The following is a 47,396-nucleotide window of genomic DNA, read 5'->3' on the forward strand; positions in this document are numbered from 1 at the left end:
GAGGACAGGTAGAAACAACAACAGCGCCAGCGGCAGCGTCGCGACGATGGCGCGCAGGGGCGGACGCAGCGCGTCGCCCCAACGACCGCCGGTCAGGCCGTGGACCATCAGAACAGTCATCGCGCCAAGCGGCAGTCCGAGTAGGAACAGCGCTGCAGTCAGCCAGCCGGCAAGCGCTGTCTGCGGATTGAGAAAAAGCCCGATGCCGCAAAGCAGAAGTCCCGCGGCGGCCGCAACAACCATCGGAGCAAAAACACCATCGGGCCATGCGAAATGCCTCATCGCGCGGCCTCCGCATCGAGTTTCGCGCGAAGCGTATCCGGCAGCGCCTTGCCAGGTGCGTAGCGTGAATATTGCAAGGCCCTGATATAGGCGACGATCGCCCATCGATCGGTCGGTGGCACGCGCGCGGCATCGGAATACATCGCGCCATAGCCGTTGGTGATCACGTCGTAGAAATGGCGATCGGGTGCCTTGCGCAGCGCGTCCTGATGATAGCTCGGCGGTGCCGGGAAACCGCGCTGGACCACCATGCCGTGACCGTCGCCGGTGCGGCCATGGCAGGGCGAGCAGAAGATGTCGAAGCGTTGCTGCCCGCGCTGGAGAAGCGCTGTGGTGACCGGGTACGGAAATCTGTCCGGCGTTGCCGCGAGGTCCGTGTCGCGCGCCACGCTGCCATCGACCGGCGTCCGGGCCGACATGCCGTCGGCGAATTGCTTGCTGGCCTCGAGCGGGTTGTAACGCGGCTGGTCGGCCATGTCCTGTTTGCAGCCGGCGAGCAGCAGGATGAATGGCAAGAGCGGCGTCCGCCATCTCATGCCTCCACATCCTCGACTGTCTCCGCGCCAAGCCGGGTCAGCTGCCGCCTGGTGATGCCCTTGCGGTATTTCGGATCGGCGGCTTCGACGAGAAGGTAGAACTTGCCGCCCTGCGCGTAGGTGAAAGTTTTGGCGTTGAACACCGGATGGTAATATTGCGGCAAACCGTTCGCGCGGAGCATGCCGACGAAGCCGGCCAGAGCCGCGCCCAGTATGGCTGCCTCGAAGGCGATCACCATGAAAGGCGGCCAGGAATGCAGCGGCCGGCCGCCGACATTGACGGGATAGTCGATCTCGACCGAATAGAGGATCAGTGCATAAACCAGCAGCCCGCCGGCAATGCCGCCCGCCAGCACCGCCCATGGCAGCCGCGTCCTTGGCATGCCCAAAATTTCGGCAAGGCCGCGCACCTCGAAGGGCGAGAACGCATCCATACGCCGGTAACCCTTGTCGCGCATCGTGCGCGCCGCCTGCGACAGCGCATCGGGATCGGCGAAAGCCGCGATGACCCCATGGAGGCTCATGCGGCCCCGCTTTTCTCTTCGACCAATTCCTCGACCTCGAAGATGGTGATCGCCGGCAGGATGCGGATGAACAGGAAGACCAGCGCGAAGAAGGTACCGATCGAACCGAACAGGATGCCGAAATCGAGCCAGGTCAGAGACTGCTCGCCCCAGGACGACGGCAGGTAGTCACGGCTCGGACCTGTTACCACGATGACATAGCGCTCCAGCCACATGCCGATGTTGATGACCAGCGCGATCGAAAACAAAACCGGCATGTTGAGCCGCACGCGGCGCAGCCAGAGCAGCTGCAGCACGATGCAATTGCAAAACAGCATGATCCAGAACAATGGCGCGTAAGGACCGACTGCGCGCTGGGCCATCATCGCGCGCTCATAAGGCTGCCCAGAATACCAGGCGAAGAATGATTCCGACGCATAGCCGTAGATGACGATCATGCCGGCCGCGATCATCAGCTTGGCGGCGTTCTCCATGTGGCGCAACGTGATCAGGTCTTCGACCGCGAAGGCCCAGCGCAAGGGAATGGCGATGGTCAGCACCATGGCAAAGCCGGAGAGCAGCGCGCCGGCGACGAAGTAAGGCGGGAAGATCGTCGAGTGATAGCCCGGCGTGATGGCATAGGTGAAATCGAGCGCGACGATCGAATGCACCGACACGACGAGCGGTGTGGCAAGGGCCGCCATCAGGAAATAGACGGTCCGATAGCGCGCCCAATGGTAGGCCGAGCCGCGCCAGCCAAGCGCCAGGATGCCGTAGAAGAGTTGGCCGGCGCGCGATCTGGCGCAGTCGCGCAGCACGCCGAGATCCGGCAGCAGTCCCATGTACCAGAACAGCAGCGACACGCTGGCGTAGGTGGAAATCGCGGCAAAATCCCAGACCAGCGGGCTGCGCCATTGTGGCCAATGCATATGGGTGTTGGGCAGGGGCAGCAGCCAGTAGAAGAACCATGGCCGGCCGAGATGCAGGATCGGGTAGAGCCCGGCCATCGCCACGGCAAACAGCGTCATCGCCTCGGCGAAGCGGTTGATCGAGGCACGCCAGGGCTGGCGCAGCAAAAGCAGCACCGCCGAGATCAGCGTGCCGGCATGGCCGATGCCGATCCACCAGACGAAGCTGGAAATCATCGTGCCCCAGACGACAGGAATGTTGACGCCGTAAGCGCCCACGCCGACCGAGATCAGGTAGGTGATGGAATAGAGGAACAGCAGCACGAAGGCGAAGCAGACGAAGAACGCCGCCCAGAAGAAGCGCGGCAGCTTGCCTTGCAGGACGATCGCGCTGATACGGCCGCTGATCTCGGGAAAATCATGGCGCCCCCGCAGCACCGGCGCTTGCGGCTGGGCTTTTCCGGCTCTGAGGGCGACCGCTTCAGCCATCGCCGGTCTCTGTGCCTGGCTTGCCGCCGATCCCGGCGTTCGGATTGGTGATCTTGCCGAGATAGGTGGTGCGCGGCCGCGTGTTCAGCTCTTCGAGCAGGGCATAGTTATGCGGCGCGGCTTTCTCGCGCGATACCTGAGAACCCTTCCTTTTGAGGTCCCCAAAGATGATGGCCTGTGTCGGGCATGCCTGCTGGCAAGCGGTGACGACTTCGCCATCGGCGATTTCGCGGTTCTCGATCTGCGCGCGGATGCGCTTTTCGGCGACGCGCTGGACGCAATAAGTGCATTTTTCCATGACGCCGCGCGAGCGCACGGTGACGTCAGGATTATGCACGGCCTGCCGTGGCCCGGCGCTGTCCTTGTCGAACTCCTGGTACTCGAGGAAATTGAAGCGGCGCACCTTGTAGGGGCAGTTCTGCGAACAGTAACGCGTGCCGATGCAGCGGTTGTAGACCTGCGCGTTCAGGCCGTCATGGGTGTGGATCGTCGCGTTGACCGGACAGACCGCCTCGCAGGGCGCCTTCTCGCAATGCATGCAAGGCACGGGTTGGAAGAAGGTGTCGGGGTCGTCGACCGCGCCGGCGTAGTAACGGTCGATGCGCAGCCAATGCATTTCGTGACCGCGGGCGGCTTCATCCGGTCCGACGGTCGCGATATTGTTCTCGGCCTGGCAGGCCGATACGCAAGCCATGCAGCCGATGCAGGCCGAGAGGTCGATCGACATGCCCCAGGCTTCCTGGTCGTAGGTCCAGTCGCGGTACAGCGATTCCGTCGGCGCCGGCGGCACGCCGTCGCGAACGAAATGCGGATCTTGCCTGAAGGCGTCGAGCGTCGCGTGCCGCACGATCGCCCTGCCCTCCATCGCCTGATGGTGCTGGGTCGTCACCACCCGCGCCGACCCGTCGCGCGGGGTCAACACGAGGCCATCGGCAAACCACGGAGCCTCTGTGGTACGCAGAATGAAGGCATCGTAGCCACCGGACAACGCGGCGACCGAACCGATCTTGCGCCTGAACCCGAGCGACAGCGTCACCGTGTCGTCAGGCTGTCCGGGCATGATCCAGGCCGGCGCGTCGAGATCCTTGCCGCCTCGTGCCAGATTGACCACCTGCCCGTTTTCGAGCCCCAGGCGCTGTGCGGTCGCCGGCGAAATCAGCGCCGCATTGCCCCAGACGATCTTGCTCAGCGGGCGGGGCAACTCTTGCAGCCACGGCGAATTGGCGTTGCGGCCGTCGCGGAGCCAGGGATCGGCCTCGAAGCGAACCTCCAGCCGATTGGCAACAGGAGCATGCGGCGCGGGATCGCCGATATCCGCGGGCATCGAGACGACGACAGGAGCAGTGACGCTGTTCGGTATGACGCCATCGCGCAATGCCTTTCGCCAGCCCGCCTCGTCCATGTCAGCCCATGTCGGGCGCACCAGGGCTTGCATATCGGCATCGAACTCACCGCCGAGCGCCGCCAGCAGTTGATGCAGGCTCCTGCCTCCGAACAGAGGCTGGATCAGCGGCTGCACGATCGAGGCCGTGCCGTCATAGGCACGGATGTCGCTCCAGCTCTCCAACTCGTGCACGGCGGGAATGTGCCACTGCGCCAGAAATGCGGTCTCGTCGCGATAGAGTCCCCAGTGGACGAGAAGCTTCAGCTTCAAAAAGGCCTTGCGCACATCGACGTCCGACGGCGCCGTGTGCAAGGGATTGGAGCCGAGCACGATGGCGCTGTCGACCGATCCGCTCGTGATGGCCTGGCAAAGCGCGGCAAGATCGCCGTCGATCGGCATGGCATGCGGCGGCTCGATGAAATCCAGCGTGTTGCCGACGGCTCCGAGCCTGACATTCATGGCAAAGGCCACCGCATGCACGAACGGCGTCTGGTGCGCGCCAGGCACCACCAGGGCGTTGCGGCCGGCCTCGCGGAGATCGTCGACAAGCGCGTATTCCATGCCGAGCGACGGCAAACTCGCCGCATCGTGCCCGCCTTCGAGAGCTGCCTTGATCGCCGCCGCAATGCCTTCCACCAGACTCGGTCTGACGGCACGGCGATGATCCGCCGCCGCACCCGTGATTGTGGGCGTCGACTCGACGACGTAGAGACGGTTCATCGTGTCCGTCGGCTTGCGCACGCGCCGCCGCTGCGCGAAATCGCGGGCATAGGCCAGACGTCCCGGCCCTTCGCCGAGGAAATCGGCATCAAGGCTGACGATCACATCGGCGCGGTCGAAATGGTAGGTCGGTGTCAGCGGCCTGCCGAACAGTTTGGCCGTTGCCTGCTCGTTCGCGCTGGCCGCAAGCGGATCGTGCCTGAAGACGCGAAGTTTGGGGTAGCGCTGCTTGAGCGATCCGATCTGCGCCTTGGTCGTCGGCGATGTTGTCGCCTCGATCAGCAGTGCCAAACCTTGCCCGCCCGAAGCGGCCAATCCGCCGGCAAGCTTCGCCATGTCTTTGAGAAAGTCGCCGTAACTCGCAGGCTCGCCTTGCCTGAGCGGGGTGCGAGACCGTTCGGGATCGAACAGCGACAGCACCGCCGCCTGCATGATGGCGTCGGTAGCGCCGCGCGAGGCCGGATGATCCGGATTGCCCTCGACCTTGGTCGGCCGCCCTTCATGGCTCTCGACAAGCGCGCCGATGCCGTAGCCATCGTTGGAAAGGGCCGTCGCATAATAGAGCGGCTTTCCGGGAATAATGTCTTCCGGCTGGCGCACGTAAGGCACGATGCGTTCGGCCTCGCTGCAGGCGGTCAGACCGGCCAGCGAGAGTGACGCGCCCATCAGCTTCAATAAGGTGCGTCGGTCGAGGCCGAACGGCAGGCGTTCGGCGATGGCCGGAAATTCCGCCTCGACGAAGCGCCGGAACTCGGCCGTATCGGCCAGTTCATCCAGGCTCCGCCACGGCTCGCGTCCCGTCGCAGCTCGCCGCAATGCCGCTAGATCGGAGACCGAGACTGGCTTGATGTCAGCGATGGCAGACATAGCAATCCGTCATCGTCTCGGGGTGGATATCAAGGATGCTGATCAGGGAACGCCTGACCTGTTCGATGTCCTGCGGCGGATTCCAGTGCAGCAGGAAAACGTCCTGCGGCGGACGGAGATTGGGACCGGGATCGCGATGACAGCCCAGGCACCATTCCATCGACAAAGAATGCGCGCGCTGCATCAGCGGCATGTCGTCGACATCGCCGTGGCAGGTCTCGCAGGCGACGCCCTTGGCGATGTGGATGGAGTGGTTGAAGTAGACGAAGTCCGGCACCGAATTGACGCGCTGCCATTGCAGCGGCTGTCCTGAGGCAAGGCTTGCGCGCACCGGCGCCAGCATGTCGGCATTGGTGAATATCTGCGAGTGGCAGGTCATGCACACCTCGGTCGCGGGCAATCCCGCGGACGCCGATGTCTCGACGCCATTGTGGCAATAGCGGCAGTCCAGCCCGATATCGCCGACGTGGTGCTTGTGACTGAACGGGACTGCCTGTGCCACGGGACGGCCAACACCGGTGATGAACCCCGAACGCAAAAGTGCCGTGCCGCCGATGGCCGCGAAAATCGCGAAGAAACAAAGTCCCCACAGTATGAAGCGGGCAATCCCGTTGGCATTGCTGGAAAAGACCTGCGGCATCCCCTCGCCGGTTTTCATTCATTTTTGGATCGAGCGCCTAACGGCTGCGACGTGACAAAGGTTCCGCAGGCGCGGACTGCTCACAAAATGGTGACCCTCGAGCACGCAGCCGAAAACCGCCGGGAATCGCAACCCTGCGCAATCCACGGCGTTCGAAATCATCACGATCGATGCGGGAATGTTGCCATGAAGTCGGATGGGAACATAAACGCCGTACTTCGGTTAGACCGACAAACGCGCCGCCACAGAGGCGACAGCCCATGAGACAGGACATAGTGCCGGGAGAGGCATTGCCTGACCATATTCTTGCCGACCATGCAAAGGCGCCTCGTCGCCTGGCCGGGGCGGTCGCTCGGTACGCAGGCCGGGCCGACGAGAGTTGACCGCTTTGACCGACACACCACTGAAGATTGGCGTCGGCGTGCCGCTCGGCGGGATGGGCGAGACGCTCGGTCGCGAAATGGCCAACGCCATCCAGCTCGCTGTCGATGGCGCGAACGAGGCCGGTGGCATCAACGGCCACCGGATCGAAGCGGTCGTCCTCGACGACAAAGGTCGCGAGGAAGACGGCGAGCGGGTCGTGAAGGAATTCGTTCGCAATGCCGCTGCCGTCGCGGCGATCGGCCATTACAACAGCAATGTTACCTTGCACGTCGCGCCTCTCTATGCTGCGGCCGGTCTGCCGTTGATCGGTCCGATCATCTCCAACCGGCACTAACGCACTCCGGATGGAGCAACGTTTACCGTTTCACCAACAGTGACGATGCGACAGGGCTCGCCATCGCCCAATACATGGTCCGCCAGTCGGGCACTGTTGTCGTCATCCAGACCGACACCGTCTATGGAAGGAGCATGAGCAAGGAGTTCGCCGCCGCATTTGAAGCTGCCGGCGGCTCTGTTCTGCGGCGGCACACAGTTCAGGAAGGCGAAAGAAATTTCGCGGACCTCGTGGCCTCCTTGCCTCGGGAAGCGAGCGCCATCTTCTATGGCGGGACCTTCGAGGGTGCCCCTCTGGTGAAGGAAATGCGGACCCGGCAGGATGATCGCCTGTTCGCCACCGGCGATGGTTGCTGGGACGTCGGAAATTTTCTTGAGCCGGCCGGAGCCGCCGCCGAGCAGGGTGAAGGCGTCCTCGTTCTTTCAGCATGTCCGCAACTGGGTGAAATTGCCGGATCGCTGGAAATGGCCGATCGATACGAGCGGCGTTTCGGACGGATCAGGAATTATGCCGTCAATGCCTTTGACGCCGCGGCGACGTTGATCGATGCCATCCGGGTCGCCTCCAACAACGGCGACCCGACCCGGGATCGCGTCGCGGACGCGCTGCGTGGGATACATCGCCAGGGGATTGCGTACGAACAAAAGATTTCCTGGGATGCCAACGGCGATAATCGCGCCGCGGTTACGGCCTTGCATAGGATCGAGAGCGGTCGATTCCGGCAGGTAGCCGTTGTGAAGAAGGAGGGCAACCAGGACGAGCCAGAAGACTGAGGCGCTTGTGAAGGACAGCCCAGGCTACATCTGGCCTCGAAATCAGGGCGCAACTTCGAGCACGATCTTTCCGCGCACATGCTTGTTTTCCAGCCAGGCTTCGGCGGCAGCGGCCTCCTGCAGCGGAAAGGTCGCGTCGACGTGCGGCCGCACCTTGCCTTCGTCAATCAGGCGGCCGATTTCGCCAAGCTGGGCTGCATTCGGCTTCGCCATGTAATGAATGCCGCTGGCGCCGGCTTTGCGTGCGCTCTCAATAGACGGTTCCGCCAGCGTCGACACGATTATCCCGCCAGGCTTTACGACGGCCCAGGAGCGATCCTGCGTCTCGCCAGCGACCAGATCGAAGACGAGATCAACCTTGCCGACAATATCCTCGAACCGCTCGTTTTTGTAATCGATGGCCTGATCGGCGCCCAGCGAGCGCGCGAATTCGAGATCCTCGCCGGAAACGGTGGTCGCAACGAACGCGCCCTTTGCCTTTGCCAGCTGGACAGCAAAATGGCCGACCCCGCCAGCCCCGCCATGGATCAGGACGCGCTGCCCGGCCGTCAGTGCACCGTGGTCGAAAAGCCCCTGCCAGGCGGTGAGCGCTGCAAGCGGCACCGCCGCCGCATGCAGGTGGTCCACGGACTGTGGCTTGGCGGCCATTTCGATTGCCTTCACCACAACATATTCAGCTTGGCCACCGCGATCCGGTCCCAGCATCGCATAGAACGGATCGCCTTTTTTGAGCGTGTGCGCCCTCGTGCCGCAGAGTTCGACGGTGCCGGAAACGTCACGGCCAAGCGTTATCGGCAGTTGGTCCTTCTTTCCGCCTCCGGATCTGATTTTGTAATCAACCGGATTGACGCTGCTGGCATGGACCTTCAGCAAGACCTCATCATCGTGCGGCTGCGGAAACGGAGCGTCCTCGAGTGAGAGAACGTCCGGTCCGCCAAATTCGTGGATGCGAACGGCTTTCATGGTCGCCATCATCGTACTCCCGTGTCAGCTTTTTCTCCCCCTCACCGCGAGCTATGGGCATGCGGAGAGCCGGGGCATGTGACCAAACAGCTGAGATGGCGGAAGGTTCAACTCGATCGCTGTTTTTGGAAGCCAGGCAAGGTCCTCGAAGCCGCCTGGAGGAGCGACCACCCGTCATTGCCAAGGGCTCCGCTTCCAGGCCGAACTCCTGACAGCAAGCCGGAGTCCCCTCTCCGCCTGCCATATGCGCGGCAGGTCAATCTTGGATTTGGAACCGATCCAAACGGCGCGACGTTGGGTCAAATCATGATTGGCAAGATCGGAACCCGAGATCTCCACGTCACCCATGAAGAGATCGGCCCCGCGGCTGGGCGGCCGATCGTCTTGGTGCATGGCCGGCCGACAACATGCGCTGCTGGGTCGGCGTCACTTCTTCTGATCGGAGCGATAGGGACCTCCTTCTGAAGGGACGTCGCCGCGCGGCATCCAGGAGGCTACGGTGGCGAAGGTGGATGAAAGCGATCCCCAAATCCTGCAGATCATGACCACAGAGCATTTTGTTCTGCAGACCGCACGGGCGGCCACGATTCAGGAAGCGAGCCAGCGTGCGAACCTGTTCCTGACCAGCGTTTCGAGCGCCGCGATCGCCCTCGGCTTCGTCGCCCAGGTCACCCGCATGGGAGGGCCGTTCGTGCTGTTCAGCCTGATTTTGCTCCCTTGCCTTTATTTCCTGGGTTTGGTCACTTTCGTGCGTGCGGTGCAAGTCGCCATCGAGGATATGGTGCATGCGCGCGGGATGGCCCGGATAAGGCATTATTACGTCGAGCATGCGCCCGTCATGGAGTACTATCTGATCCATTCCACCCATGACGATCAGTCGGCCGTGCGCGTCGACAAGGGTCTTAGATCTTCGCCATGGCAGTTCTTCGTGACTGCCGCAGGAATGGTGAGCGTGATCAGCAGTGCCATCGCCGGGGTTTTTTCCAGCGTGGTCGTGACATCGGTGATCGGCCCGGCGATCCCGCTCAGCGTGATCGTGGGTCTGTTGATATTCGGCGCGAGCATCCTTTTGCTGCGGCGATACCACCTACATTCCTGGGCGGCGGCGGAGCAAAAATTGGTGGTGCGCTTTCCCGACGCTTCAAAAGAATGACTTCTTACCTGACCTTTCGGGTGGATCGGCCGGACGTTCACTCGAGCGCAACCAAGGTTGAACAGGACTCCAGCTCGCGCAACTGACTCGCGGGTCCTTAGACCTGCATCACCGCGCGGCTGTGGCGCGCGATGACGTTCTCCTCGTCGGTTGCAACCACGCGCACTTCCACCTTGCTGTCGGGACGGCTTATGATCTCTGCATGGATGTCATTGGCCGCCTCGTCGAGCGCCATGCCGAGCCAAGTCAATTTATCGCAGATCGTCTTGCGGATGGACGATGAGCGTTCGCCGATGCCGGCGGTGAATACGAGACATTCGAGACCACCCATGGTGTTTGCGAGCGCGGCTGCTTCCCTCGCGGCACGGAAGGCGAAAAGCTCAATCGCCTCGTGGGCGCGCGGATGACTGCTTGCCTCCAGCGTGCGCATGTCGCCCGAAATGCCGGATACACCGAGCAGTCCGGATTTCTCATAGAGCATTGTCTGCAACTCGTCCGCTGCCATGCCTCTCTCCAGCAGGAGGTACAACAGCACCCCGGGGTCGATGGCGCCGCACCGAGTGCCCATGACAAGACCGTCCAGTGCCGAAAAGCCCATGGTGGTATCGACGCTTTTGCCCTCGCGCAGAGCGCAGAGGCTTGCCCCGTTTCCGAGATGAGCGACGATTGTCCGCTTCGCCGCGAGCGCGGGCGATATCTCGCTCAGCCGCCTGGCGATATATTCGTAGGAGAGGCCATGAAATCCGTAGCGCCGCAGTCCCTCCCGTTCATATTTTTGCGGAATGGCAAAGCGCCGCACCAACGGCTCGATCGTTTGGTGAAACGCGGTGTCGAAACATCCGACCTGTGGCAGATCCGGTTGCAATGCAGCTATCGCGCGAACCGGCGCGATACTGCGAGGCTGGTGCAAAGGCGCGAGTGCGGTCAGCCTGTCCAATGCCTCGATGGTGGCGGGCGTCAGACGGACAGGTTTGCTGAACTCCTTTCCGCCATGCACGATACGGTGGCCGGCGCAGATCAGCTTTCTTCCACCAAGTTCCCCCTGCACCAAACTCAGTATTTCGCCTATGCCCGCCTCATGCGGATCGTCCGCGGTGAACTGCCTGTCGCACTGCACTGTTCCATCGGCCGCTTTCGCCGTGAGCCTGGGCGCGTCGCCCAAATCCAGAGTGCCGCGCGAAACGAGCTGCTGGCCGTCTGGCGAGGCAAGATCGTATAGGGCGAACTTGACACTGGACGAACCGGCATTCAGCGCCAGGATCGATTGGCTCATCGACCAGCCTTTCCCCCGCTCGCAGCCGGCCAACTCCATTTCTGGATCTCAGGCATGTCTTCGCCGTACTCGCGGACATAGGCCTTGTGCCTTGCCAGCCTGCCGTCAAGGTCCGCGGCGAGGCTTTCCGCCCGTTCGGCCAAGCCCGGCACGCGTGCGATCGCGGCAAGTGCGAGGTGGTAGCGATCGAGTTCGTTGAGCACCACCATGTCGAACGGCGTCGTCGTGGTGCCCTCCTCGCGAAAGCCGTGCACATGCATGTTGTCATGGTTGGCACGACGGTAGGTCAGGCGATGGATGAGATAGGGATAGCCATGATAGGCGAAGATGACCGGCGTTGTCTTCGTGAACAGCGCATCGAAAGCCTGGTCGGTGAGGCCGTGAGGATGTTCGGTGTTCGACTGCAACGTCATCAGGTCGACGACATTGACGACGCGGATTTTCAGATCGGGAATTGCGGAGCGAAGAAGGTCCGTCGCAGCCAGCGTTTCCAGCGTCGGAACATCGCCGGCACAGGCCAGCACCACATCCGGCTCCTCGCCTTTCGAAACAGTGCCGGCCCATTCCCAGATACCTGCGCCGGCCTTGCAGTGCGCTTCAGCGTCTTCGATGGACAGCCATTGCGGCGCCCGCTGCTTGCCGGCGGTGATGACATTGATGCGGTTGTAGGTTCTCAGGCAATGGTCGGTAATCCACAGCAGCGTGTTGGCATCCGGCGGGAAATAGAGCCTGACCGTGTCAGCCTTCTTGTTGGCGACAAAGTCGGCAAAGCCCGGGTCCTGATGGCTGAAGCCATTGTGATCCTGCCGCCATACATGAGAGGTCAGCAGGTAATTGAGCGAGGCGATCGGCTTGCGCCAGGCAAGCTCGCCAGAAGTTTTCAACCATTTGGCATGCTGGTTGACCATGGAATCGACGATGTGAATGAACGCCTCATAGCATGAGAACAGACCGTGTCGGCCGGTGAGCAGATAACCTTCCAGCCATCCCTGGCAGAGATGCTCGCTCAGCACTTCCATGACGCGGCCGTCACGGGAAAGATGGACGTCGTAAGGTTCGATGCGCTCCATCCATATCCGATCCGTGGCCTCGAACACTGCGTCAAGGCGATTGGAAGACGTCTCGTCCGGTCCCACCAGCCGGAAATTCCGCGCTTTGGCGTTAAGTCGAAAGACCTCGCGAAGATAGCCACCGCAAGTCCGTGTCGCTTCGGCAACGACGCCGCCGGGCCGAGGCACTTCGAGTCCCAGGCTTTTCCAGTCCGGTAGCACAAGGTCGCGCTTCAACAGCCCGCCATTGGCATGTGGAGTTGCGCCCATGCGCCTTGTTCCAGCTGGGGCAAGGGCCGCGAGTTCCGGCAGCAGATGTCCATCCTTATCGAACAGTTGTTCCGGTTCGTAGCTTCGCATCCAGGTTTCGAGGATCTTGCGGTGCTCGTCATTGCCGCGGGCGTTCGATACCGGCACTTGGTGCGAGCGCCAGAAACCCTCGACTTTTTCGCCATCGACCTCTTTCGGCCCAGTCCAGCCCTTGGGGCTGCGCAGGACGATCATCGGCCATCGTGGGCGTTCACCATGCCATCCTGAACGTCGGGCTTGCCCTTGAATGGAATGGATCCGATCGAGCACCGTGTCGAGCGTCCCGGCCATCGCCTGGTGCATGGCAACCGGCTCATGGCCTCCGACAAAGAACGGTTCGTAGCCGTAGCCGGTGAAGAGGTCGCGCAGCTCCTCGTCGTCCATGCGGCCGAGGATCGTCGGGTTGGCGATCTTGTAGCCGTTGAGGTGCAGGATCGGCAGGACGGCGCCGTCCGACGCCGGGTTCAGGAACTTGTTTGAATGCCACGCCGCGGCGAGTGGACCGGTCTCGGCTTCGCCATCGCCGACGATGCAGGCGACTGTCAGATCCGGATTGTCGAATGCGGCGCCGAAAGCATGGACCAGCGCATATCCGAGCTCTCCACCCTCATGAATGGAGCCGGGTGTTTCTGGCGCCACGTGACTTGGCACTCCACCTGGAAAGGAAAACTGCCGGAACAGTTTTCTCAGGCCGTCTTCGCCTTGGCCAATATCGGGGTAGATCTCGCTATAGGTGCCCTCGAGCCAGGTGTTGGCGACCATTGCCGGACCGCCATGTCCTGGGCCGCAGATAAACAGCACATCGAGATCACGCTCGCGGATAATCCGGTTGAGATGCAGGTAGACGAAATTGAGCCCCGGCGTCGTGCCCCAATGGCCAAGCAGCCGCGGCTTCACATGCTCGGCCTTCAAGGGTTGGCGCAGCAGCGGATTGTCGAGCAGATAGATCTGGCCAACCGAGATGTAATTCGCGGCGCGCCAGTAGCGGTTCATGAGGTCGATCCGTTCGAGGCTGATCACCTGCGTCGTCGCGGCGGTCTTGTTGTCCATCACCCATTCTCCAGCCTCGGTTCGCTGGATTTAACTGGAGCGGCTTGGCGCCCGAGCAAGGCCAAATTGGCAGCAAGCGGAAACGATTGAACAATTGGAACGACTGAAATTGCCCAGCGGCCGTCGTGCGTACGGAACCATCGCCCGGCACACGGGTTGTCTTCGACGTTTCGAAATAATCCAGGGAACGACGATGCGGATGTTGATGATAGTTGCCGCGCTTTCCGGAGCGGCCCTCACGCAGTCCCTCTACGGGCAAGCCATCAGCCCGCAGGTTCCCCGGATAACACCTGTTCCTCAGATGACACCCTTGGAGCCCCAGCCGGACCAGATACCGCAGCCCGGGCAAGGGGCTGCTGACCAGAATTTCACTAATATTGCCGTTGTCGCCGTCGAGGATCTGCCTGCGGAAATCAAAGCGCAGGCGGAAGCGGTGATCACCCAGACCAGTGCGGGAGATCTGCTGCGGCTGCAGAACTCCATCGATGCATCGCCCCAGGCAACAACGGCGCTGAGGGCGAACGGGCTCAACTCTTCACAGGTCGTGGCCGCCAACATCGATGGCGATGGCACGCTGACCCTGATCATCCAGACCACAACTTGATCGGCACCCGGAATGATGCGGTCGCGCCGTGAAGCAATGAAACGCAGATATCGCCGAGAGCCGCCATGGCCGAAGCCGCTGTTCGCAACTTCACCATCAATTTCGGACCGCAGCATCCGTCGGCCCACGGGGTTCTGCGGTTGGTGCTGGAACTGGATGGCGAGATCGTCGACCGTGCCGATCCGCATATCGGCCTGCTCCATCGCGGCACTGAAAAGCTCATAGAGTACAAGAACTATCTGCAGGCCCTGCCTTATTTCGACCGGTTGGATTACGTCGCGCCGATGAATCAGGAGCATGCCTTCTGCCTCGCCGCCGAGAAATTGCTCCAAATATCGGTGCCAAGGCGTGGGCAACTTATCCGCGTTCTGTTTTGCGAAATCGGCCGGCTTCTGTCGCATCTCCTCAACGTCACGACCCAGGCCATGGACATAGGCGCCCTGACGCCGCCGCTCTGGGGTTTCGCGGAGCGTGAGAAGTTGATGGTCTTCTACGAGCGCGCCTCCGGCGCCCGCATGCATGCGAATTATTTCAGGATTGGAGGCGTGCACCAGGACCTGCCTGCCGCGCTTCTTGACGACATCCGGGATTTTTGCGACCCGTTCCTCAAGGTCTGCGACAATCTTGACGGCCTGCTCACCAACAGTCGTATTTTCAAGCAACGCAATGTCGATGTTGGCGCGATTGGCCTCGATGACGCCTGGGCCTGGGGCTTCTCCGGCGTAATGGTACGCGGATCCGGGGCGCCATGGGACCTGCGCAAGGCACAGCCATACGAATGCTATCCCGAGATGGATTTCGATATTCCCGTCGGCAAGAACGGAGACTGTTACGATCGTTACCTGGTTCGCATGGAGGAAATGCGCCAGTCGGTCCGGATCATGAAGCAATGCCTGGAAAAGCTGCGCGCACCTGAAGGCCAAGGGCCTGTGGCGATTCCGAACCAGAAGATCACACCGCCACCGCGCGCCAAGATGAAACGATCGATGGAAGCGACCATCCACCATTTCAAACTTTATACCGAAGGCCATCGCGTGCCGGCCGGAGAAGTCTACGCCGCCGTCGAAGCGCCGAAAGGGGAATTTGGCGTCTATCTGGTTTCGAACGGAAGCAATGTTCCCTACCGATGCAAGATACGTGCGCCGTCCTTTGCCCACCTGCAGGCGATGGATTTCCTATCCAGGGGTCACATGATCGCCGATGTCGCCGCAATCATCGGATCCCTTGACATCGTCTTCGGCGAAATTGATCGCTGACAATGCGCGGATCCGATCGATTGCCAATCTCCGATTTCGGCCGGCGGAATTTTTTCGTAGGCCGAAAACGTGAATGCTCCCGCATTTCCTCCCGCTACAACTTTGTACCGGGCGCTCCCGACCCTACCATCGATGGCTTCATCGCACGCTTCGGATCCCTTATTCCTCGTCATCCGGCTCCAGCAGGCCGATCAAGGCGGCCACGCGGGTCCCGGGCAGCGGCCGTCCTTCGCTCATCAACGCCTCGTCTTCATTGAGCCACGCCCAGGCTTCGCGAAGCTCCTCGGCGGAGGCGCCGGTTGCAATGATTTCCGCGACGGTAGCCTCCTCGATTGGACCGAGCACTGAAGTCACGTCGTCCTTTGTCAAAGCCGTGCGCATGTACGATTCCCTCCAGGGTGATCCAGGGATCAACGCCCGCGAACCATCTGCCGTTCCGAGGGAATAAATTTTAACGAACAGCTCTTGACGGAAAAAAGGCGAATTACCAAATCGATTTCGCCGACGCCCAACGGGTCGGCAAGTCAAGGGGCGCCGCTTCCTTGGCGCTCCTCCTATGTTGCTCAATGGAGGATATAGCTATGAGAACCGCTTTCGACTTTTCTCCCCTGTTCCGATCGAGCATCGGCTTCGACCGGATGTTGAACGCTCTGGATGCCGCCAGCCGCATCGAAACGATCGACAACTGGCCTCCCTATGACATCGCCAAGAACGGCGAGGACGATTACCGCATTACGATGGCGGTGGCCGGCTTCTCGCAGGAAGAACTGACCCTCACCCAGGAGCAGAACATGCTCGTGGTGTCTGGTCAGAAGACTGGCGAGGATAAGGGCGACGACAACAGCCAGTACCTGCATCGCGGCATCGCCGGGCGTGCGTTCCAGCGTCGCTTCGAACTGGCCGACCACGTCAAGGTCGTCGGCGCTGCCCTGGTCAACGGTCTGCTGACGATCGATCTCAAGCGCGAGATTCCTGAAGAGATGAAGCCGCGCAGAATCGAGATCGCAGCCGACACGACGCTGCCCAAGGGCGCGACGAAGCAGATCGAGGCCGAGAAGAAGGCCGCCTGAGATCTCCGCACGGTGCCGGGCATCGCCCGGCACCGCCGAGATGATTTTGTCACCGAACGACCGAAAGGAGAAAATCATGAGTGTCCGTGATCTGATTCCTTGGGGCCGCGGCAATGGCGACCAGGCCCCCAGCCTTTTCCGCGACGGTGAGCGCGATCCGTTTCTGTCGCTGCATCGGGAAGTGAACAGGCTGTTCGACGATGTTTTCCGCGGCTTCGGCACAGGTCTGCCGTCTATTGGCAGGACCGTGTTCGGCCAAAATTGGCCGAGCGTCGAGATCTCCGACAGTGAGAAACAGATAAAGGTCACCGCCGAGGTGCCCGGGCTGGAGGAGAAGGATATCGAGGTACTGCTCGAAGATGGTGTGCTGACGCTCAAGGGCGAGAAGCAATCCGAAACCGAGGACAAGGACAGGCAGTTCTCGGAACGCTACTACGGCCGCTTCGAGCGCCGCATCCCGCTCGGCTATGAAATCCGCGGAGACCAGGTCGAAGCCCGCTTCAAGAACGGCGTGCTGACCGTGGCCTTGCCCAAGACGGAGAAAGCGCAATCGCAGGTCAAGCGCATCGAAATCAAGAGCTGATTGGACAAGCTGGTTCAGGTCGAACTCGAATGGCGCGCTGGTTGAACTCGCCGGGCCGGATCGCCGGCCATCCTTACGATCGCCGGCAGCATCTTTTGCGGCGAGGAGCTTCAGCGGCGCGCCGCCTCCCCCACGGAGACCGCACATCGATAACCGGACGGCTTTCGACACCGCCAATATCGTGGCCGGTCTGGTCTTCTGCTGTCACCCTGGTTTCTTGGCTTCACGGGAACCTCCCATGCCACATGGAATGCTTGGATCGTGGGCGTCGCCGTAGTTGTCGTCGCCGGGGCCGTACTGTTTGCCTTCTACGAGCGGAAGAATGGATCAACCTGGTCCTCGGCGTTTGGGCCATAATCGCGCCGTGGGTCCTGGGCTTCTCAACAGTAGCGGCTGCGATGTGGGCACATATCATCGCCGGTATCGTAGTCGCGCTTCTGGCGCTGCAAGTCTCTGGTTCGCCAGTAATCATCCACTGTCGACCGCCTGAGGTGGCGAGGGTCCGGGATTCTTGCCGGGCCCGCCGCTTGTGAAGTGAACAAGACCGCTGAGAGGGTTAGGGGCCTGATGAGACGCCGTTGATCAGCTCTTCGCCACGACTCTGATTGATCCAGTGCGGCCAAGAACGTCAACGACCACCTGAGAGCCGGTACGACGGAGCGCCACGTCCACCGATCCGGCACCCAGCGAAAGCCGCCTCAGGACGATTTGATCCAGGAATCTCGGCAAGACAGGAGCGTCAAAAACGACAAACTGCGATTTCGGATCGAATTCGAGGCCGAGGCAAGCTTGCACGAAAAGCAAGGGCGCAGCGGCCGCCCATGCCTGGGGATTGCAAGCGACCGGATAGAAGGTCGGTGCTTGGGCACTTTGGCGAGGGAAGCCGCAGAATAGTTCTGGCAAGCGGCGCAGATCGAGATATGTCGAGGCGGCGAACAGACCTTCGAATATCTTTGCAGCTTCATGTCGGAAGCCATATCGAGCGAAGCCGGCGGCGATCAGCGCGTTGTCATGCGGCCAGACAGAGCCATTATGATAGCTCATTGGATTGTAGCGGGCCTCTGTCGCAGCGATGGTTCTGATACCCCAGCCTGTAAAAAAGGCGCGCTCCGTGAGACTCTGCACCACAGACCTTGCTCGCTCGGCACGTGCGAGACCGGTGAAAAGCGTATGGCCGGCATTTGACGAACGTACCCTGCAGGGGCGCTTGTCCCCGTCGAGCGCAAGCACATATGTGCCGAGTTGCTCGTCGAAAAAGCAGACGTCGAAGCGATCGCGCAGGTCCGATGCCTTGGCTTCGAGCTTGTTGGCTCGCGCCGAATTGCCGAGCCGACGAGAGATCGCGGCCGCCGCGCACCATGCTCCGTAGACGTATGCCTGCACCTCGGCGAGTGCGATCGATCCCTTCGCAAGTGTTCCGTCCGCGTGAAAAACAGAATCGCTGCTGTCCTTCCAACCCTGGTTTGCCAAACCATCGGGCGTCAACCGCTGGTACTCAACGAAGCCGTCTTTGTCGCGGTCACCGTAATCGTCGATCCAAGCGAGAGCAGCTTCGATATTGGGCATCAGACGCTGCAATGTGTCGAGATCGCTTGTCCTCTCCAAATAGGCACCTGCCAACATGATGAAGAGGGGCGTCGAGTCGACGCTGCCATAGTATCGACGGAACGGCACCTCCCGAAGCACCGCCATTTCGCCATGCCGCAACTCGTGAAGGATCTTGCCAGGTTCCGCATCCGACACATGATCTAGCTCGGTTGCCTGATTGGCTGCGAGATAGAGGAGCACGCCGCGTGCTATCGAGGGGTCCAGCCAAAGCATCTCCATGGCAGTGATGAGAGCGTCACGCCCGAACACGGTGCTGAACCATGGAATGCCAGCATAGGGATAGGGTCCCTCAGGTGTTTGTGTGATCAGCATGTAGAGGTCCGACACACTTCGGTGCACCGCCTCATCAAAGATTTCGTTGGAGGTCGTTATGACGGCGGCCTTCGATGTGGAATGACGCAGTGCCCGCCGCGCATCGCGAAGCGCAATAAAAAAGGTGCGGCGAGGCGACTCGTCGCCAATTTCCTTCTTGTCACAGCCGACATCCAGGAAAAGCGAATGTGTCTCGTGAGGTGCGAGTTCTATCACAAACGTGGCCTGTTCACCGGTGAGCGTCGCCGGCACGGGATCGAAGGACAAAATGGTAGCGCGCCGCACGCCATCCAAGCCCACGTAAGCAAGCGCGACCCGGTTACCGGCCACGTCCGGTTGACAATCCTCTCCGCGCTGGGGCCGCGGCGTGCCCCGGACTTCGAACAGGTCCGCGAAATCGGATGCGAAAACCAGCTCAAGCTGGAGACGATGCCGAACTTCATCGAAATTGCGCACAGCCAGCCGCTCGAAGCATCGGGCGCCCCACAATAATCGTGACCGGCGGAGATGAATTAAGTCGTGCTTCAGCACGCGAACGCCTTCAGCATCGAAAATGTCTGGATTGGTTAGATCGCAAGTCAAGGTCGCATTGTCGTCGCGCAATGTCGAACTGAGCAGCATAGGCCTGGCGCCATTGATTGTCAGACCAAGATGCGAGAGGTAGCGTGTGTCGCGATAATAAATCCCATCCGGGCTACCAGGTCCCGAGAGGACGTCGCCGTTACGGTCGAAGACGCCGAAAATGTCGTCATGCTTGAGTGTTCGGGGCCGGCGCTCCTGCAGTGAGGGGACGAAAAGCTGGGCAAGATGCGTAACGCCAGATCCCCCGGGAAAAGGTGCATGGGAGATCGCTTCAGCACTCACGGATTGCATCGCTGAGACCTCTAACTTCAGCTGACACTTGAGCGCCCCTGGCGCGAGCCATCGCAGCGCCTGATGATAGCGCGACAAGGCGATCATAAATCGACACGTAGTCGAATGCCATACGCTCGGCCGAGAACCGTTCTTCGAAAACAGCCCGGATCCGTCGCCGATCCAAATTGCCGGCCGATCTTATCGCCTCAATTCCCTCGTCGACAGTTCTTACGACAAACCCCGACACCCCATGGTCAATCACCTCGGATACCGCGCCTCGATCGAACGCGATTACGGGGGTTCCGCACGCCATGGCTTCGATCATCACCAACCCAAAGGGCTCGGGCCAGTTTATAGGAAAAAGCAGTGCCCGGGCGTTGCCAAGGAAATCAGCCTTGTGGTGTTCATCTATTTCGCCGAGGAATTCCACATTGGGATGTGTGGCGATCATGGGCGAGATTACGTTCTCCCAAAATAACCTGTCCTGCTTGTCGATTTTGGCCGCGATCTTCAATGTCATGCCAGCACGCCTGGCGATCTCGATCGCTGTCTCTGGACCTTTTTCCGGAGAAATACGGCCGAGAAACGCCAAATAATCGCCCGAGGGATGCATCGTCATCGGCAGTAGATCGCACGGTAGTCCATTATAGACTGTTCCGGCCCAGTTGACGGGCGGCATCGGGCGACGTTGTTCTTGCGATATCGATACCAGCGGCACGTCGGGAAAGCTTTGATAGAACGGATACAGGTCAGGAAGATCAAGACGTCCATGCAGGGTCGTGAGCGCAGGAGTTTGGAGGGTATTGAGCAGGGGGAACTGCAACAGATCAGTGTGAAAATGAATAACATCAAACTCGTCGGCAACCCGCCGAACGCGATCGAGCATTACAATGTGATGAGGAATGGGATCCAGAACGGTCGGATCAAGCCTCAAGGCCCGGTCGCAGCATTTTACCAGCCGCGCCGAGCTGTGCGAATCCCCACTTGCGAAAAGCGTGACCTCATGACCGCGACGGACAAGCTCCTCGGCAAGATACGACACGATCCGCTCGGTACCACCATAGAGTTTTGGGGGAACACTTTCTGTTAAGGGTGCGACTTGGGCAACCCTCATCGGTCCAGTCCATTTGTATCGTTCACCCAATTCGGTGCACCCACTTCCGGCTTTTCCGAACCGAACACCGCAGAATCCAGATTGTTCCGGCGCTGAGCGCGCCTGTCTTGCCGGCGGCCAGATGCTCGCGGATCGGCAGAAGCGGTTATGCGGAACATCAAAACCTCGTCTCCAGGCGCGCTATTTTCTGGAGCAATGAAACAATTGCCCTGAGCCGTAGTTCTTATGTCCAGCAATGACGATGGGTCGGCAGCGGGAGCACTGGCGGAGCTTCCCACGCGGATGTGCGGTTCTGACCAGGAGGATCAATCATGTTCGTGAATTCGACGAACGGTCATGAGCTTCAGTCCAAAATGCGCGGTTTCCGCCTCGACCGATTTCGAGGCAATCCCAAGCTGGCCGCGAGAGGCCCCGCCTGGAGCTTTTGTCGATCCTACTGGAACTCGCTCCAGGCCCATACGTTCCGAGTCGATCCAAGGACGACGCGAACGCTCAAAAATCACCACGACTGAGGTGAACGTCATGGCATTTTCGATTGAAAGTCCGGCCTTCCGGGACGGCGACAGGATTCCGGATGAATATGTGCGTGACGGGGAGAACCTGTCGCCCCCGCTGACCTGGAAGGAAGCGCCTCAGGGCACTCGAAGCTTCGTCTTGATCGTGGAGGACCCCGACGCTCCCTCCGGGATCTTCCGCCATTGGGGCATCTACGACATCCCTGCGGAACGCGACCGCTTGCCGGAGGGTACGACGGCCGGCGCCAAGACCGAAAGCCTTGGCTATGGCGTCAATGATTTTGGCAACCCGCGCTACGATGGACCGCAGCCACCCAAGGGCCACGGTGTCCATCACTATCATTTTCGCCTCGCGGCCCTCGATGTCGAAACGCTGCATTGTGGCGAGAAAGCCAAGGTCGCCGACATATTGGATCGGGCAAAGCCACATGTGATCGCACAGGCCGAACTTGTCGGCACCTACGAGAGGGCGTGATGCATCGCGTTCCGAACAGACGCCTGCCACCATCATGCTGTGGGCGGACCTGATCGGTGACCTTCTGCCGGACGGCGTGCTCAACATCGTCAACGGCTTCGGCCTGGAGGCCGGCAAGCCACTCGCTTCGTCGAACCGCATCGCCAAGATCGCCTTCACCGGCGAAACCACGACCGGCCGGCTGATCTCGCAATATGCCAGCCAGAACCTCATCCCGGTGACGCTGGAACTCGGCGGCAAGTCGCCCAACATCTTCTTCCAGGATGTCACCGCTGAAGACGACGACTTCTTCGACAAGGCTATCGAGGGCTTTGTTATGTTCGCACTCAACCAGGGCGAGGTCTGCACCTGCCCCAGCCGAGCCCTGGTGCATGAGAAGATCTACGACAAGTTCATGGAAAAGGCGCTGAAGCGCGTCGAAGCGATCGTCCAGGGCGATCCGCTCGACCCGGTCACTATGATCGGCGCGCAGGCGTCGAGCGAGCAACTGGAGAAGATCCTGTCCTACTTCGACATCGGCAAGAAGGAGGGCGCCGAAGTGCTGATCGGCGGCGAGCAGAACCATCTGCCGGGCGATCTTGCTGGCGGCTATTACGTCAAGCCCACGGTGTTCAAAGGCCACAACAAGATGCGCGTCTTCCAGGAGGAGATTTTTGGGCCAGTGGTGTCGGTCACCACCTTCAAGGACGACGACGAGGCCTTGGCGATTGCCAACGACACACTCTACGGTCTAGGCGCTGGTATCTGGAGCCGTGATGCGAACCGCTGCTACCGGTTCGGCCGCGCCATACGCGCCGGTCGCGTATGGACCAACTGCTACCATGCCTATCCGGCACATGCGGCGTTCGGCGGCTACAAGCAATCGGGCATCGGCCGCGAGAACCACAAGATGATGCTCGACCATTACCAGCAGACCAAGAACATGCTGGTCAGCTATAGCCCGAAGAAGCTCGGTTTCTTTTGAGCGTCGTCGGATAGAAAGCCAAGGGTGCAGCCGTTATGGCCGCGCCCTTATCGGCTCGGGAACTCTGGAGGGAAAGCAGGATGCTTGAAAAGATCTCGCTCGGGAAAGTCTCGGCCACACCTGGAGCCAGAACCTTCCTGGCGGAAATCATCGCCGACCACGGCCCGGTGCTGTTCCATCAGTCGGGCGGGTGCTGCGATGGATCATCGCCGATGTGTTACTCGCAAGGCGATTTCATCGTCGGCGACCATGACGTGATGCTGGGGTAGATCGGCGACACCCCGGTCTATATCAGCGTCTCGCAATGAAGTGTGGAAGCACACCGATCTCATCATCGACGTGGTGCCTGGTCGCGGCGGAATGTTCTCGCTCGACAACGGAAGAGAGAGGCGGTTCCTAACGCGGTCGACAATCTGCGCGGCTCAGGCGAGGGCTTAATGAACTGCCGTGGCGTTGCGCGCCGGGAAATGCCTGCGGCGACGGCGGACGCACGTCGCTCGACGGGCGGGCAAGGCTCATAAGGTTCCTCTTTGTCTCAGCGCAACGAGCATCGATGAAACAAGGCGCAAGATGTCCGCTTCCAAATGCGGACAAGCGGCATGAAACCCACATTCAGCGACGATGCGACGATGGACAGACTCATGCACGGCTCGCCAGCAGCTATTCGCGTCGTTCTTCAGCATGGCATGCTTTGCGTAGGCTGCCCTATCGCGCCGTTCCACACCATTTCAGACGCGGCACGGGAGCACAATCTGGACGAGGAACTGCTCAGTCGCGATCTGCGGACCGCAATCGAAAGTAGCGACTGACGTTAGCTCTTCTGTTCGCGGCCTTCCGCGATCAGAAGCAACCGGTGAGGCTCGACTACAGTCACCTTCTGCCGCCCGCTTTTGACCAATCCCTGGTCTTCCCAGGCCGAGAGCAAGCGGCTCACCGTGTGAAGCGTCGTCCCTGTCATTTCGGCGATGTCCTGACGCGAGATCGGGAAGTCGATCACGATGCCTTCCTCCGTCTTTTTGCCGGTCTGCTTGACCAGCTTAAGCAGTGCATGGGCAACGCGCTGGTCCACTTGTTCGGTGGACATCTCGATGACGCGCGTGTGGGCGTCCTGCAGCCTGCTGCCCACGGCCTTGTAGGTGTTGGCACTGAAACTGGGAAAGTCGGCAGCGAATGTCGGCCACAGCTGGCTTGGCCAGGCAAGAGCGACGCAATCGGCCGCGGCGATCGCATTTGCCGGATAGGTGGTGCGGCCCAGTGCGTGGGCAATGCCCATCAACTCGCCTGGACTTATATATCGCACGGTTACCTCATGGCCGTCCGGCGTCGATTTCACCACGCGCACATGCCCGTCGAGCAGCAGGAAAAACGAATGGGCTTCCTGCTCCTGTTCGAAAACCGACTGGTCCCTGGCAATCCTCAACGACGTGGCCTGGCCGACGATGCGGTCGAGCTCGGCAGCCGATAGCCCCTCAAAGACAGACAACCCGGCGATCAGTGTGCGATCAAGGCTACCCAACGATGCCCCCCAAATTTGACCATGACCACAAAGCGTCCACGCCAGCCTGACCGGAGAGTGTCACGGACAACTGATGGGCGGCAAGGGGGCGATGCTGCTCGACGTCTGGGCGACGCTGTGGTCGCCACCTTCTTCGACTATGTGACTTGTTCGGCGGAATGTCTTTCAGCCGCTTGAAGAGCAGAGACGGCAGCAATCAGCTCTGACGGAAACGGCTCCAGTTGCTCCATGCACATTTCACCCAGAAATTTGCGCCAACGCAAATCGCCAGATTGTCCAGTGACGTAGAACAGGCGCGACGGTTGATGCCGTGATGAACCCAAGAAAGGACTTCCCAATGAGATTGCCTCTTGTTGCCGCTGCCGTCGCTCTTCTCGCCCTCGCCGGCGCCGCAAGCGCCGAGGAGCATGTGGTGCAAATGCTCAACAAAGGTGAGAAAGGTGCGATGGTGTTCCAGCCGGCCTTTGTGCGTGCAGTACCGGGGGACACGGTCAAGTTCGTGCCGACCGACAAAACCCACAACGCTGAAATCATCAAAGGCATGCTGCCGGACGGCGCTGACGCCTTCAAGGGGAAGCCGAGTGAGGAAATCACCGTGACCCTCACCAAGGAGGGTGTCTACGGCGTGAAATGCGCGCCGCACTATGGCATGGGCATGGTGGCGCTCATCGCCGTAGGCAAGCCCGTCAATCTGGAAGCCGCGGAAGCCGTCAAGCAGGCCGGCAAAGCCAAGACAGTGTTCGCGGATCTGTTCGCGGAAGCGGCAAAGGCCGCCTCCAACTGACCTGCTCTCTTCCAAAAGATACCCTCCGGTTCACGATCTCCGGAGGGAACGGCCGAACGGACCAGCGGAGAGGTCCAGTTCGGCCGATTTCGTTTTGGCGAAGACTTCGCCTCGGTTTTTATGACAACTACCTCCTGTTTCCTCCACCAGGTAGATGAATCGAACTGGATTTGCGCTAGCGCAAAGACGTTCGCGGCGGGAAGCCTAATATCTGGCCATAAATTGGCGCAGGCAAAGGAGATGGATATGCTTACGAGACGTGAAGCACTGCTGGGTTCGGTTTTTACCGCCGCCGCCGTCGCAACGATTACAGCCATGCCCGCTACGGCAAGCGCAAAGGAGGTGGCCGGATTGCCGCGTGAAAAGGTTGCATTGGTCGCGCCTCCTTTCGTTCACGCTCACGATCAGGTCGCGAAAGTCGGTCCGAAAATCGTCGAATTCACCATGACTATCGAAGAGAAGCCGATCGTCATCGACGCGGACGGCACGCAACTCAATGCGATGACCTACAATGGCTCCATTCCCGGCCCGCTGATGGTCGTGCATCAAGGCGACTATCTCGAACTCACACTCATAAATCCCGACACCAACACACTCGCCCACAACATCGACTTCCACGCGGCCACCGGCGCACTTGGCGGCGGCGGCCTGACACTGATCAATCCGGGTGAGCAGGTCACGCTGCGCTTCAAGGCAACCCGCGCCGGAACGTTCGTCTACCATTGCGCCCCCGGCGGCGCGATGATCCCATGGCACGTCGTGTCGGGCATGAGCGGTGCGGTAATGGTGCTGCCGCGCGACGGCCTCAGGGACGACAAAGGCAATCCCGTCCGCTACGATCACATCTACTATATCGGCGAGAACGACTTCTACATTCCTCGCGACGAGCAGGGAAAGTTCAAGAAGTTTGAAACCGCCGGCGACAACTACGACGACACCGTCAAGGTCATGCGCGGCCTGATCCCGACACATGTCGTCTTCAACGGCAGGCGGGGATCGCTGACGGGCGAGCATGCCATGAAGGCCAAGGTTGGCGAGACCGTCCTGATCGTCCATTCCCAGGCGAACCGCGACACCCGCCCCCACCTGATCGGCGGCCATGGCGACCTTGTCTGGGAGCAGGGCAAATTCGACAATCCGCCAGCCAAGGATCTTGAAACCTGGTTTATTCGCGGTGGCTCGGCGGGTTCGTCGCTGTACACCTTCCGGCAGCCCGGCATCTACGCCTATGTGAACCACAATCTAATCGAGGCCGTGGAACTGGGAGCGACCGCGCACTTCACGGTCGACGGACATTGGGACGACGACCTGATGACGCAGATCGAGGCACCACGCTCCATCGCGTCGTAGCGAGGATCTGATCCTGAAGCCAAGGCGGCCTTGCGGCAATTCCGCAAGACCGCCCATGTCGGGCGAAAGCCGATGCCAATCAACCCAATCATAGCCCTCGCAGCGTTCGCTTCTGCCGCGCTGGTTGCCATAGGAGCGACCACGGCGGCTGATTGGCTTTCGCCGCCTGGCGGCCGACTTGTCGCGAGCCCGGAACTGGTGCGCCTTGCCCCGGCGTCGTTCAGTCATCCCCAACCAGGTGAATTCCTGCAGGACGGACGTCCGGTGGCGGCGCCCGTCATGTTGGTCAGGTTGGGGGAACCGCTGGAAATCATGAAATATCAAGTGAGTGCATCGGAATACGGTCGCTGCGTGGCGGCCGATGTCTGCCAGCCCGCCGAAACCCTTGGCGACGGCAACTTTCCCGTGACCGGCGTGAGCCACATGGACGCGCAAGCCTATGCGAACTGGCTATCAACCCAGAGGGGCGAAGCGTGGCGGCTACCGACCGATGCGGAGTGGGCCTTTGCCGCCGGCGAAAAATTCCGGAGCGACGTAGAGGCCGGCATCAGCGACCCCGCCAACCCGGCTCTGCGGTGGCTCGCCCAATATCGCAATGAGGCTTCGCTCGAGCGCAAATCCGATCCTGCCCCGAGATTTCAGGGGGCCTTCGGTGTGAACGCAAAAGGGGTGGCTGACGTCGCCGGCAATGTCTGGGAATGGACATCGACCTGCTATGTCCACGCGTCGGTGACCAGCGACGGCACAAGGACTGCAGGTTCGGTGGAAAATTGCGGGGTGCATGTCGTTGAAGGATTCCACCGCACCTATATGTCGAACTTCATCCGGGACGGGAAGAGCGGCGGCTGCGCCGTCGGAACGCCGCCCGACAATCTGGGTTTTCGGCTTGTCCGCGAACGGCTCACCCTTGTCCAGCAGGCCTTCGGCGTCTCGGGCTTTCCTGATTTTGGCGAAGACAACAAAGTATTTGTGGAATGACAATGAAATCAGCCTTGACCGTGCGTCCGCTTGCAGAGCAGCCTCTGAACGATCCTGACGTCAATCGGGCGTTGATCGGGAGACTCGTTCGCGAATTCTATGCCAGGCTCCGGAAGAACGAGCGCCTTGGACCGATCTTCGCGCGCGCGATCACCGGCGACTGGGAACCGCATCTCGAGAAAATGACCGACTTCTGGTGTTCCGTCATTCTCAAGACCGGCGACTATCACGGACGGCCGGTGCCCGCTCATGTGAAACTCAAGGATATCACCGAAGCGGATTTCGATATCTGGCTGGACATGTTTGGCAAAACCGCCGCCGAGCTCTTTGCGCCGGAAACAGCAGCGGTGTTTATCGATCGGGCCGAACGGATAGCGACAAGCCTCAAGCTGGCGATGTTCTTTCGCATCGATCCGCCACGACAGACTGCTGCGGGTTGAGGGCCACTTTCTCTGCCGGATGCATCATCACGTCCACCAAGGCTGCAACTGCCGTTTGGTCAATGCGCCTACGGCAATTCAAGTCGCAGCGGTTTTCCGTCTGGAATGGCCATTGTGCGAGACTATGAACCGCCCTAACCGGATTTGACCAGTTGAATCGAAGCCTCAAATCCATCCCTCATGCCTGAGGCCGGCGACCTCAAGATCAGTGTTCCGCCGACCTGCTGGACGATGTTGCTGACGATGGCGAGACCCAGGCCCGATCCGTCTGCCGGAGAAGCACGTCGCGCGAAACGCTGCGTCAAGCCGCCGAGTTCCGCCGCCGGAATTACCGGGCATTCATTGATGACGCGCAAGCTGGCATCCTTGCCGATGGAGATCTTTACCGGCTTGCCCGATGCGCCATGTCGTACCGCGTTTTCGACCAGATTGCGGATGACGATCGCGAGCGCATCCTGGTCGATTTCGACCATTGGTGCATCCTCGCTGGGTCTAACAAGGTCGATCTCGCCCTGACCCCCAGCGCTCCGACCGAACTCTTCGACGACAAGGGCAGCGACCGAGCCAAGGTCGACCGGCTGTGATGCCGCCGCAACGCCGGCATCTGCCCTTGCCAGTTGCATCAGCTTTTCCGAAAGCCGGGCAAGATTGGCGAGTGACGCCCTGATCTGACGGGCGCGGTTGCCGACGTTGAGGTCAGGTGCTTCGGCGAGCAGGCGCTCTGCTTGCGCCAGGGCACCGGCTATAGGTGTGCGTAATTCGTGCGCCGCATTGGCTGTGAATTCCCTTTCTGCCGACAGAGCCATTCCAAGCCGCCGCATCAGGCTGTTCACGGACTTGGCGATGGCGGCCAGTTCCAGTGGAAGGTCTTCGGTGCGGATCGATGCCAGATTGTCGCCGTGGCGGTTAGCGATCTCGCTGCGCAACGTCAGAACGGGACGCAGGGAACGCTCCAGGATCAGCCAACAGACGATCGCCGCCAGTGGCGTGAGCAGGACCAGGGGCAGCAGGAAGCCGAATGCGGCTTCCAGTGTCTCCTCGTCTCGACGGCTTTCAAGCTCGGCAATCTGGATGAAAATCGTCCCGCTCACCGCCGCTTCGGTATAGATACGCCATCCCTTGTTCTCGGTGAAACCGGGAACTGGGATCAGCGAAAGCGGCGATGATGGCGCGTGATTTGAATGCAGCAGCACCAAGCCCTGCTTGTCGCGAACCTGGACGACCAGCCGGTCGCCGTCCTCGTCATTGTCGGCTTCCGCAAAAACCCGCGGCGCAGCCTGGGCATCCTTCCCGATGAGATCGTCTACCACTACCGGCAGCAGTCTTCTGGCTGCCTCTCTCATGGCGACGTCCATGGCTTCGTTGATTTCGCGATGCAGGGTGATGCCGCCGGCAATGGCCGCCACAAGGCCGTAAACCACCATCACCGCGCTGATAGCGACGACCAGCCGGCGCACCAGACTTGTACGACCGTTCATTGGGTCATCCCACGGTAGCCGACGCCGCGCACGGTGCGGATGGTGTCGCTGCCAATCTTGCGGCGCAAACGACTTATGTACACCTCCACCGCATTGCTTTCGATCTCCGCGCCGAACGCATAGAGCGCGTCTTCGATCTGAGCCTTGCTCACAATGGCGCCCGGTCGCTGCAGAAACTGTTCCAGCACCGCCCACTCGCGGCCGGTAAGCGAGGTGGAGTTGCCGTCGACGGTGATGTCGCGTCGTGCCAAGTCGATCTCGACCTTGCCAAAGCGGATAATTGGACTGGGTTTGCCGGTATAACGGCGAGCCACCGCTTGCAGCCGTGCCGACAGCTCTTCGAGATCGAATGGCTTGACGAGGTAATCGTCGGCGCCGCTGTTCAGACCCTCGATACGATCCGAGAGTTGGTCCCGCGCCGTGAGGATGATCACTGGCGTATCGGTTCCATCGCGTCGCAGGGCCTTCAATAAATCCTGCCCCCTCCCATCAGGGAGTTGGAGATCGAGCAGGATGAGCTGATATGAAATGACAGCCAGGCAGGTGCGGGCCTCGTCAAGCGTCTTCGACCAATCGACCGCATGGCTGGCGGCGGCGACGTGGTCGCGAACCGCTTCGCCAAGAATCCGATCGTCTTCGATTAAAAGAACCCGCACCTCTTCTCCATCCCTGTCCTGTCCGTATCGGACGCGGTGCTCGTTGCACCGAAAACCTTACACCAACCTGAACGCCCCCGAGGCCCGGATCTCGAATTGCGCTTCGCATTCAGGTTGCTGTCAGCTTGCACCGTGATGTTGGCCGCATCGGAATTGGCCGATGGAGACTTGAAGATGAAGACGATGATTTTCGCCACCCTGCTGCTCAGCGCAGCCGGAACCGCAACCGCCTTTGCCGGCAACAAGTGCGATGTACCTGCCGACCAGTGGCAGCCGGCAGAGGCACTGCAGAGCAAACTCGAGGCCCAGGGCTGGACGGTGCGCAACATCAAGTCGGAAAGCGGCTGTTACGAAGCCTATGCGGTCGACGGCAAAGGCAAGCGGGTCGAGACCATGTTCGATCCCAAGACGTTGGCTCCGGTCGGCAGCGACGCCGACGGCGACGAAGGCTGATCGACATGAACGCCACCGTTTCCTCCCGCCGGAACATGGTCAAGGTCTGGAGTCCTTATGTTCGCCTGTTTCACTGGGCGCTGGTGTTGAGCGTGACGGTGGCGTGGCTGTCGTCGGGGCTGATCGTGAAGGTTCATGAACTCGCCGGCTACAGTGCGATCGCGCTGGTCGCCTCGCGGCTTCTGGCCGGCATCGTCGGCTCCAGGTACACCCGATTTGCCCAATTCGTGCGTAGCCCAAGCGCCGTGACGTCCTATCTCTGCGACATCGCGGCGCATCGCGAAAAACGATATCTCGGACATAACCCGGCGGGCGCCGCCATGGTGCTGGCGCTGCTTGTCACGATCTGCGGCATAGCCCTGACCGGCTGGCTGCAGACCACTGACGCTTTTTGGGGCGTCGGCTGGTTGCAGACACTCCATCAGTTGCTTGGCAACACGGTCCTCCTTATGGTTGGACTGCACCTTGCCGGGGTGCTTCTTGCCAGCCTGCGTCATCACGAGAACCTCGTTCGCTCGATGGTTACGGGTAAGAAGCGGGCGCCCGAACCAGGCGACGCGACTTGAACAAACCGGCGGATCGCGTCGCCCTAACAGCGTCATGGCGTGAGCCTCCTGAATTCAGGAGCCCGCCGATCTTCCATCCGATGGATCCCGTCGAAATAATCCGTGAAAAGCCGAGCGAGTTGCCCGAATTCGATCTTCGGAATGGGTGGGCACGCCGAACGCTCAGACCGCGACGGAGTGCCTGGCCGTTCCGGCTTGGAGATACTTGTCAAATTTGGCCGCAATTGTCCTGACGAGAGGACGGCACTCTATCGGCACGACAAAATGATCGCCCTTGAGTTCAAGCAGCCTCGAGCCGGCATTGCCAAGCCGACTGGCCTGAAGAAGCAATCCCTGCCCAACATCGCCGAAGCACTCGACAAGTTCGATGGCCGGGAAGGAAAAATCGCACATCAGTCGCTCGATTATCCAGGCCCTCGCCTGGTCATCGAGGCTGAGTCGCACGCCGTGTGCCGTCGCCAATCGCCGGCCATCGACTACCTTCTCATATTCGCCAGTGGCCACGATGTTCTGTGCGTAACCCTGCTTGTATCGGCTGATCGAGGAAGGTCCGAACCCGATCAAGGTTTCACATTGATCCTCGGTATAGCCTTGGAAATTGCGGCGCAATTTGCCCGTCGCTGCCGCTATTGCCAGCGAATCGCCGGGCTTGGCGAAATGATCGAGCCCGACGGCTTGGTAGCCGGCCGTTTCAATCATCTCCGCGGCAAGTTGTGATTGTCCGAGGCGTTGGGCCGGATCCGGCAACCAGACCTCATCGATCATCGTCTGATGCTTTTTGAACCACGGCACATGCGCGTAGCCGAAAAGCGCCACTCTGTCGGGCGCCAGTGTCAACGCCTGTTCAACTGTCGTGGCGATGCTTTGAAGCGTCTGATGTGGCAGACCATAGAGCAGATCGAGGTTGACGGATTTCGTGCCGCGCGAGCGCACGCCGTCCACCACCTGCTTGGTCTGTAGAAAACTCTGCTCGCGATTGATCGCCTTCTGCACCCTGGGATCGAAATCCTGCACACCGAGGCTCGCCCTCGTCATGCCAATTTGCGCCAGCGCATCCAGGCGTGCCTCGTCCACGTCATTGGGCTCTATCTCGACACTGACGGTCGCATCGGCAAGAAACTCGAACTCGGCTCGCAGGCGCCTTCCAAGAGCCACAAGGTCATCGGGTGTCAGCATGGTCGGTGAGCCGCCGCCGAAATGGACCGCGCGCACCCTGCCTTTGCCGCTGAGGAGCTCCGCGACCGTCTCGATTTCGCTGTGCAGGGAGCGAAGGAAACTCGCCACCGGCGCGTAGTGGCGCGTCTGCTTGGTATGGCAGGCACAGAACCAGCATAGCTTGTCGCAATAAGGGATGTGCAAATAGAGCGATATTTCGTCGCCGGCGCCGATTGTCTGCAGCCAGCCGCGAACGACCATGTCGTCGATCCCCGCATGGAAATGCGGCGCGGTCGGGTAGCTGGTGTAACGCGGCACGTTCTCGCCCAAGCTGGCGGTCAGGTCCGGTCTCAACTCGCAGGTCTCTGGCTTTTGCATGGCCTCCAGTTAGGTCTCATCTGGCTGCCGGAGCTTTGATTTTGATCAAGGTGCCGGGAAAGAACTGACGCAACCATGGTCGAAAAAGCGATGCTGTCTGGCGGCATCCGATGACAGGTGATGCGATGGCCGTGCGACGTGACGTTCACAACTCCGACATTCCGGTGCTCTGCCAATCTTGCGAAGCACGGCATCGCGGGGTCTGTGGTGCGCTCGATCCGGATCAGTTGGTCGACCTGGCGAGAAACTCTTCCAAGCACAGCGTTCAGCCCGGAATCGAACTGGTTGGCGACGCCGAGGCGATTGACAGCTTTTCGAACGTGCTTTCGGGCGTGGTGAAGCTGACCAAGACTCTTTCGGACGGGCGCCAGCAGATCGTCGGTCTTCAGTTCGCGCCCGATTTTCTGGGGCGTCCATTCAAGCTCGAAAGTTCGATCAACGCCGAGGCCGCGACGGATGTTTCCCTGTGTTCTTTTCCAAAGACGGCAATCGAGCGAATGATGAAAGTGTCGCCTGAGCTGGAACACCGCCTGCTCAAACAGACACTCAAGGAACTCGACCAGGCCCGTGACTGGATGGTGACGCTCGGGCGCAAGACGGCTTCGGAAAAAGTGGCAAGCTTCCTGCTCATGATTGCAACGAACATTGATCCGACCAATGCCCAAGACACCGGATCGGCGACATTCGACCTACCGTTGACGCGGTCCGATATCGCCGACTTTCTCGGCCTGACAATAGAGACGGTCAGCCGTCAGCTGACCAGGCTGCGCGCTGACGAAGTGATCCGTATCGAGAACAACCGTCACGTTTTCGTGGAGAACATGAACCGCCTGGAACAACGTTCCGGCGCCTGATGCAAGTCGCTCAAAAGTGGCCCGGTTCTGAGACGACGAAATGCCGAAATGCATAGAAACAGAGAAAAAGCGCGTCGCATGAATCCGTTTCGACGCGACGCGCTTTAGCCGAGAAACAGAGAAAAAGCGCGTCGCATGAATCCGTTTCGACGCGACGCGCTTTAGCCGACCTCGCTTGCGGGAATCAGCGGAAGCACATGCTCCCTTTCAAAGGCCACGTGCCGGCGCATGCTGTCAAAGAAGCCGCGCAGCATGAAGCCGAGCGCTTCGGGGTTGGCGATGACGGCTCCATGCCCGATCTCAAGCAGAGCGTCCGTCAGATCCTGGGCCGAACACTCGTCCTCGACATGCTCGGCTTTGAGGCGGCGTATGGAGGCACCTCGAGCGCCTTCATTGATGCTGTCATGCGCAAACGCCGGGAAGATATGTTCTTCCTCATAAGCGTGGCTTCTACGCAGCAAAGGCACGAGCTCATTTGCGACCAGAAGGCATTTCAGCCGATCCACCCGGGAAGGCAATCCGTCGGCAATAGCCTCCAGCTCGTCGCATAGGCGCATTTTTTGATCATGCCAGCGAGGAACGTCCAGACACGGTACGCGCCCACCTTGAACGCATGCTTCAACGACCGGACAGGCTTCCGGTTTGTCGCACCTGACGACAACTGACGATTTGCCACGGGCCATCGGAACCTCCGCGCATGAAACCAATGCGCAAGATTGTCCGAGTGGCGAAGTGTGGACTTTGACATGGATCAAGGCGCCGGGCGGCTAGTCGCGGAATTGATGCGGCAGAGGGTTCACATCCGCACATCAGATCCGCGCTCGGGGACACGTCATGAAATTCGGCAGAGAGATCTTCGCCTTGGGCTTGTTCGCATTCGCCGCTCTGGCGGCGGCAGGCTTCGGCACGGACGAGCCCTTCCGGCAACATATGTGGGTGCTGTTTTTCGTACTACTCGGCTTCACCGCCATTTTGCTCCGCAACTCGAACTTCGCACCCGCTACCCCGATCGATCCATCGGCCTATTTGGACGGACCCATCCGCTATGGCGCCATCGCCACCGTGTTCTGGGGTGTCGTCGGCATGCTTGTCGGCGTGATCATTGCGCTACAACTGGCCTATCCGCAGCTCAACATCCAGCCATGGTTCAACTTCGGCCGCCTGCGCCCGGTGCACACGTCGGGCGTCGTCTTCGCCTTTGGCGGCAACGCGCTTCTGTGCACATCATTATATGTCGTCCAACGCACCTGCCGCGCGCGGCTGTTCGGCGGCAATCTGGCCTGGTTTGTGTTCTGGGGCTATCAGCTCTTCATCGTCATGGCCGCTACCGGCTACCTGCTCGGCATCACCGAATCCCGGGAATATGCCGAACCCGAATGGTACGTTGACATCTGGCTGACCATAGTCTGGGTCGCCTATCTCATCCTATTCCTCGGCACCATCCTGAAGCGCAAGGAACCGCATATCTACGTCGCCAACTGGTTCTACCTGTCCTTCATCGTGACCATCGCGATGCTGCATGTCGTCAACAACCTGTCGATGCCCGCCTCGTTCCTGGGTTCAAAAAGCTACTCGGCATTCTCAGGCGTCCAGGATGCCCTGACGCAATGGTGGTACGGCCACAACGCGGTCGGGTTCTTCCTGACGGCCGGCTTTCTGGGCATGATGTATTACTTCGTGCCCAAGCAGGCTAACAGGCCGGTCTACTCCTACCGGCTGTCGATCATCCACTTCTGGGCGCTGATCTTCCTCTACATCTGGGCCGGCCCGCATCACCTGCATTACACCGCCCTGCCCGACTGGGCGCAGACGCTTGGCATGGTGTTCTCGATCATGCTCTGGATGCCGTCCTGGGGAGGCATGATCAACGGCCTGATGACGCTGTCGGGCGCCTGGGACAAGATCCGCACGGATCCCATCATCCGCATGATGGTCGCGGCGATCGCATTCTACGGCATGTCGACCTTCGAAGGCCCGATGATGTCCATCAAGTCGGTGAATTCACTGTCCCACTACACCGACTGGACGATCGGTCATGTTCACTCGGGTGCGCTTGGCTGGGTCGGCCTGATCTCGTTCGGCGCACTCTACTACATGGTTCCGAAGCTGTGGAACCGCGAACGTCTCTATTCGCTGCGCCTCGTCACCTGGCATTTCTGGCTGGCGACACTTGGCATCGTGGTCTACGCGGCCGTGATGTGGGTCTCCGGCATCATGCAGGGCCTGATGTGGCGCGAATACGACGAGCAGGGCTTCCTGGTCTATTCCTTCGCCGAATCCGTGGCCGCCATGCATCCCTACTACGTGATGCGTGCCATCGGCGGAGCGATGTATCTCTCAGGCACGCTGATCATGGCCTGGAACATCACCATGACGATCCTCGGTCACCAACGCCAGGAGGCTCCCATGCCGGGCTCAATCCCAACCCTTCAGCCCGCGCAGTAAGGAGCCATTCCCATGAGCTTGATGGACAAACACTCGGTCATCGAGAAGAACGCGACACTTCTTCTGGTCGGCTCGCTGCTGGTCGTCACAATAGGCGGCATCGTCGAGATCGCACCGCTTTTCTATATCGACAACACGATAGAGAAGGTCGAAGGCATGCGGCCCTACTCGCCGCTGGAGCTGGTCGGCCGCAACATCTACGTGCGCGAAGGCTGTTACCTCTGCCACAGCCAGATGATCAGGCCGTTCCGCGACGAGGTCGAGCGGTATGGGCACTATAGCCTGGCGGCGGAGTCGATGTACGACCATCCCTTTCAGTGGGGTTCAAAACGTACCGGTCCGGATCTGGCGCGTGTTGGCGATCGATATTCCAACGAGTGGCACACACAGCACCTGACAAACCCGCAGTCGGTCGTGCCTGAATCGATCATGCCGAGCTATGGGTTCCTGAAGGATACACCGCTCGACGTCAAAGACTTTTCAACACATCTCGTCGCGAACGCTGATGTCGGCGTTCCCTACACGGCCGAGATGATAGCGAACGCTAATGCCGATCTGAAGGCCCAGGCTGATCCTGCCGCCGACACGACGGCGCTCGAGAAGCGCTATCCCAAAGCCAAGGTCGGCGATTTCGACGGCAACCCAGCCCAGGTCACCGAGATGGACGCGCTGGTCGCTTACCTGCAGATGCTCGGCACGTTGGTCGATTTCAAGAACTACGACGAATCCGCAGGATACCGTTAGGAAAAAGCAATGGATTACAACGCGATGCGGCAATTCGCCGACAGTTGGGTTCTCCTTTTCATGGCCCTGTTCTTTGTCGGGGCGATCGTCTTCGCGCTGCGGCCAGGTGGCAAGAGTCAGGCAGACGAAGCAGCCCGAATCCCCCTGAAGGACGACTGACCATGAGTGATGAACATATCGACGATGTGTCGGGCGTCTCCACGACTGGCCATGAATGGGACGGGATCAGGGAGCTCAACAATCCCCTCCCGCGATGGTGGGTCATTACCTTCTACATCACCATCGTCTGGGCCATCGGCTATACGATCGCCTATCCGGCGTGGCCGATGCTGAGCTCTGCCACGAAGGGCGTGCTTGGCTATTCCAGCCGAAATGAGGTCAAGAACGAGCTTGCCGCCGCCGACGCTGCCAAAGACAAATATGTGGCGGCAGTGCAATCGAAATCCGTATCTGAAATTCTGGCGAATGACACTTTGCGCGAGTTTGCGGTCGCAGCCGGCGGAGCCGCATTCAAGGTCAATTGCACCCAATGCCACGGGTCCGGCGCCGCGGGATCGAAGGGCTTTCCCAACCTCAATGACGACGATTGGCTTTGGGGCGGCAAACCGGACCAGATCCAGCAGACCATCACACACGGCATCCGCTTTGTCCCGGACGCCGACACGAGGGTTTCGGAGATGCCGGCCTTCGCCGAAGTCCTTACAGCGGAACAGATCGCGCAGGTCAGCACTTTCGTCGCCAGCTTGTCCGGCAGCGTCGAAAACTCCGCCTTGATCGCTCCGGGCGCCAAGGTGTTCGCGGAGAGCTGTGCCGCATGCCACGGTGACAATGCCAAAGGTAACCGCGAAGTGGGTGCGCCTGACCTGACAGACGCGATCTGGCTCTATGGCTCCGGCGAGAGCGCGATCGCGGCACAGGTCCGCGCGCCCAGGCAGGGTGTGATGCCTGCCTGGGGAGCGCGCCTGGGTGAAACCAAGGTCAAGGAACTCGCCGTTTACATCCATTCGCTTGGCGGTGGGGAATAGGAAACGGGGGGTCTATTCCCTGCCCTTCGCCGCCAAAGCGACGAGGCCCGGCCGTGCCGGGCCTCGACTGTTTTGTTGACCGCTGGCGGATTGACTTGCGTCAACGAAGTCCGGGCCACCATGCGTCAAACCTATCCAGATCATAAGCTACGCGTCTGGAGATACCGTGGACCAAACACAGATAGAACGGCTTGAGGCAGAGCCGGTCAATTCCGCCAAGACACGGCAGCCGCTTTACGCCGCACGCAAGAAGATCTTTCCCAAGCGCGCTGCTGGTCGCTTTCGCCAGTTCAAATGGCTGGTGATGGCCGTTACCCTCGGCATCTATTACCTGACACCATGGCTGCGGTGGGATCGCGGCGCTTACGCGCCAGACCAGGCGGTTCTGGTGGACCTCGCGAACCGCCGCTTCTACTTCTTCTTCATCGAAATCTGGCCGCAGGAATTCTACTACGTCGCCGGGCTGCTCGTGATGGCCGGGGTCGGCCTCTTCCTGCTCACGTCAACAGTCGGCCGCGCCTGGTGCGGCTACGCTTGCCCGCAGACGGTATGGGTCGATCTGTTTCTTGTCGTAGAACGCGCGATCGAGGGAGATCGCAATGCGCGCATGAAACTTGACGCTGGCTCGTGGACAGCTCGCAAGCTCGCACTTCGTACGGCCAAACACCTAATCTGGCTGGTCATAGCGGTGGCGACAGGTGGAGCATGGATATTCTACTTCGCCGATGCCCCAACACTCCTGCGGGAGGTCTTCACCGGGACCGCGGCAGCCGTCGCCTATGGCACGATCGGCATCCTGACAGCGACTACCTACACTTTCGGCGGGCTGATGCGCGAACAGGTGTGCACGTACATGTGCCCTTGGCCGCGGATCCAGGCAGCCATGCTCGACGAGAGTTCGCTGACGGTCACCTACAATGACTGGCGGGGCGAGCCGCGTTCGCGGCATGCCAAGAAAGCCCAGGCAGCCGGCCTTCCAACCGGGGACTGTGTTGATTGCAACGCCTGCGTCGCCGTCTGCCCGATGGGCATCGATATCCGCGACGGTCAGCAACTCGAATGCATCACCTGCGCGCTGTGCATCGACGCGTGCGACGGCGTCATGGATAAGCTCGGCAGGGAGCGCGGGCTGATCTCCTACGCCACCCTTACGGACTACAACGCCAACATGGCTCTGGCCACGGCTCAGGGAGCGTCGCCCATCACACCTTCGCTGATCAGGGCCGGTGACGGGCGGTTCTCCGAAAAGGTTGTGCATTTCCATCTGAGGAAAATCTTTCGGCCACGCACCTTCGCCTATATGGGCCTGTGGTCGATGCTTGGAGTTGGATTGGTCTACTCGCTGCTGACGCGGGACCGGCTCGAAGTGAATGTCCTTCATGACCGCAATCCGCAATTCGTCACGTTGTCCGATGGCGCCATCCGCAATGGCTACACGGTCAAACTGCTCAACATGATTCCAGAGCCGCGGACAATCGTCGTCACGCTACAGGGGCTCGACGGCGCCGAAATGAGCCTGGTCGGCAGCGACCTTCCGCCGGGGCGCACCTTTGCGATTCCTGTCGAACCCGACCGACTGAAAACGCTGAAGATTTTTGTGCGCATGCCAGCTGCTCGGATTCAGGGCGAAACGCAGAGCTTCAAGTTCGTCGCCGAGGACAAAGCGTCATTCGAGTCTAACCAGTACGTCGCCACCTTCAACGCGCCGGAGATCAGCAAATGAGCACCGCGACACAACGGCCCCGCGAATTCACCGGCAGGCATATGCTTGCCGTCATCCTGGCTTTCTTCGGTGTCGTCATCGGGGTCAACGTCTTGATGGCCACACTGGCAAACACAAGCTGGACAGGCCTCGTGGTCGAGAACACCTATGTCGCCAGTCAGCAATTCAACAAGAAAGCCGAGCAAGGCCGCGCCCAGGCGGCACTCGGTTGGAAAAGCCTGTTTGTCATCTCGGACGGAGACGTCCGTTACAGCCTGGCTGACGCCGCCGGCAAACCGATTGCGTTGCACAGTGTCAAGGTGATGTTTCGCCATCCTGCCTATGAGAAGGAAGACGAATTAGTCATTCTGACTTCCGGGAACGCACAGGAATTTGCAGCGCGCCATCAGCCAAAAGACGGGGTCTGGATTGTGGAGGTGGACGCCGACGCAGGGCTCTCCGAGCCGTATCGCGAGGTTCGACGGCTGATCATCGCTCACGGTGAAATCCAATGAGCTGCTGCGCACCCGGAGCTGAATCCGTACTGGATCTCGGTGGTCCGACGGCGAATTTGCCGTCAAGCCAGGAGATCCGCCTGGCAAGCCGGGCGCTTGGCGACGGAATCAATCAAACCGATCTGTCGGTGCCAACGGTCCACTGCGGTGCCTGCATCCAAACCATCGAGTCTGCGCTCGGCACACTCGATCGGGTCGAAAGCGCGCGCGTGAACCTTTCCACAAAAAGGGTCTCCGTCCGCTGGCGTGACGGTGCGGTGCCACCACTGGCAAGCGTCCTCGCCGACCTGGGCTATCAGGCCCACCTCTTCGATCCTCAGGCCGAAGCACGGGACGAAACGCTGTCTGAATTGATCCGCGCCGTTGCTGTTTCCGGCTTTGCCGCCGGCAACATCATGCTCCTCTCCGTCTCGGTTTGGTCCGGGGCGCAAGGTGCAACGCGTGACTTGTTCCATTGGGTATCGGCGCTGATCGCCATCCCGGCGCTGGCGTTCGCCGGCGGCATATTCTTCCGCTCGGCATTGAATGCATTGCGCCATGGTCGCATGAACATGGACGTGCCGATTGCCGTAGGCGTCTCGCTCGCTTACTCAATGAGCCTCTACGAAACAATCAACCATGGCGTTCACGCCTATTTTGACGCTTCGGTGTCGTTGCTGTTCTTCCTGTTGATCGGCAGAACGCTCGACCATGTCATGCGCGAACGCGCGCGAACCGCTGTGAACGGGCTGTCGCGGCTTGCCGCGCGTGGCGCAATGGTCGTACGCGCCGATCGCTCTCGCCATTACCTGCCCGTTGAGGAAATTGAGCCCGGAATGCAGATCCTTGTGCCTGCGGGCGACAGGATTCCGGTTGACGGCAAGATCCTCAAAGGAGCATCGGATCTCGATTGCTCCCTGGTCTCCGGCGAGAGCAAGCCGCGACAGGCATCGCCCGGAGAAATCGTCCAGGCCGGCATACTCAATCTCACTGGCCCGCTGACGATCGAGGCCATGGCCGCCGCGAAAGACTCCTTCCTGGCGGAAATGGTTCGGCTGATGGAGGCCGCCGAAGGCGGGCGGGCGAGGTATCGCCGGATCGCCGATCGCGTCTCGGCACTCTATGCCCCGGTTGTCCACCTCACCGCCTTTGCGACATTCCTCGGATGGATGGCCGCCACAGGCGACTGGCACAGGGCGATGACCATCGCGATCGCGGTCCTGATCATCACTTGTCCCTGTGCGCTTGGCCTTGCGGTGCCAATTGTGCAGGTGGTGGCTGCTCGACGCCTGTTCGAGAGCGGCATCATGGTCAAGGATGGCTCGGCAATGGAGCGTCTGGCAACGATTGACACAGCGGCGTTCGATAAGACCGGAACGCTCACGCAGGGACAGCCCCGGCTAGTCAACGCGCCCTCAATCGATCCCCACATGTTGGCTATTGCCGCCAACATCGCCTCAAACTCTCGCCATCCTTACTCAAAGGCCATCGAGGGCTCTGCCATTCTCGGCAGGCAGTCGAAATTCGATGCCATGACCGAGCATCCGGGATTCGGAATCGAAGCCATCTCCGAAGGAAGCACTTGGCGGTTGGGTCGGCGCGGATGGGCCGGATGGAAAACCAGAACCGGAGGTGAAGGCAAGCATGGCTATGGTGGAACGGTTCTGACGAAGGACGGAACCATTGTCGCTACCTTCGAATTCGAGGATGCGCTACGCGCCGACGCCAAGGCTGCCGTGGCGCAATTGAAAGGCGCTGGCGTGTCGATCGAAATGCTGTCGGGCGATACCGCGGGAACCTGTGCTGAAGTCGCTCGGACACTCGATATCGACGACTTCGTTTCGTGCCTCCTGCCGTCCGGCAAGGTCGAACACATCGAAACCCTCGCCAAGTCAGGGCACAAGGTTCTGATGGTTGGCGATGGGTTGAACGATACGCCCGCATCGAGTGCGGCGCATGTCTCGATCGCGCCAGCCACGGCGGCCGACATCGGCCGCAACGCCGCGGACTTTGTGTTCCTGCGCGACAGCCTCCTGGCGATACCGCTCGCGCTGGAGGTGTCCAGAAAAGCCGGACGGCTCATCAAGCAGAATCTCGCTTTGGCAATCGTCTACAATGCGGTTGCGGTGCCTGTCGCAATCCTCGGTCACGTCACGCCGCTGATCGCGGCGGCGGCGATGTCGATTTCTTCACTGCTTGTCATTGCAAATGCGCTACGCCTGCATGGCTTCGCACTGGGCCAACAAGCCCCGATTTCGGGTCTTCAAGCATCGGCACGAATGCCATGACGACACTCGTCTATCTTATACCAGTTGCACTGTTTCTCGGCACGTTGGGCCTGCTGGCCTTCCTGTGGGCGCTGAGGAGTGGTCAGTATGACGATCTTGATGGCGCGCCCGAGCGTATTCTGACTGATCAGGAGGACGCTCCGAACCCGTGAATGGCTGGAAGCAAGCTGGTGACCAGGCCAGGCATCGCTGCCGAAGCCAGCCGATGCATGACATCAGGTCAGGCGCCTTTCGCGGAGCGGTCGATCGTCGTGATGAATTGCGCCCGCTCGGCGCCGCCCGTCTTGATGCTAATCGAAGAGCAATTTTCAAATCCTCAGCGGTCACACCAAACACCCTGGCTCGATTGGTTTTGCTTGCACGGCAAGGGATGTTAATTAGGCTTTGCCGCGGGGCACCAATCCAGGGATTTCATGTGAGCGAAGCGCGCGATTTGTCGACAGGTGGGGCGATGCTGAAATCGGCGTTGTCGCAGATGTTCGACCAAGCTCCAGGATTCATGACCTTGTTGCGCGAGCCAGGTCACGTTTTCGAATTGACCAACGGTGCCTATCAACGGCTGATCGGTAACAGGCAGGTCATTGGAAAATCGGTGCGCGAGGCCCTGCCCGAGCTTGCAGGCCAAGGCTTGTATGAAATGTTGGACCAGGTCTACGAAACCGGTGAGCCCTACAGGGGCCGAGGGGTCAAGGTCACTCTGCGCAACAGGGACGACGAACAGGTCGAAGAGCGCATCCTGGATTTCGTCTACCAGCCTATCAGAGCCGAGGATGGCCACATCACCGCCATTTTCATCGAGGGCACCGATGTCAGCGAACTTTCTTTTGCAAACGCGGCTCTTCAGCTGCGCGAAGATCACTTGCGGTCGATCCTGGCAACGGTGCCGGATGCGATGGTCGTTATCGACGAGCAAGCGTATATCCAGTCCTTCAGCACCGCTGCCGAAACGCTCTTCGGCTATCGGGCAAACGAAGTCATCGGTCAGAATGTCAATCTTCTCATGCCGTCCCCCTACCGCGAGGAGCACGACGCCTACTTGCAACGCTATCTCACGACCGGTGAACGCCGCATCATTGGGCTCGGCCGCACCGTTACCGGAATGCGCAAGGACGGCTCGACTTTTCCGATGGAACTTTCCGTTGGCGAGATGCATCCCGGAACTGGACGATTCTTTACCGGCTTCTGCCGCGACCTGACCGAGCGCCACAGGGCAGAGGCGAGAATTCAGGAGCAGCAGATGGAACTGCTTCACATGGCCCGGTTTACCGCGCTTGGCGAAATGGCATCGACGCTGGCGCACGAGATCAACCAGCCGCTGACCGCGATCACGAACTATCTAAAGGGCAGTCGCAGGCTTCTCGAAGGCAGCACCGAAGCGAGTGCACCGATGCTGCGGGAGGCTGTCGAGAAGGCGGCGGAACAGGCGCTGAGAGCAGGAGAAGTCATTCGTCACCTTCGGGATTTCGTCGCCAGGGGCGAAAGCGAACGCCAGGTCCAGCGCCTGCCGGCTCTGATCGAGGAGGCCTCATCCCTAGCGTTGGTCGGCGCAAGGGAAATAGATTTGCTCGTCAGCTACAAGCTGGATCTTGCCGCCGAACTTGTCCTGGCCGATCGTATCCAGATCCAGCAAGTTCTGCTCAACTTGATGCGCAATGCGGTGGAAGCCATGCAAGGCGCGCTGCGCCGTGAATTACAGGTCACGACCGTTGCCCGCGAAGATGGCATGGCCGAGGTGAGCGTCATTGATACAGGCCCTGGCCTCGCGCCGGAGGTGTCGGCCCAGCTTTTCCAGCCCTTCGTCACCACCAAGAAACATGGCATGGGTGTCGGGCTTTCCATTTGCCGTACGATAGTCGAATCGCACGGCGGCCATATATGGGCTGAGGCGGTTCCGACGGAGGGCACCGCTTTCCGGTTCACCTTGCGCATCCTTGAAAGGGAAGAGGTCGCCGATGGCCGGGAATGATCTTGTGCACGTGGTCGATGACGACGTGGACGTTCGAAAATCGCTTGGTTTCCTTCTTGGCACGGCGAATTTCGCCGTACGGCTGCACGATTCGGCAACGGCCTTTCTCGACACGATGACCGGCAAGATCGAAGGATGCATTGTCACTGATGTGCGCATGCCTGGTATAGACGGCATCGAGTTCCTGCGACAGCTCAGGGCCCGGGGCCATACGGTTCCGACAATCGTCATGACAGGTCACGCCGATGTTGCCCTCGCCGTCCAGGCAATGAAGGAAGGAGCCGCCGACTTCATCGAAAAGCCATTCGACGACCAGATCCTGATCGACGCGATCCGCTCGGCACTCGATGGGGGCAAGCAGGTGGGCGCCACGCACCCTCAATCCGCTGAGATCGGCAGTCGCCTGTCGACTTTGTCGGAGCGCGAGCGGCAGGTCCTCAACGGGCTCGTGTCAGGGCTGCCGAACAAGACGATAGCCTACGACCTGGGCATCAGTCCGCGCACGGTCGAGATCCATCGTGCCAACGTGATGAGCAAAATGGCGGCCGGCAGCCTTTCACATCTCGTGCGCATGGCGTTGATCATGGAATCCAAAAGCTAAGCTGGACCTCCGACAGATTTGTCATGGCTGGCTGGGGTTCTTTCCGCCTGCCAATCGCGCCAATGAGTTGGCCGAATGTCGACAAGCGCGCCGGTCGCCGCATTCTGCCAGCCTTTGTCTGCCTTCCGGCAGGGAAACACAAGCGAGTGCCCGCCCTCCTCATCAAAGACGGCCAGTTCGAGGTCGCAGCCAGACGGCGCGCTTAGGATTTGCTTCCACATCGCAGCACGATCTTCACAAACGGCGAGCCGCGCATTGATTTGCATCATTTTTCGAGAATTCCGGGCTGCCATCCGCAGCTGCGTGGACGCCGGAAAAGGTGATGTGTGATCATTTGGCAAGCAGCCGACTTCTCCTACAGATTGATCCAACTCAATGCGCAAACCTCGTCGAGGCGCGAAAACTGGCGGAGGCTTCCAAGGAACAATCGTATGAACCACATCGTATCCCATACCTCGTTTGCTACCTTCAACCACGCGGCCCAGCAGGCGCAGCAATGGGTCAACGAACTGGCCAAGGATCTCGGCTGGAGCGAGCCAAGCGCCTATCGGCTGATGAGATCCGTTCTGCGTACACTGCGCGACTGGCTGTCGCCTGCAGAAATGGCCGATCTATCGGCGCAGTTGCCAGTCCTGGTCCGTGGCGTTTACTTCGATGGCTGGAAACCATCGCCGCCGGCGTTCGAGAGAACGAAGCGTGATTTTATCACGAGCGTCAGAGCCAGTTTCGGCCATGACGACGAGATCGATTTCGACGTCGCTATCAACGCCGTGTTCACGCTTCTCGACCGCCATATATCGCATGGCGAGATCGTGCAGGTCCGAAGCTCGATGAAGAAGTCGCTTCGTGAACTGTGGCCAGCGGACTGACCGATGCTCCGCGACAGACAGGATGCCGGAAGCTGGGCGCCTAACGGGAGAAGCTTTGGCTGCGAATCAATAGCGCAGTCTCGCTGGGCCACGTTCCTGGGCGGGTGGAGCCCGAAGCCTCAATGCCGGTCTCGCCCTCCTGACCGTTTGCAAGACGGGCGCCAGAGACCGTCCCAAGGACCATAACGACAGATTGGAGATTGCACCGATGCTGATCCGGATCCTTTCCGTACTGGAATGCACGACGTTCTTGACCGCCAATCGCGTTGGCCACTTGGCTTGCGCCAAGGACGGGCAACCCTATCTCGTGCCGATCTACTACGCCCACGCCGACAATCATCTCTATGCGTTTTCCATGCCGGGCAAGAAGATCGAATGGATGCGAGCCAATCCGCTGGTGTCCGTTCAGGTTGGTGAACAGGGTGAAGGACGCAGATGGAAAAGCGTGGTCGTCGAGGGCCGTTTTGAAGAGCTGCCGGATCGGATTGGCCACAAGCTCGAACGGGACCATGCCTGGGCGATGTTGAGCAAGCACTCCAACTGGTGGGAGCCCGGCGCGCTCAAGCCAGTCATGCCTTCGGACAGCGCACCGCATGTGTTCTTCCGGCTCCTTGTGCAGCAGGTGTCGGGTCGGGAAGCCGTGGAATAGCTGGCGCTTGGCTGGCTTGGTACGGCTGCTTTCTCGATCCGGGCAATTTGGCTGAAAGCTGCCCGCTGATTGGAGGATAGGTAGTTCTCCGTAGGGACATAACCGAATTCCGCAACACATGAATTGGCGCGATTGCTGTGTCACGGACAAAACCGGGGAAAACAGCCATGCACGCCTACACCGTCTCCAGAGTATTGCCTTCGCAATCCGATCAAATGAGCTTTCCCGCGGCATTCGATGGCACACAGCCGCAACCGGTCAGCTTCTATCCCGCAGGCTCGGAAATCTATGCCCAGGGCGAAAAGGCCGGAGCCCTCTATCAGGTCGAGTTCGGGGCCGTCCGTCTCTACCGCCTCCTCGCCGACGGTCGCAGGCAGATCAGCGCCTTTCACCTTGCAGGCGAGACTTTTGGCTTTGAAGCAGACGCCACGCATCACTTCTTTGCCGAAGCGATCAACATGACTGGTCTCCGTGCTGTCCGGCTCGCGGCCGGCGCGGATGTCTCGCGTAAACTGCTGCCGCTTGCCCTCAAGGGCCTGGTACGGGCGCAGGAGCATCTCCTGGTCCTCGGGCGTCAGAGCTCCATCGAACGTGTCGCGGCCTTCCTCCTCGATATGGCGGAGCGCCAAGGTGGATTGCAGCTTGTCGAACTGCCGATGTCGAGGATGGACATCGGCGACTATCTGGGCCTCACGATCGAGACTGTGTCGCGCGTGTTCACCAAGCTGAAGGACAAGGGCACGATACGTCTTCTCGGTCTGCGCAACGTCGAGATCGTCAGATACGATACCTTGCGCAATATCAGCGAATGAGCCGATTGGCTCGGATCGCCGGCATGCCGATTCGGCCGAGCGTGGAGTGCCCTGCCCTTGACGGAAATCAAAACGGCGCGAGCATTAGCATTTCACATGGCGTCGACCAGCAGAGGTGTTTCGCGGTCGGAGGGAACGAACCCATGAATTACCAGCGTTTCTTCGAGGAGGCGATCGACCAGCTCCATGCCGAGCGTCGCTACCGCGTCTTCGCCGACCT

General features: G+C 60.3%; 46 protein-coding genes and 4 pseudogenes (1 of these 50 only partly in view). 32 read left to right on the top strand and 18 right to left on the bottom strand.

The genetic code is table 11. From position 1 onward, the window contains the following. The 6 genes in view from FJ434_RS23100 to FJ434_RS23125 are tightly spaced (each overlapping or abutting the next) and all read right to left on the bottom strand, a layout consistent with a single transcriptional unit that may run on beyond the window. Positions 1-282: the beginning of a hypothetical protein gene (locus FJ434_RS23100; protein WP_140750730.1), read on the bottom strand. 858 nt of this gene lie to the left of the window's left edge; only the first 282 of its 1,140 coding nucleotides appear in the window; the start codon lies at positions 280-282; its stop codon lies off the left edge, out of view. Continuing rightward, positions 279-818, bottom strand: a complete 540-nt coding sequence (locus tag FJ434_RS23105) for a cytochrome c (RefSeq protein ID WP_140750732.1) — start codon at positions 816-818, stop codon at positions 279-281. The genes FJ434_RS23100 and FJ434_RS23105 overlap by 4 nt, the downstream gene beginning before the upstream one ends. Next, the gene (locus tag FJ434_RS23110; protein WP_140750734.1) at positions 815-1,342 is read right to left on the bottom strand and encodes a DUF3341 domain-containing protein; all 528 of its coding nucleotides are present in this window, start codon (positions 1,340-1,342) and stop codon (positions 815-817) included. The genes FJ434_RS23105 and FJ434_RS23110 overlap by 4 nt, the downstream gene beginning before the upstream one ends. Beyond that, a complete protein-coding gene (gene nrfD / locus FJ434_RS23115; RefSeq protein WP_140750736.1) occupies positions 1,339-2,718 on the bottom strand; it encodes an NrfD/PsrC family molybdoenzyme membrane anchor subunit in 1,380 nt (459 codons plus the stop codon). Before nrfD ends, FJ434_RS23110 begins: the two co-directional genes overlap by 4 nt. Then, a complete protein-coding gene (locus tag FJ434_RS23120) occupies positions 2,711-5,689 on the bottom strand; it encodes a TAT-variant-translocated molybdopterin oxidoreductase (protein WP_140750738.1) in 2,979 nt (992 codons plus the stop codon). Before FJ434_RS23120 ends, nrfD begins: the two co-directional genes overlap by 8 nt. Next, the gene (locus FJ434_RS23125; protein WP_246678335.1) at positions 5,673-6,347 is read right to left on the bottom strand and encodes a cytochrome c3 family protein; all 675 of its coding nucleotides are present in this window, start codon (positions 6,345-6,347) and stop codon (positions 5,673-5,675) included. Before FJ434_RS23125 ends, FJ434_RS23120 begins: the two co-directional genes overlap by 17 nt. A 370-nt stretch (positions 6,348-6,717) precedes the next feature. On the opposite strand from FJ434_RS23125, the gene FJ434_RS30520 reads away from it, so the two are divergent. Next, positions 6,718-7,047: an ABC transporter substrate-binding protein gene (locus FJ434_RS30520; protein ID WP_140750740.1), complete on the top strand. Its 330-nt coding sequence runs from the start codon at positions 6,718-6,720 to the stop codon at positions 7,045-7,047. Positions 7,048-7,073: 26 nt separating this feature from the next. Further along, positions 7,074-7,820: pseudogene (locus FJ434_RS30345) on the top strand (ABC transporter substrate-binding protein); the annotation flags it as partial. A 42-nt stretch (positions 7,821-7,862) separates the two neighbouring features. Here the strand turns inward: FJ434_RS30345 and FJ434_RS23140 are convergent. Continuing rightward, positions 7,863-8,792 (bottom strand): NADP-dependent oxidoreductase, encoded by a 930-nt coding sequence (locus tag FJ434_RS23140; RefSeq protein WP_246678336.1) that lies wholly within the window; start codon positions 8,790-8,792, stop codon positions 7,863-7,865. A 490-nt stretch (positions 8,793-9,282) separates the two neighbouring features. Here FJ434_RS23140 and FJ434_RS23145 point away from each other — a divergent pair, with 490 nt between their 5' ends. Beyond that, positions 9,283-9,936 carry a hypothetical protein gene (locus FJ434_RS23145; RefSeq protein ID WP_246678337.1) on the top strand — a complete coding sequence of 218 codons (654 nt, stop codon included), beginning with the start codon at positions 9,283-9,285 and terminating at the stop codon, positions 9,934-9,936. A 97-nt stretch (positions 9,937-10,033) separates the two neighbouring features. Here the strand turns inward: FJ434_RS23145 and FJ434_RS23150 are convergent, their stop codons facing one another. Further along, complete coding sequence (locus tag FJ434_RS23150; RefSeq protein ID WP_140750742.1) at positions 10,034-11,209, bottom strand: acetate/propionate family kinase; 1,176 nt, start codon at positions 11,207-11,209, stop codon at positions 10,034-10,036. Next, entirely contained in the window at positions 11,206-13,617 is a 2,412-nt protein-coding gene (locus FJ434_RS23155) for a phosphoketolase family protein (protein WP_140750744.1), read from the bottom strand. Before FJ434_RS23155 ends, FJ434_RS23150 begins: the two co-directional genes overlap by 4 nt. Before the next feature lie 94 nt (positions 13,618-13,711). On the opposite strand from FJ434_RS23155, the gene FJ434_RS23160 reads away from it, so the two are divergent. Further along, complete coding sequence (locus tag FJ434_RS23160) at positions 13,712-14,221, top strand: hypothetical protein (protein ID WP_246678338.1); 510 nt, start codon at positions 13,712-13,714, stop codon at positions 14,219-14,221. A 65-nt stretch (positions 14,222-14,286) separates the two neighbouring features. Next, complete coding sequence (locus tag FJ434_RS23165) at positions 14,287-15,477, top strand: NADH-quinone oxidoreductase subunit D (protein WP_140509328.1); 1,191 nt, start codon at positions 14,287-14,289, stop codon at positions 15,475-15,477. 159 nt (positions 15,478-15,636) lie between these two features. Here the strand turns inward: FJ434_RS23165 and FJ434_RS23170 are convergent, their stop codons facing one another. Beyond that, a complete protein-coding gene (locus FJ434_RS23170) occupies positions 15,637-15,858 on the bottom strand; it encodes a hypothetical protein (protein ID WP_027145652.1) in 222 nt (73 codons plus the stop codon). A gap of 200 nt (positions 15,859-16,058) precedes the next feature. Here FJ434_RS23170 and FJ434_RS23175 point away from each other — a divergent pair, with 200 nt between their 5' ends. The 3 genes and pseudogenes from FJ434_RS23175 to FJ434_RS23185 all read left to right on the top strand — a co-directional run bounded on the left by FJ434_RS23175 (position 16,059) and on the right by FJ434_RS23185 (position 17,620). Further along, positions 16,059-16,547 carry an Hsp20 family protein gene (locus tag FJ434_RS23175; protein ID WP_140750746.1) on the top strand — a complete coding sequence of 163 codons (489 nt, stop codon included), beginning with the start codon at positions 16,059-16,061 and terminating at the stop codon, positions 16,545-16,547. A 76-nt stretch (positions 16,548-16,623) separates the two neighbouring features. After that, on the top strand, positions 16,624-17,130 hold the full coding sequence (locus FJ434_RS23180; protein ID WP_140750748.1) for an Hsp20/alpha crystallin family protein: 507 nt from the start codon (positions 16,624-16,626) through the stop codon (positions 17,128-17,130). 145 nt (positions 17,131-17,275) lie between these two features. Next, positions 17,276-17,620 (top strand): annotated as a pseudogene (locus FJ434_RS23185) (SPW repeat protein). Positions 17,621-17,712: 92 nt separating this feature from the next. Here FJ434_RS23185 and FJ434_RS23190 read toward each other — a convergent pair. The 3 genes from FJ434_RS23190 to FJ434_RS23200 form a co-directional block, all read right to left on the bottom strand. Further along, entirely contained in the window at positions 17,713-19,923 is a 2,211-nt protein-coding gene (locus FJ434_RS23190) for an amylo-alpha-1,6-glucosidase (protein WP_140750750.1), read from the bottom strand. Continuing rightward, a complete protein-coding gene (locus FJ434_RS23195) occupies positions 19,904-21,019 on the bottom strand; it encodes a glycosyltransferase family 4 protein (protein ID WP_140750752.1) in 1,116 nt (371 codons plus the stop codon). Before FJ434_RS23195 ends, FJ434_RS23190 begins: the two co-directional genes overlap by 20 nt. Before the next feature lie 305 nt (positions 21,020-21,324). Further along, on the bottom strand, positions 21,325-21,543 hold the full coding sequence (locus tag FJ434_RS23200) for a hypothetical protein (RefSeq protein WP_140717509.1): 219 nt from the start codon (positions 21,541-21,543) through the stop codon (positions 21,325-21,327). Here FJ434_RS23200 and FJ434_RS23205 point away from each other — a divergent pair. The 4 genes and pseudogenes from FJ434_RS23205 (at position 21,542) to FJ434_RS23220 (ending at position 23,782) form a co-directional block, all read left to right on the top strand. Further along, the gene (locus FJ434_RS23205) at positions 21,542-22,009 is read left to right on the top strand and encodes a YbhB/YbcL family Raf kinase inhibitor-like protein (protein ID WP_140509392.1); all 468 of its coding nucleotides are present in this window, start codon (positions 21,542-21,544) and stop codon (positions 22,007-22,009) included. The genes FJ434_RS23200 and FJ434_RS23205 overlap by 2 nt on opposite strands. Before the next feature lie 10 nt (positions 22,010-22,019). Continuing rightward, positions 22,020-22,973 (top strand): annotated as a pseudogene (adh, locus tag FJ434_RS23210) (aldehyde dehydrogenase); the annotation flags it as partial. 80 nt (positions 22,974-23,053) lie between these two features. Continuing rightward, a pseudogene (locus FJ434_RS23215) lies at positions 23,054-23,411 on the top strand (DUF779 domain-containing protein). A 161-nt stretch (positions 23,412-23,572) separates the two neighbouring features. Beyond that, complete coding sequence (locus FJ434_RS23220) at positions 23,573-23,782, top strand: DUF1858 domain-containing protein (RefSeq protein WP_140509336.1); 210 nt, start codon at positions 23,573-23,575, stop codon at positions 23,780-23,782. Positions 23,783-23,784: 2 nt separating this feature from the next. On the opposite strand, the gene FJ434_RS23225 is transcribed toward FJ434_RS23220, so the two are convergent. Further along, positions 23,785-24,489: a Crp/Fnr family transcriptional regulator gene (locus FJ434_RS23225; protein ID WP_140750754.1), complete on the bottom strand. Its 705-nt coding sequence runs from the start codon at positions 24,487-24,489 to the stop codon at positions 23,785-23,787. Positions 24,490-24,826: 337 nt separating this feature from the next. Between FJ434_RS23225 and FJ434_RS23230 the strand changes: the two genes are divergently transcribed. From FJ434_RS23230 to FJ434_RS23245, 4 genes are all read left to right on the top strand, one after another. Further along, positions 24,827-25,273, top strand: coding sequence for a pseudoazurin (locus FJ434_RS23230; RefSeq protein WP_140750814.1), 447 nt, complete (start codon positions 24,827-24,829; stop codon positions 25,271-25,273). 246 nt (positions 25,274-25,519) lie between these two features. Continuing rightward, entirely contained in the window at positions 25,520-26,623 is a 1,104-nt protein-coding gene (nirK, locus tag FJ434_RS23235) for a copper-containing nitrite reductase (protein ID WP_140750756.1), read from the top strand. Between the two features lie 72 nt (positions 26,624-26,695). After that, on the top strand, positions 26,696-27,601 hold the full coding sequence (locus FJ434_RS23240) for an SUMF1/EgtB/PvdO family nonheme iron enzyme (RefSeq protein ID WP_140750758.1): 906 nt from the start codon (positions 26,696-26,698) through the stop codon (positions 27,599-27,601). Continuing rightward, a complete protein-coding gene (locus FJ434_RS23245) occupies positions 27,598-28,041 on the top strand; it encodes a group III truncated hemoglobin (RefSeq protein ID WP_140750760.1) in 444 nt (147 codons plus the stop codon). The genes FJ434_RS23240 and FJ434_RS23245 overlap by 4 nt, the downstream gene beginning before the upstream one ends. A gap of 134 nt (positions 28,042-28,175) precedes the next feature. Here the strand turns inward: FJ434_RS23245 and FJ434_RS23250 are convergent, their stop codons facing one another. Both FJ434_RS23250 and FJ434_RS23255 read right to left on the bottom strand, forming a co-directional pair. Beyond that, entirely contained in the window at positions 28,176-29,519 is a 1,344-nt protein-coding gene (locus FJ434_RS23250; RefSeq protein ID WP_140750762.1) for an ATP-binding protein, read from the bottom strand. Continuing rightward, positions 29,516-30,175, bottom strand: coding sequence for a response regulator transcription factor (locus FJ434_RS23255; protein WP_140750764.1), 660 nt, complete (start codon positions 30,173-30,175; stop codon positions 29,516-29,518). Before FJ434_RS23255 ends, FJ434_RS23250 begins: the two co-directional genes overlap by 4 nt. A 174-nt stretch (positions 30,176-30,349) precedes the next feature. Here FJ434_RS23255 and FJ434_RS23260 point away from each other — a divergent pair, with 174 nt between their 5' ends. Both FJ434_RS23260 and FJ434_RS23265 read left to right on the top strand, forming a co-directional pair. Further along, positions 30,350-30,628: a PepSY domain-containing protein gene (locus tag FJ434_RS23260; protein WP_140718341.1), complete on the top strand. Its 279-nt coding sequence runs from the start codon at positions 30,350-30,352 to the stop codon at positions 30,626-30,628. A gap of 5 nt (positions 30,629-30,633) precedes the next feature. Beyond that, complete coding sequence (locus FJ434_RS23265; protein WP_140509350.1) at positions 30,634-31,194, top strand: cytochrome b/b6 domain-containing protein; 561 nt, start codon at positions 30,634-30,636, stop codon at positions 31,192-31,194. A 162-nt stretch (positions 31,195-31,356) separates the two neighbouring features. Here FJ434_RS23265 and hemN read toward each other — a convergent pair whose 3' ends face one another. Continuing rightward, positions 31,357-32,703: an oxygen-independent coproporphyrinogen III oxidase gene (gene hemN, locus FJ434_RS23270; protein WP_140750816.1), complete on the bottom strand. Its 1,347-nt coding sequence runs from the start codon at positions 32,701-32,703 to the stop codon at positions 31,357-31,359. Between the two features lie 149 nt (positions 32,704-32,852). On the opposite strand from hemN, the gene FJ434_RS23275 reads away from it, so the two are divergent. Further along, positions 32,853-33,581 carry a Crp/Fnr family transcriptional regulator gene (locus FJ434_RS23275; protein WP_140750818.1) on the top strand — a complete coding sequence of 243 codons (729 nt, stop codon included), beginning with the start codon at positions 32,853-32,855 and terminating at the stop codon, positions 33,579-33,581. A 161-nt stretch (positions 33,582-33,742) separates the two neighbouring features. On the opposite strand, the gene FJ434_RS23280 is transcribed toward FJ434_RS23275, so the two are convergent. Then, positions 33,743-34,264, bottom strand: a complete 522-nt coding sequence (locus FJ434_RS23280) for a hemerythrin domain-containing protein (protein ID WP_140750766.1) — start codon at positions 34,262-34,264, stop codon at positions 33,743-33,745. Positions 34,265-34,415: 151 nt separating this feature from the next. Here FJ434_RS23280 and ccoN point away from each other — a divergent pair, with 151 nt between their 5' ends. The 13 genes from ccoN (at position 34,416) to FJ434_RS23350 (ending at position 47,176) form a co-directional block, all read left to right on the top strand. After that, a complete protein-coding gene (ccoN, locus tag FJ434_RS23285; protein WP_140750768.1) occupies positions 34,416-36,026 on the top strand; it encodes a cytochrome-c oxidase, cbb3-type subunit I in 1,611 nt (536 codons plus the stop codon). 12 nt (positions 36,027-36,038) lie between these two features. Next, positions 36,039-36,770, top strand: coding sequence for a cytochrome-c oxidase, cbb3-type subunit II (gene ccoO / locus FJ434_RS23290; RefSeq protein WP_140750770.1), 732 nt, complete (start codon positions 36,039-36,041; stop codon positions 36,768-36,770). A 9-nt stretch (positions 36,771-36,779) separates the two neighbouring features. Next, positions 36,780-36,929: a cbb3-type cytochrome c oxidase subunit 3 gene (locus FJ434_RS23295; protein ID WP_015316364.1), complete on the top strand. Its 150-nt coding sequence runs from the start codon at positions 36,780-36,782 to the stop codon at positions 36,927-36,929. 2 nt (positions 36,930-36,931) lie between these two features. Further along, on the top strand, positions 36,932-37,795 hold the full coding sequence (ccoP, locus tag FJ434_RS23300) for a cytochrome-c oxidase, cbb3-type subunit III (RefSeq protein WP_140509358.1): 864 nt from the start codon (positions 36,932-36,934) through the stop codon (positions 37,793-37,795). A gap of 166 nt (positions 37,796-37,961) precedes the next feature. Then, the gene (gene ccoG, locus FJ434_RS23305) at positions 37,962-39,518 is read left to right on the top strand and encodes a cytochrome c oxidase accessory protein CcoG (protein ID WP_140750772.1); all 1,557 of its coding nucleotides are present in this window, start codon (positions 37,962-37,964) and stop codon (positions 39,516-39,518) included. Continuing rightward, positions 39,515-40,012 carry a FixH family protein gene (locus FJ434_RS23310; protein WP_140750774.1) on the top strand — a complete coding sequence of 166 codons (498 nt, stop codon included), beginning with the start codon at positions 39,515-39,517 and terminating at the stop codon, positions 40,010-40,012. The genes ccoG and FJ434_RS23310 overlap by 4 nt, the downstream gene beginning before the upstream one ends. Next, positions 40,009-42,279, top strand: coding sequence for a cation-translocating P-type ATPase (locus tag FJ434_RS23315; protein ID WP_140750776.1), 2,271 nt, complete (start codon positions 40,009-40,011; stop codon positions 42,277-42,279). Before FJ434_RS23310 ends, FJ434_RS23315 begins: the two co-directional genes overlap by 4 nt. Next, the gene (gene ccoS, locus FJ434_RS23320; protein ID WP_140509366.1) at positions 42,276-42,431 is read left to right on the top strand and encodes a cbb3-type cytochrome oxidase assembly protein CcoS; all 156 of its coding nucleotides are present in this window, start codon (positions 42,276-42,278) and stop codon (positions 42,429-42,431) included. The genes FJ434_RS23315 and ccoS overlap by 4 nt, the downstream gene beginning before the upstream one ends. Positions 42,432-42,730: 299 nt before the next feature. Next, positions 42,731-44,245, top strand: coding sequence for a PAS domain S-box protein (locus FJ434_RS23325; protein ID WP_246678339.1), 1,515 nt, complete (start codon positions 42,731-42,733; stop codon positions 44,243-44,245). After that, on the top strand, positions 44,232-44,846 hold the full coding sequence (fixJ, locus tag FJ434_RS23330; protein WP_140750778.1) for a response regulator FixJ: 615 nt from the start codon (positions 44,232-44,234) through the stop codon (positions 44,844-44,846). The genes FJ434_RS23325 and fixJ overlap by 14 nt, the downstream gene beginning before the upstream one ends. Before the next feature lie 431 nt (positions 44,847-45,277). After that, positions 45,278-45,715: a DUF2267 domain-containing protein gene (locus tag FJ434_RS23340; protein ID WP_140750780.1), complete on the top strand. Its 438-nt coding sequence runs from the start codon at positions 45,278-45,280 to the stop codon at positions 45,713-45,715. Between the two features lie 208 nt (positions 45,716-45,923). Further along, positions 45,924-46,364, top strand: a complete 441-nt coding sequence (locus tag FJ434_RS23345) for a pyridoxamine 5'-phosphate oxidase family protein (RefSeq protein WP_140750782.1) — start codon at positions 45,924-45,926, stop codon at positions 46,362-46,364. A gap of 167 nt (positions 46,365-46,531) precedes the next feature. Next, positions 46,532-47,176 (top strand): helix-turn-helix domain-containing protein, encoded by a 645-nt coding sequence (locus FJ434_RS23350; RefSeq protein ID WP_140750784.1) that lies wholly within the window; start codon positions 46,532-46,534, stop codon positions 47,174-47,176. Positions 47,177-47,396: the final 220 nt, after the last annotated feature.

Source organism: Mesorhizobium sp. B2-5-13, assembly GCF_006440535.1.
GTDB classification, from domain to species: Bacteria; Pseudomonadota; Alphaproteobacteria; order Rhizobiales; family Rhizobiaceae; genus Mesorhizobium; species Mesorhizobium salmacidum.

Coding starts and splice junctions, on each gene's coding strand:
- FJ434_RS23105 (WP_140750732.1), bottom strand. CDS start 818: ATGAGATGGCGGACGCCGCTCTTGCCATTCATCCTGCTGCTCGCCGGC.
- FJ434_RS23110 (WP_140750734.1), bottom strand. CDS start 1,342: ATGAGCCTCCATGGGGTCATCGCGGCTTTCGCCGATCCCGATGCGCTG.
- nrfD (WP_140750736.1), bottom strand. CDS start 2,718: ATGGCTGAAGCGGTCGCCCTCAGAGCCGGAAAAGCCCAGCCGCAAGCG.
- FJ434_RS23120 (WP_140750738.1), bottom strand. CDS start 5,689: ATGTCTGCCATCGCTGACATCAAGCCAGTCTCGGTCTCCGATCTAGCG.
- FJ434_RS23125 (WP_246678335.1), bottom strand. CDS start 6,347: ATGAAAACCGGCGAGGGGATGCCGCAGGTCTTTTCCAGCAATGCCAAC.
- FJ434_RS23140 (WP_246678336.1), bottom strand. CDS start 8,792: ATGGCGACCATGAAAGCCGTTCGCATCCACGAATTTGGCGGACCGGAC.
- FJ434_RS23150 (WP_140750742.1), bottom strand. CDS start 11,209: ATGAGCCAATCGATCCTGGCGCTGAATGCCGGTTCGTCCAGTGTCAAG.
- FJ434_RS23155 (WP_140750744.1), bottom strand. CDS start 13,617: ATGGACAACAAGACCGCCGCGACGACGCAGGTGATCAGCCTCGAACGG.
- FJ434_RS23165 (WP_140509328.1), top strand. CDS start 14,287: ATGGCCGAAGCCGCTGTTCGCAACTTCACCATCAATTTCGGACCGCAG.
- FJ434_RS23170 (WP_027145652.1), bottom strand. CDS start 15,858: ATGCGCACGGCTTTGACAAAGGACGACGTGACTTCAGTGCTCGGTCCA.
- FJ434_RS23175 (WP_140750746.1), top strand. CDS start 16,059: ATGAGAACCGCTTTCGACTTTTCTCCCCTGTTCCGATCGAGCATCGGC.
- FJ434_RS23180 (WP_140750748.1), top strand. CDS start 16,624: ATGAGTGTCCGTGATCTGATTCCTTGGGGCCGCGGCAATGGCGACCAG.
- FJ434_RS23190 (WP_140750750.1), bottom strand. CDS start 19,923: ATGCAATCCGTGAGTGCTGAAGCGATCTCCCATGCACCTTTTCCCGGG.
- FJ434_RS23195 (WP_140750752.1), bottom strand. CDS start 21,019: ATGAGGGTTGCCCAAGTCGCACCCTTAACAGAAAGTGTTCCCCCAAAA.
- FJ434_RS23205 (WP_140509392.1), top strand. CDS start 21,542: ATGGCATTTTCGATTGAAAGTCCGGCCTTCCGGGACGGCGACAGGATT.
- FJ434_RS23200 (WP_140717509.1), bottom strand. CDS start 21,543: ATGACGTTCACCTCAGTCGTGGTGATTTTTGAGCGTTCGCGTCGTCCT.
- FJ434_RS23220 (WP_140509336.1), top strand. CDS start 23,573: ATGAAACCCACATTCAGCGACGATGCGACGATGGACAGACTCATGCAC.
- FJ434_RS23230 (WP_140750814.1), top strand. CDS start 24,827: ATGAGATTGCCTCTTGTTGCCGCTGCCGTCGCTCTTCTCGCCCTCGCC.
- nirK (WP_140750756.1), top strand. CDS start 25,520: ATGCTTACGAGACGTGAAGCACTGCTGGGTTCGGTTTTTACCGCCGCC.
- FJ434_RS23240 (WP_140750758.1), top strand. CDS start 26,696: ATGCCAATCAACCCAATCATAGCCCTCGCAGCGTTCGCTTCTGCCGCG.
- FJ434_RS23245 (WP_140750760.1), top strand. CDS start 27,598: ATGACAATGAAATCAGCCTTGACCGTGCGTCCGCTTGCAGAGCAGCCT.
- FJ434_RS23250 (WP_140750762.1), bottom strand. CDS start 29,519: ATGAACGGTCGTACAAGTCTGGTGCGCCGGCTGGTCGTCGCTATCAGC.
- FJ434_RS23260 (WP_140718341.1), top strand. CDS start 30,350: ATGAAGACGATGATTTTCGCCACCCTGCTGCTCAGCGCAGCCGGAACC.
- FJ434_RS23265 (WP_140509350.1), top strand. CDS start 30,634: ATGAACGCCACCGTTTCCTCCCGCCGGAACATGGTCAAGGTCTGGAGT.
- FJ434_RS23275 (WP_140750818.1), top strand. CDS start 32,853: ATGGCCGTGCGACGTGACGTTCACAACTCCGACATTCCGGTGCTCTGC.
- FJ434_RS23280 (WP_140750766.1), bottom strand. CDS start 34,264: ATGGCCCGTGGCAAATCGTCAGTTGTCGTCAGGTGCGACAAACCGGAA.
- ccoN (WP_140750768.1), top strand. CDS start 34,416: ATGAAATTCGGCAGAGAGATCTTCGCCTTGGGCTTGTTCGCATTCGCC.
- ccoO (WP_140750770.1), top strand. CDS start 36,039: ATGAGCTTGATGGACAAACACTCGGTCATCGAGAAGAACGCGACACTT.
- FJ434_RS23295 (WP_015316364.1), top strand. CDS start 36,780: ATGGATTACAACGCGATGCGGCAATTCGCCGACAGTTGGGTTCTCCTT.
- ccoP (WP_140509358.1), top strand. CDS start 36,932: ATGAGTGATGAACATATCGACGATGTGTCGGGCGTCTCCACGACTGGC.
- FJ434_RS23310 (WP_140750774.1), top strand. CDS start 39,515: ATGAGCACCGCGACACAACGGCCCCGCGAATTCACCGGCAGGCATATG.
- FJ434_RS23315 (WP_140750776.1), top strand. CDS start 40,009: ATGAGCTGCTGCGCACCCGGAGCTGAATCCGTACTGGATCTCGGTGGT.
- ccoS (WP_140509366.1), top strand. CDS start 42,276: ATGACGACACTCGTCTATCTTATACCAGTTGCACTGTTTCTCGGCACG.
- FJ434_RS23325 (WP_246678339.1), top strand. CDS start 42,731: ATGCTGAAATCGGCGTTGTCGCAGATGTTCGACCAAGCTCCAGGATTC.
- fixJ (WP_140750778.1), top strand. CDS start 44,232: ATGGCCGGGAATGATCTTGTGCACGTGGTCGATGACGACGTGGACGTT.
- FJ434_RS23340 (WP_140750780.1), top strand. CDS start 45,278: ATGAACCACATCGTATCCCATACCTCGTTTGCTACCTTCAACCACGCG.
- FJ434_RS23345 (WP_140750782.1), top strand. CDS start 45,924: ATGCTGATCCGGATCCTTTCCGTACTGGAATGCACGACGTTCTTGACC.
- FJ434_RS23350 (WP_140750784.1), top strand. CDS start 46,532: ATGCACGCCTACACCGTCTCCAGAGTATTGCCTTCGCAATCCGATCAA.